The following is a 56965-nucleotide window of genomic DNA, read 5'->3' on the forward strand; positions in this document are numbered from 1 at the left end:
TAGATTAAGAAATAAATGTGAATTTGGGGACAAGGGTGATATTTTTGCAAGACATCTACGGAACTTTAGCCAATCTGAACACGACATTAAAACAAAAGCTGTCTCATCCTTATTTAGCGAAGCATATTTCTGCGCCAAAAATTGATGAGGATAAGCTTCTTCTTTTTCATGCTTTATTTGAGGAAGCCGACATAAAAAACAATGACAGAGAAAATTATATTGTAACAGCGATGCTTGTACAAAGCGCCCTTGATACCCATGATGAAGTGACAACAGCCAGAGTCATAAAACGAGATGAAAACAAAAACCGCCAATTGACTGTTCTCGCAGGTGATTATTTCAGCGGGCTGTACTACTCTTTACTATCTGAAATGAAGGACATCTACATGATTCGGACGCTTGCTACAGCTATCAAAGAAATCAATGAACATAAAATTCGGCTATATGACCGTTCTTTCAAGGATGAACATGATTTTTTCGAAAGTGTCGGCATTGTTGAATCAGCTTTATTCCATCGGGTGGCGGAACACTTTAACCTTCCGCGCTGGAAAAAGCTGTCGAGTGATTTTTTTGTATTTAAGCGGCTTATGAACGGAAATGATTCTTTTCTGGATGTGATCGGCAGTTTTATACAGCTGGGAAAAACAAAAGAAGAGATATTAGAAGATTGTTTTGAAAAAGCGAAAAACAGCATTGAGTCACTTTTGCCTCTAAATTCATCTATTCAGCATATTTTATTAAACCGTCTGAAGACGATCAGCCAGGATCAAACCTATCAGAAAGTGGAAGAAGGGTAGACCATTATGCAGGACTCGAAAGAACAGCGCGTACACGGGGTATTTGAAAAAATATATAAAAACTACGACCAAATGAACTCTGTCATCAGTTTTCAGCAGCATAAAAAATGGCGCGATAAAACGATGCGCATCATGAATGTAAAAGAAGGCGCCAATGCACTTGATGTCTGCTGCGGAACGGCTGACTGGACGATTGCTCTTGCAAAAGCAGCTGGTAAAAGCGGTGAGATCAAGGGCTTGGATTTCAGTGAAAATATGCTGAGTGTCGGCCAGCAGAAAGTAAAAGAAGGCGGATTCAGCCAAATCGAACTGCTGCACGGAAATGCGATGGAGCTTCCTTTTGATGATGATACATTTGACTATGTCACCATTGGCTTCGGACTGCGCAATGTTCCCGATTACTTGACCGTCCTGAAAGAGATGAGACGTGTGGTGAAGCCGGGCGGCCAGGTGGTATGTCTGGAAACGTCCCAGCCGGAAACGTTCGGATTCAGACAGGCTTACTTTATGTACTTTAAGTATATGATGCCGTTTTTCGGGAAATTGTTTGCAAAGAGCTACAAAGAATATTCTTGGCTTCAAGAATCAGCCAGAGAATTCCCTGGTATGAAAGAACTGGCAGGCCTGTTTGAAGAGGCGGGCTTAAAAAATGTCAAATATCATTCGTTTACTGGCGGAGTCGCTGCCACGCATATCGGATGGAAATGAAAACATAGATGTTTGGGTGAATGATATGAAATTTAAAATGGCCTACTCTTTTTTAAATGACGATATTGATGTAATCGAAAGAGAACTTGAACAAACCGTACGTTCCGATTACCCGCTTTTAAGCGAGGCGGGTCTTCATCTGCTGCAGGCGGGAGGGAAACGTATTCGCCCTGTTTTCGTGCTGCTTTCCGGCATGTTTGGCGATTATGATATCAATAGGATAAAATATGTCGCCGTCACTTTGGAAATGATTCACATGGCATCTTTGGTTCATGACGATGTCATTGACGATGCGGAGCTTCGCAGAGGGAAGCCGACAATCAAAGCAAAATGGGACAATCGTATTGCAATGTACACAGGTGATTATATGCTTGCGGGTTCTCTTGAAATGATGACAAGAATCAACGAACCGAAAGCCCATAGGATTTTGTCACAGACGATTGTTGAAGTTTGTCTCGGGGAAATTGAGCAGATCAAAGACAAATACAATATGGAACAGAATCTCAGAACATATCTCCGCCGCATCAAAAGAAAAACGGCGCTTCTGATCGCGGTCAGCTGCCAGCTCGGTGCCATTGCGTCCGGCGCTGATGAAAAGATTCATAAGGCGCTGTACTGGTTTGGGTATTACGTCGGCATGTCATATCAAATCATTGACGATATTCTTGATTTTACTTCATCGGAAGAAGAGCTGGGCAAACCTGTTGGAGGAGATTTGCTTCAAGGAAATGTCACATTGCCAGTGCTGTATGCCTTGAAAAATCCAGCGTTGAAAAATCAGCTTAAATTGATTAACAGTGAGACAACACAGGAACAGCTTGAACCGATCATTGAAGAAATAAAAAAAACAGATGCAATTGAAGCATCTATGGCAGTAAGCGAAATGTATCTGCAAAAAGCGTTCCAAAAATTAAACACGCTTCCGAGAGGGCGCGCACGCTCATCTCTTGCGGCTATTGCAAAATATATCGGCAAAAGAAAATTCTAATTTTGTAGATATTAAGAAATTTCTCCGCCCCGGATTGATTAATTGTCAGAAAGATGTTACGATTTCGGTGTGCAGTGTGAAAGCCTATACATAATGATGGGGTGGAGAATGTGATGGAAAAGACTTTTATCATGGTGAAACCAGACGGTGTGCAACGCCAGCTCATTGGTGATATTTTATCCAGGTTCGAACGCAAGGGTTTACAATTATCTGGAGCCAAGCTAATGAGAGTGACTGAACAAATGGCTGAGCAACACTACGCCGAACATCAAGGTAAGCCTTTCTTCGGAGAGCTCGTTGAGTTTATTACTTCAGGACCTGTATTCGCAATGGTTTGGGAAGGCGAAAATGTCATTGAAGTGACAAGACAGCTGATCGGAAAGACTAATCCAAAAGAAGCTTTACCTGGTACGATTCGTGGAGACTATGGCATGTTTGTCGGAAAAAACATCATCCACGGCTCTGATTCTCTCGAAAGCGCTGAACGCGAGATTAATATTTTCTTTAAGAATGAAGAATTAGTATCATATCAACAGCTCATGGCAGGCTGGATCTATTAATTATGATGAAAACATACAACAGGGCCGGCACGCTGTAATCCCGCCGGTTTTCGGTTTTTTTGTAAAGGTTTACATTAAGTGAATAAAGGGTGAACTGGCAGCGTTTATCATACTCCTGCCTTTCCCTACGATTTAAAATCAGCTGAAAAGCTGATTTTTTTATTGAAACCATACAATTTCCTGAGAAAACAAGCTATACTAGGACAAAAAGACAGCGAGACTGGGAGAGTAGAGATGGACACATACAGCGTATTTATCACAAAGTGGAAACAATTAACAGGAGTCGATTTGACATTATATAAAGAAGCACAAATGAAGAGAAGGCTGACGTCGCTTTACGAGAAAAAGGGGTTTCAAAGCTTTAAGGATTTTGCGGCGGCCTTGGAAAAGGATCAGGCTCTTTTAACTGAAACACTGGACAGAATGACAATTAATGTTTCAGAATTTTATCGTAATTATAAAAGATGGGAAGTGCTAGAGACTGCTATTCTGCCGTTAATCAAGAGCTCTAAGCCTTTAAAGATATGGAGTGCCGCCTGCTCAACGGGTGAGGAACCTTATACGCTTGCCATGCTGTTGAATCAGCAAAAAGGCCTTTCCGGCTTTCAGATATTGGCGACTGATATTGATGAAAAAGCATTGGATAAGGCGAAAAAAGGCGTCTATCAGGAGCGGTCTTTACAGGAAGTGCCGTCTTCTGTGAAAGATCGTTATTTTACTCAGCATGCAAACAGAAGTTATGAAGTAAAACCAGAAATCAAAAAAAATATTACCTTTAAAAAGCACAATCTGCTTGCGGACCGTTATGAACAAGACTTTGACTTAATCGTATGCCGCAATGTATTGATTTATTTTACAGAAAGCGCAAAGGAAGGGCTTTATTTAAAAATGGCACAGAGCTTGAAAAGGAATGGGGTTCTCTTTGTCGGAAGCACCGAACAAATCTTCAATCCTGAGAAATTCGGCCTGACTTCAGCCGATACATTCTTTTATCAAAAAAGATAGACTGCCTTTTTGCTGAAAAATATGTTATAGTAGTTTTACTTAAAAGCGTTAATGCGATGAAGGGAGAAGAAGTCATGAGATATTTAACAGCCGGAGAATCACACGGCCCCCAACTGACAACCATTATTGAAGGTGTGCCTGCCGGGCTTTACATAACGGAGGAAGATATCAATTTTGAGCTTGCCAGACGCCAAAAAGGCCACGGCCGCGGCCGCCGCATGCAGATTGAAAAAGACCAGGCAAAAATTATGAGCGGGGTTCGCCATGCCCGCACACTCGGTTCACCAATTGCTCTCGTAGTAGAAAATAACGATTGGAAACACTGGACGAAAATCATGGGTGCGGCTCCGATTACAGAGGAAGAGGAAAAGGAAATGAAGCGGCAAATTTCCAGACCGAGACCGGGGCATGCTGACTTAAACGGTGCGATTAAATATAATCATCGTGATATGAGAAATGTACTGGAGCGCTCTTCAGCAAGGGAAACAACTGTCAGAGTGGCGGCAGGAGCTGTCGCTAAAAAGATTCTTTCTGAGCTGGGCATTAAGGTGGCGGGCCACGTATTGCAAATCGGCGCAGTTAAAGCCGAGAAAACAGAATATACGTCAATTGATGACCTGCAGCGTGTCACGGAGGAATCTCCGGTCAGATGCTACGATGAAGAAGCGGGCAAAAAAATGATGGCTGCCATTGACGAAGCGAAAGCAAACGGCGATTCCATCGGCGGAATTGTAGAAGTCGTTGTCGAGGGAATGCCGGTAGGCGTGGGCAGCTACGTCCATTATGATCGCAAGCTGGACAGCAAACTTGCTGCTGCTGTACTGTCAATTAACGCATTTAAAGGTGTTGAATTCGGTATCGGCTTTGAAGCGGCCGGCAGAAATGGAAGCGAAGTCCATGACGAGATCATGTGGGACGAGGAAAAGGGATATACTCGCGCTACAAACAGACTCGGAGGACTGGAAGGCGGCATGACAACAGGAATGCCGATTGTTGTCCGCGGGGTCATGAAGCCGATTCCGACTCTGTATAAACCGCTGAAAAGCGTGGATATTGAAACAAAAGAACCGTTTTCTGCCAGCATTGAACGTTCAGACAGCTGTGCAGTGCCTGCGGCAAGTGTAGTAGCTGAAGCTGCTGTCGCATGGGAAATTGCGAACGCAGTCGTTGAACAATTTGGCTTCGATCAAATCGACCGCATTAGAGAAAATGTGGAAAATATGAGAAAGCTGTCGAGGGAATTTTAATGAAAACACTGCATGTTCAAACCGATGCCTCGTCGTATCCTGTTTTTATCGGACAAGGGATCAGAAAAGAGGCTTGTAAACTATTAACCTCTTTAAAAAGGCCTTTAACACGGATCATGCTTGTCACAGATGAAGAGGTGGATCGCCTGTATGGTGATGAAATGCTTCATTTGCTTGAAGAAAAATGGCCTGTGAAAAAAGTGACGGTGCCGAGCGGAGAGCAGGCGAAATCTATGGACATGTACACAAAACTGCAGAGTGAAGCGATTCGTTTTCATATGGATCGCTCCTCATGCATCATCGCATTCGGTGGCGGTGTTGTAGGGGATCTTGCCGGTTTTGTGGCTGCCACTTTTATGCGCGGCATTGATTTCATTCAAATGCCTACGACACTTTTGGCGCACGACAGCGCCGTCGGAGGAAAAGTGGCCGTGAATCATCCGCTCGGAAAAAATCTAATCGGTGCATTTTATCAGCCCAAAGCCGTGCTCTACGATACAGACTTCCTTCGTTCTCTGTCCGAAAAGGAGCTTCGGTCCGGAATGGCTGAAGTGATCAAGCACGCTTTTATTTATGACAAAGCGTTTCTGGATGAACTGCTGCATATCCATTCACTGCACGATATCACAAGTAGCCAGCTGAATGAGATGATTTTTAAAGGCATTTCAATTAAAGCGTCTGTCGTTCAGCAGGATGAAAAAGAAGAGGGAATCAGAGCCTACTTAAACTTCGGACATACACTCGGCCATGCCGTTGAGGCTGAATATGGATACGGGCAGATCACACACGGTGATGCCGTAGCACTCGGGATGCAGTTTGCTTTATATATAAGCGAAAAGACAGCGGGCTGTAAAATGGACAGAAACCGTTTGGTCAGCTGGCTAAAAGGCTTGGGGTATCCAACTCGAATCAAAAAAGAGGCGGAAACATCGGTTCTCTTAGAACGTATGATGAATGATAAGAAAACCCGCGGCGGGATGATTCAGTTTATCGTGCTCAACGAATTAGGAAAAGTTGCTGACCACACATTTTCCAAACATGAACTTGAGAGCTGGCTGAACAAATGGCGATTGGAGGAGACATCATGATGATTCGCGGAATTCGCGGAGCAACTACAGTTGAACGGGATACTGATGAAGACATTTTACAAAAAACAAAACAGCTGTTGGAAAAAATGATAGAAGAAAACGAAACAAAGCCTGAAGATGTTGTTCAAATGCTTCTATCGGCGACACCTGATTTGCACTCCGTTTTTCCGGCAAAAGCTGTTCGCGAGCTTTCAGGCTGGCAGTATGTGCCGGTGACATGTATGCAGGAAATGGATGTAACCGGCGGTCTGAAAAAGTGCATAAGAGTCATGATGACCGTCCAGACAGATGTTCCTCAGGATCAGATCAGACATGTATATTTAGAAAAAGCCGTTGTATTAAGACCCGATTTATCATTGACAAAAAATACTGAATTGTAATACGATAGGAACAGCTTAGAAATACACAACAGTGTGTATAAAGCGATGAAATGAGTTGAGTTAGAGAATAGGGTAGCAGAGAATGAGTCTAGTTGAGCTGAGACATGTATGTTTATTCTACCCAAAAGAAGCCTTTCTTTTGGGTTTATTTGTTATATCGTTTTATCCCCTCATGCCATCTTCTCATTCTCCTTGCCAAAAGGAGTGAGAGTAATGAATTTCCAATCAAACATTTCTGCATTTTTAGAGGACAGCTTGTCCTGCCACACGATACCGATTGTGGAGACCTTCACAGTCGATACGCTGACACCCATTCAAATGATAGAGAAGCTCGACAGGGAGATTACATATCTTCTTGAAAGCAAAGATGATACATCCAGTTGGTCAAGATATTCATTTATCGGCCTGAATCCATTTCTTACGCTGAAAGAAGAGCAAAACCGTTTTACAGCTGTTGATCAGGACGGCAGATCTCTCTACACAGGAAATGAACTAAAAAAAGTGCTGAACTGGATGAATGCCACGTACAAAATCAAAACGCCGGATCTGGGTATTCCTTTTGTAGGCGGAGCTGTCGGATACTTAAGCTATGATATGATCCCGCTGATTGAGCCTTCTGTTTCTCCGCATGCAAAAGAAACTGGAATGGAAAAGTGTATGCTGTTTGTTTGCCAGACCATAATTGCGTATGATCATGAAACCAAAAATGTCCACTTTATCCAATATGCGAGACTCAACGGGCAAGAAACAGAAAACGAAAAAATCGATGTGTTTCATCAACATCATCAGGAGCTTCAAGATCTCATTGAAAAAATGATGAATCAAAAACATATAAAAGAGTTGTTTCTATCTGCTGAATCATATCAGACACCCAGCTTTGAAACCGTGTCTTCTAATTATGAAAAATCGGCTTTTATGGCTGATGTAGAGAAAATCAAAGAATATATAAAAGCGGGCGATATTTTTCAAGGCGTTTTGTCACAAAAGTTTGAGGTTCCGATAAAAGCGGAGGCCTTTGAGTTATACCGAGTGCTTAGGATCGTCAATCCTTCTCCGTATATGTATTATATGAAACTCCAGGACAGAGAAATAGTGGGCAGTTCTCCAGAACGGTTAATCCACGTTCAGGACGGGCACTTGGAAATCCATCCGATTGCCGGGACGAGAAAAAGAGGCGCTGACAAAGAGGAAGATGAAAACCTCAAAGTTGAGCTGATGAAGGATGAAAAAGAAAAAGCGGAGCACTACATGCTCGTTGATCTTGCCCGGAACGATGTCGGCAGAGTAGCGGAATATGGATCTGTTTCTGTGCCGGAGTTCACCAAAATCGTCTCTTTTTCGCATGTTATGCACATCATCTCAGTGGTTACAGGCCGATTGAAAAAAGGGGTTCATCCTGTCGATGCACTGATGTCCGCTTTCCCGGCGGGAACGTTAACAGGCGCTCCAAAAATCCGTGCCATGCAGCTTTTGCAAGAGCTTGAGCCAACACCGAGGGAGACATACGGCGGCTGTATCGCTTACATCGGATTTGACGGGAATATCGACTCGTGTATTACGATTCGCACGATGAGTGTAAAGAACGGTGTTGCATCAATACAGGCAGGAGCTGGCATTGTTGCGGATTCTGTTCCGGAAACCGAATATGAAGAAAGCTGCAATAAAGCGGGGGCGCTGCTGAAAACAATTCATATTGCAGAAGACATGTTCCATAGCAAGGAGGATAAAGCCGATGAACAAATTTCTACAATTGTGCGTTGACGGAAAAACACTTACTGCCGATGAGGCTGAAGCGCTGATGACTATGATGATCACCGCGGAAATGGCTCCTTCTGAAATGGGCGGTATATTGTGTCTTCTTGCCCATCGGGGAGAAACGCCAGCAGAGCTTACGGGTTTTATGAAGGCGATGCGGGCGCGCGCTCTTAAAGTCGATGGACTTCCTGATGTGGTTGATACATGCGGAACCGGGGGAGATGGTGTTTCCACTTTTAATATCTCAACGGCATCAGCAATTGTTGCCTCAGCAGCCGGGGCGAAAATCGCAAAGCACGGCAATCGCTCTGTCTCTTCTAAAAGCGGGAGCGCTGATGTATTAGAGGAGTTAGGGGTTTCAATTCAAACCACTCCCGAAAAGGTAAAAAACAGTATTGAAACAAACAATATGGGATTTCTCTTTGCGCCGCTTTATCATTCGTCTATGAAACATGTAGCCGGTACAAGAAAAGAACTAGGTTTTAGAACGGTATTTAATCTGCTCGGACCGCTCAGCAATCCTTTACAGGCGAAACGTCAAGTGATCGGTGTTTATTCCACAGAAAAAGCGGCGCTAATGGCAAGCGCGCTCGAGCCGTTTCAGCCGGAGCACGTCCTGTTTGTATCCGGCCATGACGGTTTAGATGAGCTTTCCATTACAGCACCCACCGACGTGATTGAATTAAAGGACGGGGAACGCCGGGAATACACCGTTTCACCCGAAAATTTCGGTTTCGCAAATGGCAGACTTGAAGAGTTACAGGTGCAGTCACCGAAAGAGAGCGCCTCTCTCATTCAGAATATTTTTGAAAATAAAAGCAGCAGTTCCGCTTTATCTATTACTGCTTTTAATGCAGGCGCTGCGATATACACGGCGGGGATCACCGACTCATTGAAGGAAGGAACCGAGCTCGCGTTAGAGACGATTACAAGCGGAGGCGCAGCCGCGCAGCTCGAACGACTAAAGCAGAAAGAGGAAGAGATCTATGCTTGAAAACATCATCAAACAAAAGAAAGAAGAAGTAAAAACACTGATCCTGCCGGAAGAGCAGTGTTTCGAAAAACGTTCATTTAAAGAGGCGCTGGAACGCCCGAACCGTTTTATCGGGCTGATTGCCGAAGTGAAGAAAGCATCGCCGTCAAAAGGGCTTATTAAAAAGGATTTTGTCCCAGAGCAGATTGCAAAAGACTATGAAACTGCGAAAGCAGATGCGCTTTCCGTTTTAACTGACACCCCGTTTTTTCAAGGGAAAAACAGCTATTTATCAGACGTAAAGCACGCTGTTTCGATTCCTGTACTGAGGAAAGATTTTATTATTGATTCTTTGCAAGTGGAGGAATCAAGAAGAATCGGAGCGGATGCCATATTATTAATCGGTGAGGTGCTTGACCCTTTCCAACTTCATGAACTGTATCTGGAAGCAGGTGAAAAGCAGTTGGACGTGTTAGTGGAGGTTCATGATGCACAAACGCTTGAACATATATTGAAAGTGTTCACACCTGATATTCTTGGCATCAATAATCGAAACCTAAAAACATTTGAAACCTCTATACAACAGACAGAACAAATCGCATCTCTTGTTCCGAAAGAATCACTGCTTGTCAGCGAAAGCGGGATCGGTACTTTAGAACACTTAACTTTTGTCAAAGAACATGGGGCGCGATCTGTGCTGATCGGTGAATCATTGATGAGACAAACATCACAGCAAAAAGCAATCTATGATTTGTTTGGGGAGTGAGGATGTGAAGAAGCCGGCATTAAAATATTGCGGCATACAGTCATTGCAGGATTTGCAGCTTGCAGCGGACTCACAGGCTGATTATCTGGGTTTTATTTTTGCTGAAAGCAAACGAAAAGTATCTCCGCAAGAGGTGAAAAAGTGGCTGGGGCAAGTGCGTGTTGAAAAACAAGTCGCTGGTGTTTTTGTTAATGAGTCGGTAGAGACAATATCCTGTATTGCAAACGAATTGAAACTGGATGTTATTCAGCTTCACGGTGATGAGAAGCCGGCGGATGCCAATGCGCTTCGCATGCTGACAGATTGTGAAATATGGAAGGCGCTTCACCATCATGAAAAGACAACTGAAGAAATAGCACGCTTTAAAGATGATGTGGACGGCTTTGTAATTGATTCATCTGTAATAGGCGCAAGAGGCGGCACTGGTATTGCTTTTTCGTGGGACTGTGTGCCGGAATACAATCAGGCGGCTATTGGCAAACGCTGCTTCATCGCAGGCGGTGTGAACCCGGATACCATTACAGACTTATTGAAATGGCAGCCGGCAGGAATTGACCTTGCCAGCGGAATCGAAAAAAACGGACGAAAAGATCAGAGTCTGATGAGGCTTTTAGAAGAAAGGATGAAACGATATGTATCCATATCCGAATGAAATAGGCAGATACGGTGATTTCGGCGGAAAGTTTGTTCCGGAAACATTGATGCAGCCGTTAGAAGAAATTGAAACCGCATTTAAAGAGATCAAGGATGATCCTGTTTTTCGTAATGAATATTACAAGCTGTTACATGATTATTCCGGAAGGCCGACTGCCCTAACATACGCTGATCGAGTTACTGAATATGTAGGCGGCGCGAAAATCTATTTGAAACGAGAAGATTTAAACCACACAGGTTCTCATAAAATCAATAATGCGTTAGGGCAAGCGCTGCTTGCCAAAAAAATGGGCAAAACGAAAATCATTGCTGAAACAGGTGCCGGGCAGCACGGTGTTGCCGCTGCAACAGTCGCAGCCAAATTCGGCTTTTCCTGTACTGTGTTTATGGGTGAGGAAGACGTTGCCCGCCAGTCTCTAAACGTTTTCCGCATGAAGCTTCTTGGAGCGGAGGTTGTGCCTGTATCAAGCGGAAACGGCACATTGAAGGATGCCACAAATGAGGCGATCCGATACTGGGTTCAGCATTGTGAGGATCATTTTTACATGATTGGATCAGTTGTCGGGCCGCACCCTTATCCGCAAGTCGTCCGTGAATTTCAAAACATGATCGGTGAGGAAGCGAAAGAGCAGCTAAAACGCATTGAGGGTGCTCTGCCTGATAAAGTGGTGGCGTGTGTAGGCGGAGGAAGCAATGCGATGGGCATGTTTCAAGCGTTTTTAGATGAAGACGTTGAACTGATCGGTGCTGAAGCAGCCGGAAAAGGAATGAACACTCCTCTTCATGCCGCTACTATTTCGAAAGGAACCATAGGTGTCATTCACGGTTCATTGACTTATCTCATTCAAGATGAGTTCGGCCAAATCATTGAGCCTTACTCCATTTCAGCAGGACTCGACTATCCAGGGATAGGCCCGGAACACGCACATTTGCATAAGAGCGGACGTGTCACTTATGACAGTATCACAGATGATGAAGCGGTGGATGCATTAAAGCTCTTATCAGAAAAAGAGGGGATTTTGCCGGCAATTGAATCTGCCCATGCATTAGCGAAAGCATTCAAACTCGCCAAAGAAATGGATCGCGATCAAATCATTCTCGTCTGTTTATCAGGACGGGGAGATAAGGATGTTAACACATTGATGAATGTCTTGGAAGAAGAGGTGGAAAAGCATGTTTAAATTAAACCTTCAAGCGCCAGAAAAACTGTTTATCCCGTTTATTACGGCGGGGGACCCATCGCCTGATGTTTCAGTTGAATTGGCGAAATCTCTCCAAAAAGCGGGTGCCACGGCGTTGGAGCTTGGCGTTGCATATTCAGACCCCCTTGCAGACGGTCCGGTGATCCAGCGGGCTTCAAAGCGGGCGCTTGATCATGGAATGAATATCGTAAAGGCAATCGAATTAGGCGGCAAAATGAAAAAAAACGGAGTGAATATTCCGATTATCCTCTTTACGTATTATAATCCTGTGTTACAATTGAACAAAGAACACTTTTTCGCTTTACTGCGGGAAAATCACATTGACGGCCTGCTTGTTCCGGATCTGCCATTAGAAGAAAGCGCCAGCCTTCAAGCGGAATGCAAAAGCCATGGGGTGACGTATATTTCTTTGGTGGCGCCGACAAGCGAAAGCCGTTTGAAAACCATTGTTGAACAAGCCGAGGGCTTCGTCTACTGTGTATCTTCTCTAGGTGTGACCGGTGTCCGCAATGAGTTCAATTCATCCGTATACCCGTTCATTCGGACAGTAAAGGATCTCAGCACGATTCCGGTTGCTGTAGGGTTCGGCATATCGAACCGTGAACAGGTCATGAAGATGAATGAAATTTGTGACGGTGTCGTAGTAGGAAGTGCGCTCGTCAGAAAAATAGAAGAAGTAAAGGACCGGCTCATCAGCGCTGAAACGAGAGATCAAGCGCTGCAGGAGTTTGAAGATTACGCAACGGCGTTTGGCGGCTTGTACAGTTTAAAATGAGGTGACTGGATTTGCGTATCAAAGAACATTTAAAACAGCTGAAGCCTTATCAGCCTGGAAAGCCGATAGAAGCAGTGAAATCAGAATATGGCTTGGATAAAGTCGTGAAGCTTGCTTCAAACGAGAATCCGTACGGCTGTTCAGAAGCGGCAAAAGAGGCGCTTCATCATGAGATTCAACAGCTTGCCCTTTATCCGGATGGTTATAGCGCCGCGTTGCGGACAAGGCTCAGTGAGCACCTCAATGTCAGCGAGACATCACTTATTTTCGGAAACGGTTCAGATGAAATCATTCAGATCATCTGTCGGGCATTTTTAAACGATAAATCCAACACGATTACTGCTGCTCCGACTTTTCCGCAATATAAACATAATGCGGTCATTGAAGGTGCTGAAGTTCGTGAAATCGCACTTCGCCCTGACGGATCCCATCATTTAGACGCTATGCTTGAAGCGATTGATGAACAGACACAAGTCGTTTGGATATGCAGCCCGAATAACCCGACTGGCACATATACATCAGAAGGAGAGTTACTCGCTTTTCTGGAGCGCGTGCCTCCCCGTGTCCTCGTTGTTCTTGACGAAGCATATTATGAATATGTAACAGCAGAGGATTACCCGGAAACTGTCCCGCTCCTAAAGAAGTATACCAATTTAATGATATTGCGCACATTTTCAAAGGCTTACGGGCTGGCGGCACTCAGAGTCGGATACGGAATTGCCGATGAGAACCTGATTCGCCTGATTGAGCCGGCAAGAGAGCCGTTTAACACGAGCCGTCTAGGCCAGGCTGCAGCGATCGCAGCGCTTGATGACCAAGCGTTTATCGCGTCCTGTGTCGAGCAAAATAAAGCAGGCCTTCAGCAATATTATGATTTTGCTCAGACTCATGGTTTAAAGTGCTACCCTTCAGAGACAAATTTTGTGTTGATTGACTGTAACCGTCCTTCCGATGATCTGTTTCAGGCTCTTCTGGAAAAAGGCTATATTGTGCGGTCAGGAAATGCATTAGGTTTCCCGACATCACTCCGGATTACGATCGGTACAAAAGAGCAAAATGAAGAAATTCTAGCCATTTTAGCTGAAATTTTATAAGAGGTGATCAGATATCACCTCTTTAGTCTATAAACCAGGTGATGACGTATGAATCGAATGAAAGACACAATATTGCTCGCCGGTCTCGGATTGATAGGCGGTTCGATTGCGTTAGCGATCAAAAAAAAGCATCCCGGCAAACGGATTATCGGAATCGATATTTCTGATGAACAGGTGGTTGCCGCTTTTAAATTAGGTGTGATTGATGAGCGTGCTGATTCATTTATTGATGGTGCGAAAGAGGCAGCTACAGTGATCATTGCGACACCTGTCGCGCAAACGCTGTTTATGCTTGATGAACTGGCTCATTCAGGTATTGAACATGAGCTTTTAATTACTGACGTAGGAAGCACAAAACAAAAAGTGGTTCATTATGCTGATCAAGTGCTGCCTACTAGATACCAATTTGTCGGAGGACATCCTATGGCAGGGTCACACAAATCAGGAGTGGCCGCTGCGAAGGAGTTCCTGTTTGAAAATGCATTTTATATTTTAACGCCAGGGGATAAAACGGAAAGACAAGCGGTAGAACAGTTGAAAAATCTGCTGAAGGGGACAAATGCCCATTTTGTAGAAATGTCACCTGAAGAGCATGATGGCGTTACAAGCATGATCAGTCATTTTCCGCATATTGTCGCAGCAAGTCTCGTTCACCAAACCCATCAGTCGGAAAAACTCTATCCGTTTGTTAAGCGTTTTGCTGCCGGCGGGTTCAGGGACATTACGAGGATTGCATCAAGCAGCCCGGCAATGTGGCGGGATATTCTATTACATAATAAAGATAAAATCTTGGACCGTTTTGATGAGTGGATGCGTGAAATCGAGACGATCCGGACATATGTAGAACATGAAGATGCGGAAAATCTATTTCAATATTTTAAAAACGCTAAGGATTATCGCGACGGGCTGCCGCTTCGGCAAAAGGGCGCAATTCCTGCATTTTACGATTTATACGTGGATGTTCCCGATCATCCGGGTGTGATTTCCGAGATAACGGCAATCTTAGCTGCGGAGCGCATCAGCATCACGAATATCCGCATTATTGAAACAAGAGAAGACATTAATGGGATTTTAAGAATCAGTTTTCAGTCTGATGATGACCGCAAACGGGCTGAACAATGCATTGAAGCCCGGGCGGAATATGAAACTTTTTATGCTGATTGAGGTGGAAAATATGAAAAGAGACAAGGTGCAGGCTTTAAACGGAGAAATACACATTCCAGGTGATAAATCCATTTCTCACCGCTCCGTCATGTTTGGCGCGCTGGCGAAAGGCACAACAACAGTTAAAAACTTTCTGCCTGGAGCGGATTGTCTGAGCACGATCGATTGTTTTAGAAAAATGGGTGTTCAAATCGAGCAAAACGGCAGCGATGTAGTGATTCACGGAAAAGGTATCGATTCCCTAAGCGAACCGGAAAGCCTTTTAGATGTCGGGAATTCAGGCACAACGATTCGCCTGATGCTCGGCATTTTGGCGGGCCGCCCATTTTACAGCGCGGTAGCTGGAGATGAAAGTATTGCCAAGCGCCCGATGAAACGTGTAACTGAGCCTTTGAAACAAATGGGGGCTAAAATCGACGGCAGATCTGGCGGGGAATTTACACCGCTGTCAGTAAGCGGCTCTTCTTTAAAAGGGATTGATTTTGTCTCGCCTGTTGCAAGCGCACAAATTAAATCGGCTGTTTTGTTGGCCGGATTACAGGCTGAGGGTACAACAACCGTCACAGAGCCTCATAAATCTCGGGACCACACTGAGCGGATGCTATCTGCTTTTGGAGTTAATCTATCTGAAGATCAAACGAGTGTTTCCATTTCTGGAGGCCAGAAACTGACAGCAACAGATATTTTTGTTCCCGGAGACATTTCTTCAGCGGCGTTTTTCCTTGCTGCGGGTGCAATGGTTCCGAACAGCAGCATAGTACTGAAAAACGTAGGGTTAAATCCGACTCGGACGGGTATCATTGACGTCCTTGAAAACATGGGGGCAAAACTTGAAATCAAACCGTCTGCGGACAGCAGTGCAGAGCCTTACGGAGATTTAATCATAGAAACATCATCTCTAAAAGCGGTTGAAATCGGAGGAGATATCATTCCGCGTTTAATTGATGAAATCCCTATCATCGCGCTTCTTGCGACTCAGGCGGAAGGAACCACCGTTATTAAGGACGCGGCAGAGCTTAAAGTAAAAGAAACAAACCGCATCGACACTGTGGTTTCCGAGCTTCGTAAGCTGGGTGCTGAGATTGAACCGACAGCAGATGGAATGAAGGTTCATGGCAGACAAACCCTGAAAGGCGGCGCCACAGTGTCAAGCCATGGAGACCATCGGATCGGAATGATGCTTGGCGTCGCTTCCTGTATAACGGAGGAGCCGATTGAAATCGAGCAGACAGATGCCATTCATGTCTCTTATCCAACCTTCTTCGAGCATTTAACGATGCTTTCAAACAAATCCTGAAGTTCTTGCTTCAGGATTTTTTGTGCGGATTGACTGTAAGAATCATAATTCAAGGGAAAAAAACATAGCTTGTCTTAAAGAGGGAAAAGAAAAACGAAAAGGGGGGATTTGCTTTACTTACAAGCCGGCAGGTCAGAGAACTGCTTTCCTGTACAGAGGGCAATCTTCCTTTTTTGATTTTCTATCGCAAGATCTTTTGGTAAACTAATAAGACTCAATCATTCCCTGCCGTACAATAAGCATCTTATTTGCCGGGTGACTTCGTCTGAATTATGATAAGGTTAACCCGAACAAATAAAGTGTTTTGTATGGTTGATGTTGTAAAGGAAAAGAAAGGACCGGTCCGATTTGAATACATTGATTCAAGAAGCCATAAAATTAGTTGAAGCAGGTGAAACAGAAAAAGGCCTCAACACGCTCTCGAAAGCCGAAAAACAGCTCCATGATGAAGAAAAAGCCATCGCAGCCCAGCTGTATTACGAGTGGGGCAATGTAGAAAAAGCGATTTCACTCATCAGTGACTTACATGATTTATATCCAAATGAAACAGAACTGACGAATTTTTATGCTGAACTTTTAATAGATATTGACGAAGAAGAAAAAGCTCTTGCTGTGCTGGAAACGATTCCGGAAACAGATCCATCATACCCGGAAAGTTTGCTGCTCATGGCGGATCTTTATCAGATGCAGGGGTTATTTGAAGTCAGTGAACAAAAGCTTTTACAAGCAAAGTCCATTCTGGCTAATGAACCCGTCATTGATTTTGCACTGGGTGAACTTTACTTTACTCAGGGAGCCTATGCAAAAGCGGTTCACTATTTTAAAACAACGGCTGAGGAGCAGAGTGAGATCGGGGGCGTTAATGTCCATCAAAGATTGGCAGAATCGCTAAGTTCCTCAGGTGAATTTGAGGATGCCATTCCATGGTACGAGAAAGCTGCTGATGAGAATCCTGATCCTAATACAATTTTCGGCTATGGGTTTACAGCGTTACAGGCTGGGTTTGTTAAAACAGCGATTAAACAGCTGTCTGATTTGAAGGGGTTAGATCCGTCTTATTCTTCACTTTATATGCCGCTTTCGAAAAGCTATGAGGCTGAAGGAATGTATGAAGAGGCATTAAAAACGGCAAAAGAGGGTATCAGATATGATGAATACAACAAAGAACTTTTCCTCTATGCTGCAAAAATGGCCTTGAAAGTCGGGAAGTCAGAAGATGGGAAAAAACTGCTTCAGGAGGCGCTTGCGCTTGATCCGGGCTTCGTCGAAGCACTTCATACACTTCTTGCCGTGTATCATAAAGAAGAGGATTTTGAACAAATCATTGATCTTATTCAAGAGGTGCGCGGCTACGGAGAAGAAGATCCGAAATACAACTGGTATCTTGCAAGCGCGTATACCGAATTGGAGCAGTACGAGAAAGCAAAACAATCCTTTGAGGCTGCCTTTCTTCACTATCGGGAGGACAGAGATTTCTTAGATGAATACGGAAGCTTCTTGTTAGAAGAAGGCCTTCAAAAAGAAGCGCTGCCGCTTTTGAAAAAGGTTCTTGAAATTGATGGAACCAATGAAGAGCTTGAGGAAACGATTTTGCGAATCGAAGATGAATTTTCTAGATAAGCAGGAATGTTCACCATTCATGTGGAACATATAAGTATATAGATTATACGAACGATAGAGGAGGGAATTACATGCAGACCCCTGTTTCTGTCAATGAGAAAAAAGATTTTATCCGTTGGTTTTTAAACCATTATCAGTTAAAGCGCCGAGAGTGCGTTTGGATCTTGAACTACTTAATGAGCCATGATTCTCTCATGGAGAAGGTTCATTTTGTAGAGCAGGCAGAATTTTGCCCGAGAGGCATTATAATGTCAACACATTGTGTTGAAGAAGTTCCGTTTCGGTTCTATAAAGAGAGTGTCATGACAACCGACGCGGAAAAATCTTTTCATGATATTAGATTAAATAAACAGCAGGATTTGTTTATCCAGCTTAATTTCCGTTCAGCTTACAGCTCACCTGAGTATGCGGCGGTGCTGGAGTCCAATCCGCATATTCCGAAGGATCTGTTTGGGAACAAAAAAGATCAGGGGTTGGCTGAACAAATTTTGGAGCACGCTATTTCTACGTTCCAAAGAGAAAAATTATTAAAAGATATTGACGACGCGCTCGATCGTCATGATAAAGAAGCATTTGAACAATTATCGCGCCAATTGAATCAGCTCACATAATATGACCAGCCTTGCAGCGTATTGCAAGGCTTGTTGTCGTAAAGGGGGAGAACGATGAGGTGGAGAATCACTGATGCCAAGGACTATTTACAAGCTAAAGATTACATTGACACCGCTGTCATTCCACTAATTAACATAAGGGTAGGCGTTCATTTCAAAATGGCGGCCGAAAAAGGCGAATTCACGCAGCTTCTGTCAGAAGAACTGGAAAGGCAGTTAAAGGGACGGGTATATTTATTGCCCCCTTATACATATGTTGATAGAAATGAAAAAACCGTTCAAGGGCTTCAGGAGTTGCGGGAAGAGCTCTTATCAGAATTCCCGCATGTTGTGCTGCTCACGTCTGACGAAAATTGGAAAAGTGAGAATGCATTAGGCAACATCATTGTCACACCGTCTGTTCCGCTAGAACATTTGAAGGACTCTTTAAAAAGAAAAATATTAGATGAACGCACTGCTGAAATTTTGAACGTTTTGTTACAGATGTGGAGCGTTTCATAAAAACACTTACATTTCCTTATGAACAATATTTTGGCTATATTGACCTTGCTGAGAGATTCATATATTATGAGGGTGTCTAGAGTTATTGCAATATTTTCTATTTTAGTCAGTTTGCAGGGGTGACCTAGAGGGGGGAGAAAAGATGGGCGGAAAACATGATATATCCAGACGTCAATTTTTAAATTATACGCTTACGGGCGTAGGGGGTTTTATGGCGGCTAGTATGCTCATGCCTATGGTTCGCTTTGCACTCGACCCGGTATTAAAATCGACAGGAAAGCAAGACATGGTTCAGGTTGTCAGCGTAGATGAGCTGACAAAAGAGCCGCAGCGTTTTGATTTCAAAATTAATCAAGTCGATGCCTGGTATGAGTCAGAAGAGTCAAGATCAGCCTGGGTCTTTAAAAACGGGGACGAAATTGTAGCGCTATCGCCGATTTGTAAACATTTAGGATGTACGGTGAACTGGAATAGCGATCCTAAAAATCCGAATAAATTCTTTTGTCCATGCCATTACGGACTCTATGAAAAGGACGGCACCAATGTCCCGGGCACGCCGCCGCTTGCGCCTCTTGATCATTATGAGCAAGAAGTAAAAGACGGCTTCCTGTATCTTGGAAAAGCAAAGCCTAAGGGGGAAGGGTGACATGCTGAACAAAATTTATGACTGGGTAGATGAGCGGCTTGATATTACACCGATGTGGAGGGATATTGCTGATCACGAAGTACCGGAACATGTGAATCCCGCCCATCATTTCTCTGCGTTTGTGTATTGCTTTGGGGGACTGACGTTTTTTGTAACCGTTATCCAAGTGTTATCTGGAATGTTTTTAACCATGTACTATGTGCCTGATATTAAAAATGCCTGGGAATCGGTATATTATTTGCAAAATGAAGTGGCATTCGGCCAGATTGTCAGGGGAATGCACCACTGGGGTGCGAGTCTTGTCATTGTGATGATGTTTTTACATACACTGAGGGTCTTTTTCCAAGGGGCTTATAAAAAGCCGCGCGAGCTGAACTGGATTGTCGGTGTGCTGATCTTTTTTGTCATGCTCGGACTTGGCTTTACAGGCTATTTGCTTCCGTGGGACATGAAGGCTTTGTTTGCAACAAAAGTCGGGCTGCAGATCGCTGAAGCCACGCCTTTGATCGGGACGCAGGTCAAAACACTCCTTGCGGGGCACCCGGATATTGTAGGCGCCCAAACGCTGACTAGGTTTTTTGCGATCCATGTATTCTTTCTTCCTGCCGCATTGTTCGGGCTGATGGCCGCACACTTTATTATGATCCGGAAGCAGGGGATTTCAGGACCGCTTTAAACTGTTGATCTGCGAATAAAAGGGAGGGGATGACATGCACCGGGGCAAAGGGATGAAATTTGTAGGCGATTCAAGGATACCGGCTGAAAAAAAACCGAATATACCGAAGGATTATTCGGAGTATCCCGGTAAAACAGAGGCTTTCTGGCCAAATTTCTTGTTGAAGGAATGGATGGTTGGAGCTGTCTTTCTCATCGGTTTTCTTGTTTTGACAATTGTGCATCAGCCGCCTTTGGAGCGGATGGCGGACCCGACTGATACGGGTTATATTCCGCTGCCGGATTGGTATTTTCTTTTCTTATACCAGCTGTTGAAATATGAATACGCCGCTGGAAGCTTTACAGTGGTCGGCGCCATGATTATGCCGGGACTCGCTTTCGGCGCCCTGCTTTTGGCGCCATTTCTTGACAGAGGAACGGAAAGAAGGCCATGGAAACGTCCTGTTGCTGTCGGTATGATGCTTCTGGCCATTTCTGCTGCTGTATTTTTGACATGGCAGTCAGTCGCGACTCATGACTGGGCCAAGGCCGAAGAACAGGGAAAAATCACAAAAGAAGCCGACATTGACACCAATGCAGAAGGATATAAGATTTTTAAGGAGCAGGGCTGTATTTCTTGCCATGGGGATAACCTTCAAGGGGGAGCGGCCGGGCCTTCATTGGTGGACACTGGACTGAAACCGGAAGAAATCAAAAAAATCGCTGTTGATGGGAAAGGCCAAATGCCGGCGGGTGTGTTTAAAGGGAATGATAAGCAGCTCGAAGAACTTGCGAAATTCATTTCGGAAACAACCGCTAAATAACATATTGTGAATTGTCAAATGGAAGGATATACTTTTACTATCAGAAGCTGACCGGGCGTCAGCTTTTTTATATGGACACATTATTTTTTACAGACTGAGAGTTGATATGATGTGAAATGGTTTCAATATGTATTAGGACAGCGACCGCTGCTGATTCTTGTCTTAGCCATTAATTTTCTGGGGACGGTTTACGGGTACTATTGGTACTTGCCGCAGCTTATGGAAACACCGGCCCGTTTCTTGATTTTTGTTCCGGACAGTCCGACGGCAACGTTTTTCTTTCTGTTTGTGCTGCTCGCCTTTATCATGAAACGGAACGCCCCGCTCTTTGAGGCGCTTGCGCTAGTCACCCTCGTCAAGTACGGCCTATGGGCGGTCGCGATGAATCTTCTTGTACTGGCTGTAACAGGTGACTTGCCGTGGGAGGGTTATATGCTGATTGCCTCGCATTTTGCCATGGCAGTCCAGGGCGTGTTGTACAGCCCGTATTATCGCTTTTCTTTTTGGCATCTTGCAATTGCTGCAGTCTGGACGCTGCATAACGATGTCATTGATTACTTATTTGACATGATGCCTCAATACTCTATGCTTTCTGATTATATGACAGATATAGGATACGGAACATTTTGGCTGAGCATCTTCTCAATCGGGCTGGCTTACTTTTTAGTGGTTTCGAAAAAGCAAAGAAAGCTTGAGCTGATGTAAAGACAATGTTGGTCTATCCTTGTCCCTTTCTTCATAATCTGTAAGGAGAGAGAGTGGGAGGGACCTGCATGAAACGAAAGCTGACGATCTGTTTGTTGCTTGCTCTTATTTTTTATAATGGAAATGCCAAGGCTGCAGAGCGGGGAAGTCTCGAAGAATTAAATGATTTATCCGATACGGTCTTTCAAATGACCCGCCAGTCAAAATATGAAGAGGCCCTGCAAGTCCTTGCTTATTTCGAAAAAACATTAAAATCCGCTGAAAAAAAACAGCAAGACCCCATGCTAACCGGAGCCCAAATCCGTCAAATCACACTGGGCTATAACGATATGCTGCGGAGCTTAAAGCGGACCGATACATCAGATATGCAAAAACTCAGGGCAGCCGCACAATTCAGAATGCTGATGGATGCGGTTGAGAATCGATCTGATCCGCTTTGGGGCTCGTTGGAAAAACCGATTATGGAAGCCTTTGCTGAACTGAAGCAGGATGTTCAAAGCAATGAGCGTACGAGCTTTCATGAAAAGTGGAATGAATTTATCAGTTTATATGATTTGATTTATCCCAGCCTAACAATCGATGTATCAGAGGATCAGCTTGAAACAGTGGGAAAACATATAGATGTCATTGAGCAAGAGGAATTTCAGCAGATGACCGAGAGTACGAAGCTTGAACGACTATCCCTTCTTCAACATGATCTAAAAAACGTATTTGACAGGGTTGAGGAGGATGATGCTGATCCGTCCTTGTTATGGGTGATCATCACGACCGGCAGTATCATTATTACTGCTCTCACCTATGTCGGCTACAGAAAGTACAGAGCCGAGAAAAACAAGCTGAAAAAACGGGACTACCCTAAGTAATATGAGGGGCGGCTGCTGCCGCCTTTTTTTGATCAAATATCAACGAGGAAGCGGATTTTTATTTTCATCAAGCGTAAATCCTTCTCCGAGCACATCATGAACATCGCTTACCGCCACAAAGGCATGAGGGTCAACGGAGTTAATGACACTTTTCAGCATCACCAATTCGTTTTTCGGCACCACACAGTACAGAACATCTATGTCCTCTTTTGTATAGGAACCCTGTCCTTTCAAAATGGTGACGCCTCGTTCCATTTCTTCAAGAATCTTTTTTTGAATCAGATCGTTTTTCGCTGAGATGATCGTAGCGCCTTTAGCGGTGTATCCGCCTTCCTGTATAAAATCAATGAGTCTTGCCGCTACAAAAACGGCCACTAGGGTATACATCGCTTCTTTATAGGAGAGATAAGTAAGCAAAGACAAAATGATGACACAGGCATCAAAAGCAAACATCGTTCTGCCCATCGGAATCCCAAAATACTTATTGACCAATCGGGCGATGATATCAACTCCGCCTGTCGTACCGCCAAACTTAAATATAATTCCTAATCCGGCTCCGATAAACACACCGGCAAATAAAGCAGCGAGCGCTAAATCATGCTGAAGTGGCATATGTATTTCATATCGCTGAAAAATACTGAGAAACAGAGATAAGGCGACAGTCCCGACAAGGGTATAAACAAACATTGTTTTGCCGAGCAAACGCCAGCCGATAAAAAAGATCGGGATATTCAAAACCAAGTTCGAGATAGAGGGGCTGATATGGAAAAGGGCATATAGCAAAAGCGTAATACCTGTAAAACCGCCCTCAGCTAAATTGTTCTGCATATTGAAATGAACCAAGCCGAATGAAAAAATTGCCGCTCCGATTAAAATAAAAAATATGTTTTTTAATCTAATTTCTCCAAGCATCACACAAAACCCCTTTTCCTTCCATTGGATAGCGTTTATATTATAGTGGATGAAAAAGAAAACAGCAAACGTGCTTAAACATTTGTCAAACGTATCTGAATTAGCTAACATGTAAGAGGATGATAGGAGGTTTCGTGCAGTGAGTGAGAAAACAATGAAGGACATACAGGCTGAAGTAGACCGTTACATCGGCCAATTTAAAGAAGGATATTTCAGCCCGCTTGCCATGATGGCGAGGCTGACCGAAGAACTGGGCGAGCTTGCCAGAGAAGTCAATCATCGTTATGGAGAAAAACCAAAAAAAGCGACTGAAGATGATAAAAGCATGGAAGAGGAAATGGGCGACGTACTGTTTGTGTTGGTTTGTTTAGCCAACTCACTTGATATTTCATTAGAAGAAGCCCACGACCGAGTCATGCATAAATTTAATACGAGAGATAAAGATCGCTGGACTAGAATAGAAGAAGGAAAGTAGAGGAGATCAAGATGTCAAACGAAACAATTAAAGTTGTCATTGCAGGACCGCGTGGAAGAATGGGGCAGGAAGCTGTTAAATTGGCGGAACGCACACCTCATTTTGACCTTGTCGGGGCCATAGATCATACATACGACCAGCAAAAATTATCTGATGTGATGTCTGTTGAGTCAGATGCTCTCATTTACACAGATATCCATGCCTGCTTTACACAAAAACAGCCGGATGTCTTAATTGATTTAACAACGCCTGAAATCGGGAAAGTACATACAAAAATGGCGTTAGAGTACGGAATTCGACCGGTTGTCGGAACAACCGGTTTCTCTGAAGATGATGTAAAAGAACTCATGGCTCTAACAGAAGAGAAGGGAATCGGAGCCATCATTGCTCCAAACTTCGCTCTTGGTGCGGTGTTGATGATGAAATTTTCGAAAATGGCTGCCAACTACTTTGAGGATGTTGAGATTATTGAGCTTCATCATGACCAGAAGCTTGACGCGCCAAGCGGAACGGCGCTTAAAACAGCGGAAATGATTTCAGAAGTCCGTAAAGAAAAACAGCAAGGACACCCTGATGAAAAAGAAATTCTCCCTGGAGCCAGAGGAGCGGAGCAAAACGGTATCCGCTTGCACAGTGTCCGTCTTCCGGGGCTGGTCGCACATCAGGAAGTCATGTTCGGCATGGATGGCCAAACGCTTCAGATCCGCCACGATTCCTATAACCGCGCTTCTTTTATGTCAGGGGTTAAACTGTCAGTCGAACAAGTCATGAAGATTGACCAGCTTGTGTACGGATTAGAAAATATCATGGATTAGACAGGGGGATAAATGATGAAAATTGCTTTAATCGCGCATGACAAGAAAAAACAGGATATGGTTCAATTTACGACTGCTTATCGCAATATTTTGAGGCATCACGACCTATACGCAACCGGCACAACAGGGTTGAAAATTCAAGAGGCGACAGGACTTCAAATTGAACGTTTTCAATCCGGTCCTTTAGGGGGAGACCAGCAAATCGGAGCACTGATCGCGGCCAACGCACTCGACCTTGTCATCTTTTTGCGCGACCCGCTGACCGCGCAGCCGCATGAACCGGATGTCTCGGCATTAATCCGGTTATGCGACGTGTATTCCATTCCGCTCGCCACTAATATGGGTACTGCGGAGATTCTAGTCCGCACACTTGATGAAGGTGTTTTTGAATTCCGCAATCTTCTAAGGGGAGAAGAGCCGAATGTATAATGCAGACGTTCTTGCTTTTGGCGCCCACAGTGATGATGTCGAGATTGGAATGGGCGGCACAATCGCAAAGTTTGTCAAACAGGGAAAAAAAGTAATGATATGCGATTTGACTGAAGCGGAACTCTCTTCAAACGGAACGGTCAGTTTGCGGAAAGAGGAAGCAGCTGAAGCAGCCCGTATATTAGGTGCAGAAAAAAGAATGCAACTAACGCTTCCAGACCGCGGCCTGATGATGAGTGACCAGGCCATTCGGGCGATTGTCAGTGTGATCAGAACCTGCCGGCCCAAAGCGGTCTTTATGCCATATAAAAAGGATCGCCATCCGGATCACGGCAATGCCGCTGCACTGGTGGAAGAAGCAATCTTTTCCGCAGGAATCCACAAATATAAAGACGAAAAAAGCCTTCCCGCACATAAAGTAAGCAAGGTTTACTACTATATGATAAATGGTTTTCATCAGCCTGATTTTGTCATTGATATTTCGGATACAATAGAGGCCAAGAAACAGAGCCTTAATGCCTACAAAAGCCAGTTTATGCCGTCTGAGGATTCCGTTTCAACGCCTCTGACGAATGGCTATATCGAGATCGTTGAAGCGAGAGAAAAGCTTTACGGTAAAGAAGCGGGTGTGGGGTATGCGGAAGGTTTCTTTTCAAAACGGATGCTGATGCTCGATCATGATGTGCTTGGGGGCGAACAATGAAAAAACTGAAAATAGGGATCACATGCTATCCGAGCGTCGGAGGCTCAGGGATCATTGCGACAGAACTGGGGAAGCAGCTTGCTGAAAAAGGACATGAAATCCATTTTATTACGTCAAGCATTCCGTTTAGATTGAATACATATCACCCCAATATTCATTTTCATGAGGTTGAGGTTAATCAATATGCTGTTTTTAAGTACCCACCGTATGATTTGACATTGGCAAGCAAAATCGCCGAAGTGGCGGGACGGGAGAATTTAGACATTATCCATGCTCACTACGCTTTGCCGCATGCGGTTTGCGCCTATCTTGCAAAGCAGATGCTGAAACGCAATATCGGCATTGTGACAACTTTGCACGGCACGGATATTACGGTGCTTGGCTATGATCCGTCTCTAAAAGATCTTATCCGTTTTGCCATTGAGGCATCAGACAGGGTGACAGCTGTCTCCTCAGCGCTTGCAGCCGAAACGTACGATTTAATTAAGCCGGAGAAAAAAATAGAAACGATTTATAACTTTATAGACGAGCGCGTATATCTGAAGAAAAACACAGCGGTGATTAAAGAGAAACATGGTATTTTACCAGACGAAAAAGTCGTCATCCATGTGTCCAACTTCAGAAAGGTCAAACGTGTACAGGATGTCATCCGTGTGTTCCGGAATATCGCCGGCAAAACGAAAGCGAAGCTGCTTTTAGTCGGGGATGGACCGGAGAAGTCGACGGCCTGTGAGCTTGTCAGAAAATATGGATTGGAAAACCAAGTCTTAATGCTTGGAAATCAAGACCGTGTTGAGGAGCTTTATTCTATTAGCGACCTGAAACTGCTGCTGTCTGAAAAAGAAAGCTTCGGCCTTGTGCTGCTTGAAGCGATGGCTTGCGGGGTGCCTTGTATCGGAACGAACATTGGCGGCATTCCGGAGGTTATTAAGAACAATGTGGGCGGATTTTTGGTAGATGTCGGCGATGTTGCAGCCGCAACAGCCTGCGCGCTGCGAATTTTAGAGGATGAACAGCTAAGCACCCGTTTTACAAAGGCGGCAATGGAGATGCTGAAAAATGAATTTTCCTCACAAAAAATTGTCAGCCAGTATGAACAGATTTATGCCGATTTAGCAGAACCGGAGTGATCATATGGAACAAGTTTTTATCAAAGCGCTTCCCGTGCTGCGCACCTTAATCGAAGCGGGGCACCAAGCTTATTTTGTCGGAGGCGCAGTACGAGACAGCTATATGGGACGAAAGATCGGGGATGTCGATATCGCAACCGATGCGGCACCGGATCAAGTAGAACGGCTGTTTCTGCGGACCGTTGATGTAGGAAAAGAGCACGGAACCATTATTGTGCTCTGGGAAGATGAAACCTATGAAGTCACGACATTCCGGACCGAATCAGAGTATGAAGATTATAGAAGGCCGTCAGATGTGCAATTTATCACATCTTTAGAAGAGGATTTAAAACGCAGGGATTTGACGATTAATGCGATGGCCATGACAGCGGAAGCGAAGGTGCTCGATTATTTTGGCGGCAAAAAAGATATTGATCAGAAACTGATTCGAACCGTCGGAAAGCCTGAGGACAGGTTTCAAGAGGATGCGCTTCGTATGCTGAGAGCTGTACGTTTTATGAGCCAACTCGGCTTCACACTTTCACCTGATACAGAGGAAGCAATCACGAAGGAAAAAACACTGCTGTCCCATATTTCAGTCGAACGAAAAACAGTAGAGTTCGAGAAGCTGTTGCAGGGAAGTGCATCCCGCCGGGCGATTCAGACACTTGTTCAAACGGGGCTGTATAAGGAACTGCCTGGTCTATATCATAAAAGAGAGAATCTGATTGAAGCGAGTCAGTTTCCGTTTTACTCTTTAACATCCCGTGAGGAACTATGGGCTGCGCTTTTAATTGACCTTGATATAGCCTGGAAAGATGCCCCGCTTTTCCTGAAAGCCTGGAAGCTTCCAGGGAAAGTGATGAAGGAAGCCATTCACATTGCGCACACATATGGCGAGCGCCTTAACGCTATGTCAATGTACAAGGCTGGGGAAAAAGCACTTCTTTCAGCCGCCAAAATATCGCAGCTTCGGCAAAACGAAAAACTTGATAAAGAAAAATTGAAAGCCATTCAAGACACTTATCAAAGGCTGCCGATAAAAAGCCTTAAGGATCTTGATTTCACAGGTAAGGATTTGCTTGCGCTGCGAAACCGGCCTGCCGGAAAATGGGTGTCGGAAGAATTACAGCGGATCGAGCAGGCGGTTGTAACAGGAAAGCTCTCCAATCAAAAGAAACACATAGAGGAGTGGCTGAAGACATGCGGTCAACATTAAGAAAAGACCTTATTGAATTATTTTCTCAAGCAGGAAGTGAATTTATTTCAGGCCAAAAAATCAGTGATGTCCTTGGCTGTTCCAGGACTGCTGTGTGGAAGCATATTGAAGAGCTTCGAAAAGAGGGCTATGAAGTTGAAGCTGTTACAAGAAAAGGATATCGACTCATCAAAAAGCCCGGGAAACTCAGTGAAAGTGAAATTCGCTTCGGTCTGAAAACGGAAGTGATGGGCCAGCATCTTATTTATCATGACGTTCTAGCAAGCACGCAAAAAACGGCGCATGAGTTTGCGAATAATAACGCACCGGAGGGCACTCTTGTAGTGGCTGACAAACAAACAGCCGGCAGGGGGAGAATGTCAAGGGTATGGCATTCACAAGAGGGAAACGGTGTTTGGATGAGCCTGATTTTGCGGCCTGATACTCCGCTCCAAAAAACACCGCAGCTCACACTGTTAGCCGCAGTAGCCGTTGTGCAAGGGATAGAAGAGGCAGCAGGCATCCAAACGGATATAAAATGGCCTAATGATATTTTGATTAACGGAAAAAAAACTGTCGGCATCTTAACAGAAATGCAGGCTGAGGAAGACCGCGTGCGTTCGGTCATCATCGGGATCGGCATTAACGTGAACCAGCAGCCAGCCGATTTTCCGGATGAATTGAAGGACATCGCGACAAGCCTCAGCCAATCCGCCGGAAAAAAAATTGACCGGGCCGGTGTCATCCAGCATATCTTGCTTTCCTTCGAAAAACGGTACCGTGATTATATGACACACGGTTTTACGCCGATTAAGCTTTTATGGGAAAGTTATGCGCTGGGAATCGGCACACATATGAGAGCAAGAACGTTAAACGGAACCTTTTACGGGAAGGCGTTAGGTATTGATGATGAAGGCGTCCTCCTTCTAGAAACGACGGAAGGCATTAAAAAAATCTATTCTGCCGATATAGAATTGGGTTAATGTGTTGGTAGAAGCCCGTTGATTTTGATATACTTCCATTGGGCAGTATCGCCTGCGAACTGCACCTATTATAAAAATAGATAGACATTGCAGCAGTCTGCCTTGATCCAAAAAGGACTGGGACAGAGGGATGAAACTCGCCGAACTTTAGAAAGTGAAGAATCCTTCTCGTGTAACGGAAGGTTTTTTGGCTTGTATAAGAAATCGGCAGCTCATCTCCTCTAAACATGAGGAGGAGAAAACATGAAAACAAAGCTCGATTTTCTAAAAATGAAGGAGACTGAAGAACCAATTGTGATGCTGACCGCTTATGATTATCCGGCAGCTAAGCTTGCTGAACAAGCGGGAGTTGACATGATTTTAGTCGGTGATTCACTCGGAATGGTCGTCCTTGGCCTTGATTCAACTGTCGGCGTGACGGTTCAAGACATGATCCATCATACGAAAGCCGTTAAAAGGGGCGCGCCACATACATTTATCGTAACGGATATGCCATTTATGTCTTATCACCTGTCCAAGGAGGATACGCTAAAAAATGCAGCCGCTATCGTTCAGGAAAGCGGGGCTGACGCATTGAAGCTGGAGGGCGGAGAAGGCGTATTTGAATCCATTCGCGCATTGACGCTTGGGGGCATTCCGGTAGTCAGTCACTTAGGCCTCACGCCGCAGTCAGTCGGTGTATTGGGCGGATATAAAGTACAGGGAAAAGATGAACAAAGCGCTAAAAAATTAATAGAAGACAGTATAAAATGCGAAGAAGCGGGAGCCATGATGCTTGTGCTGGAATGTGTCCCTGCAGAACTCACAGCCAAAATTACAGAGATGCTAAGCATACCTGTCATCGGAATCGGGGCCGGTGTGAAAGCGGACGGACAAGTTCTCGTTTATCATGATATTATCGGCCACGGTGTAGAGAGAACACCTAAATTTGTAAAGCAATATACGCAAATTGACGAAACAATCGAAACCGCAATCAGCGGATATGTCCAGGATGTAAGACAGCGTGCTTTCCCTGAACAAAAGCATTCCTTTCAAATGAATCAGACAGTGCTGGACGGCTTGTACGGAGGAAAATAAGATGAGACAGATTACAGATATTTCACAGCTCAAAGAAGCCATAAGACAATATCAGTCAGAGGGGAAGTCAATCGGATTTGTACCGACGATGGGCTTTCTGCATGAAGGGCATTTAACCCTTGCAGACAAAGCAAGACAAGAAAATGACGCCGTCGTTATGAGTATTTTTGTGAATCCCGCGCAATTCGGCCCTCATGAGGATTTTGAGGCATATCCGCGCGATATTGAGCGTGATGCGGCCCTTGCAGAAAACGCCGGAGTCGATATTCTCTTTACGCCTAGTGCTCATGATATGTATCCCGGCGAAAAGAATGTTACGATTCACGTCGAAAGACGCACAGACGTTTTATGCGGACGCTCAAGAGAAGGACATTTTGACGGTGTTGCAATTGTATTGACAAAGCTGTTCAATCTTGTGCAGCCGACTCGCGCCTATTTCGGTTTAAAGGATGCACAGCAGGTGGCAGTTGTTGATGGCTTAATCAGCGATTTCTTCATGAATATTGAACTGGTTGCTGTTGATACAGTCAGAGAGGAAGACGGCTTAGCCAAAAGCTCCCGCAATGTATACTTAACAGCTGAGGAAAGAAAAGAAGCGCCTAAGCTATATCGGGCCCTTCAAACAAGTGCGGAACTGATCAGAGCCGGTGAAAGAGACCCTGAAGCCGTGATAAAAGCTGCGAAAGAAATCATTGAAACGACAAGCGGGACCATTGACTATGTGGAGCTATATTCCTATCCGGAACTTGAACCTGTGAACAACATAGAAGGAAAGATCATTCTGGCTGTTGCAGTTGCTTTTTCAAAAGCGCGTTTAATAGATAATATTATTATTGATATTCGAGAAATGGAGAGAATATAATATGTATCGCACGATGATGAGCGGCAAGCTGCACAGGGCAACCGTTACTGAAGCAAATCTGAACTATGTGGGAAGCATTACAATTGATGAAGATCTCATTGATGCGGTGGGAATGCTTCCTAATGAAAAAGTGCAAATTGTGAATAATAATAATGGAGCACGTCTGGAAACGTATATTATTCCTGGTAAACGCGGAAGCGGCGTCATCTGTTTAAACGGTGCAGCCGCGCGACTTGTTCAGGAAGGAGATAAGGTTATTATCATCTCCTACAAAATGATGTCTGATCAAGAAGCGGCAAGCCATGAGCCGAAAGTGGCTGTTTTGAATGATCAAAACAAAATTGAACAAATGCTGGGGAACGAACCGGCCCGTACAATTTTGTAGAAGAAAAGCCCCCCTTTATCGGGGGTTTTCTTTTAAGATTTCGAGAGTAAAACGGTTTTGCCGCTCCATTTCCGTACAAAACGTGTTACACTTTTGTCGTATGCAAGAATTGAGGTGTCCATTTTAATGAATAAGCAACGGTTCGTTGTTATAGATGTAGAAACAACAGGGAATTCGCCAAAAAAAGGCGATAAAATCATACAAATCGCAGCGGTTGTAATCGAAAATGGACAAATTACTGAGCGGTTTTCAAAATATATTAATCCAAATAAATCCATTCCTGCTTTTATTGAGCAGCTTACAGGAATCTCGAATCAAATGGTAGAGCATGAACAGCCGTTTGAGGCTGTCGCTGAGGAAGTGTTTCATTTGCTTGACGGCTCTTATTTTGTTGCCCACAATATCCATTTCGATCTTGGGTTTGTCAAGTATGAGTTACATAAAGCGGGCTTTCAGCTGCCAGATTGTGAAGTGCTGGATACTGTCGAGCTCTCCCGTATTGTTTTTCCTGGGTTTGAAGGGTATAAGCTAACCGAATTAAGCGAGGAGCTTCAACTGCGGCATGATCAGCCGCATCGGGCTGACAGCGACGCTGAAGTGACAGGGCTTATTTTTTTGGAAATCCTCGAAAAGCTGCGGCAGCTTCCTTATCCGACGTTAAAACAGTTAAGAAGGCTTTCGCAGCATTTTATCAGTGATCTGACGCATTTGTTGGATATGTTCATTTATGAAAACAAACATACTGAAATACCGGGCTATGCGCGCTTTTCTTCCTTTTCTGTCAGAGAACCCGAATCAATCGATGAAGGTGCCGATGAGGACGGGAATTTTTCATTTGAGATGGAAAATTGGGAAGCAGGCAATGAAAAAGCGCTGTCAGAGTTAATGCCCGGGTATGAAAAAAGAGAAGGCCAAATGATGATGATGAAAGAGGTGGCTGAAGCGTTTGCCAATCGTGAGCATGCGCTGATTGAAGCTCCTCCGGGGATCGGAAAAACAATTGGCTACCTTATTCCGGCTGCGCTTTTTGCCAAGAAATCGAAAAAGCCGGTCATTATTAGCACGTATTCAACGCTTTTACAGCAGCAGATTTTGACAAAGGATTTGCCGATAGTCCAAGAGCTGTTTCCATTTCCGGTAACAGCGGCGATCCTAAAAGGGCAATCGCATTATGTATGCCTGTATAAATTCGAGCAGGTGCTTCACGAAGAAGATGATAATTATGATGCCGTACTGACAAAGGCACAGCTCCTCGTTTGGCTGACAGAGACAAACACAGGAGATGTAGCTGAACTGAATCTGCCTTCTGGCGGGAAATTGCTGTGGGACAGATTGGCTTATGACGATGACTCCTATAAAAGAAGCCGTCATGAGAGTGTAACCGGCTTTTATGAGCGCGCCAAGCAGATTGCCATGCGGTCCGATTTGGTGATTACCAACCATTCCCTTCTGCTGACCAATGAAGGCAGCCAGAAAAAAAGACTCCCTGAAAGCGGCACATTTATTATCGATGAAGCGCATCATTTTGAGCGTGCGGCGAGCGAACATTTAGGGAGAAGAGCCACGTACATAGAATTACATTCTAAATTGAACCGAATCGGCACCCTGAAGGAACAGGGGCTTCTAAAAAAGTTGAGACAGCTATTCCAGCGAAACAATCTGCCAGTTGATTCTTTTTTCGAAGTGGAAGAGTGGATTCAGCACATCCAAGCAGAAAGTGATGCTTTGTTCAGCTCTTTGCATTCTTTTGTCAAACGAAGAAAACCTAAAGAAGACTTAAACCGTCTAGTCTATAAGGTGAACAAAGAAAGCCAAGATAACAGCTGGCTGATGTTATCGGATGGAGCCGAAAGGCTTTGTTCTATGCTGACACATTTGCACCAGCTTTTTGAGGCACAGTCGGTCCTGATGCAACAACATCTGACGAGTATGAAGAGCAAAACCGCCTTTTTAGCTGATGAATATCAAAAGGTCATGAAAGGCTTGCAGCTTTATTGTCAAACGTTGCAGCAGCTGTTCTTTGACTCTGATGACGATGAAGCCGTTTGGATTGAAATAGACGCAAAGGGAGCAAAAAATGCGGTGGCCATTTACGCACAGCCGCTTGAACCTGGTGAACTCCTTGCTGATCAGTTTTTCGCTCGCAAAAACAGTGTGGTTCTGACATCTGCAACCCTTACTGTCGAAGATTCTTTTCAATTTATGATTGAACGTCTCGGTCTTGGTGACTTTTTCCCGCGGACCATGAGAATTGAGCCGCCTTTTTCTTACGATGACCGCATGCGGGTGATGATTCCAAAAGAAATGAAATCAATCCAAGATACGGGGCAAACTGAATTTATACAGGATACGGCCCGTTATATCGAACTGATGGCAAAGGAAAAACAGCCTAAAATCCTTGTGCTGTTTACATCCCATGATATGCTGAAAAAAGTTCATCAGGAGCTGAAGCACGCAATGAGTGCTTCCGGCATTCAGCTCTTGGCGCAAGGGATTACAGGCGGAAGTCCCGGCAAACTGATGAAAACTTTTAAAACATCAAATCAGGCGATCTTGCTTGGTACAAATCATTTTTGGGAAGGCGTTGATTTTCCTGGTGATGAGCTGACAACGGTAATGATCGTGAGGCTTCCATTCCGCTCCCCTGATCATCCGCTTCATGCTGCGAAATGCGAGCTTGCCCGAAAGCAAGGGCAAAACCCGTTTCAAACCGTATCACTTCCGGAAGCTGTGCTGACCTTCAAACAAGGAATCGGTCGCTTGCTGCGGACAGCGGGAGACAAAGGAACGATTGTCATCTTGGACAGACGAATTAAGACGGCTGGTTATGGCCGGCTGTTCCTTGAGGCTTTGCCGACAACATCCGTACATGAAGTGACTGACAGCGAGCTTGAGGCATATGTTTCAGGGGAAAATGGATAAAAGCCGCATAAAGCGGCTTTGGCGGTGTGGGAGTAGGATGGTGTTTTATTTAAAAGCGGTATTGCCGCTCTGTGATACTAGTATGGCGTGTCCTGAAATGGAGTATGACTAACAATATTTGTTCAAACTGGAGGATGAAAAAATGGAAAGCAAAATCGAAATTCTATCAACAATTAATGTAGAGCATTCTGACGATCTGTATAAAATTGTAGACACACTGAATCGGACACTGAAAAGAGATAATCTGATGTTCGGCCTTGCACTGGATGAGGAAAACAACAACCAAGCCGTTTTTACCATTTATCGTACGTAGGTGAGAAGATGAGAAAAAAAGCATTAATATTTACCGCCATTTTTGGTATTATTTTTTTAGCAGTACTTCTTGTCTCGGCAAGCATCTATAGATCAGCCATGGCACAAAAGGAAGAGGGGCACGAAGCAGCAGCTGCTGAAGCTAAAAAAGAAACCGATCTCGCCAACGTTGATCAAGTCGAAACATTTGTCGGAAAAGAAAAATATTATATTGTAAAAGGAACAGACAAAAAAGGAAGCAAATTTTATGTCTGGGTTCCTGCTGATAAAAAAGCAAAAATTCTCTCAAAAGAAGCAAAAGAGGGAATCTCGGAAGACAAAGCGGCGAAAATCATACAGGATGAAGGGCTGGTTTCAAAGCAAAAAGAGGTTCATTTGGCAAGAGAGGGAAATGTTCTGCTTTGGGAAGTAACGTACTTAGACAAGGAAGGCCAATACAGTTTAAGTTATGTGGACTTTACAACTGGTAAGATTCTCAAGAATATGACGCCTTAAAGACGAATTAGGGGGAGTTCAAGTTGAAACTGGCAAAAAGAGTATCCGCATTAACACCGTCTACCACACTGGCTATCACAGCAAAAGCGAAAGAACTGAAAGCGGCAGGCCATGATGTCATCGGCTTAGGGGCAGGCGAACCTGACTTCAATACACCGCAGCACATTATTGATGCTGCTTTGCGTTCTATGAATGAAGGCCATACGAAATACACGCCTTCAGGTGGTCTGGCTGAACTCAAAAACAGCATTGCTGAGAAATTTAAACGTGACCAGAATATTGAATACAAACCGTCGCAAATCATTGTCTGCACTGGTGCTAAACATGCGCTGTACACCCTTTTCCAAGTGATTTTGGATGAAGGAGATGAAGTCATTATACCAACGCCTTACTGGGTGAGTTATCCAGAACAGGTAAAACTCGCTGGCGGAAAGCCTGTTTATGTAGAGGGGCTTGAGGATAATCATTTCAAACTTTCTCCTGAACAGCTGAAATATGCGATCACGGATAAAACAAAAGCGATCGTCATTAATTCTCCAAGCAACCCGACAGGTGTTATGTATACGGAAGACGAACTGGCGGCGCTCGGTGAAGTATGCCTTGAACATGACATCCTGATTGTGTCTGACGAAATTTATGAAAAACTTACATACAGCGGAAAGAAACACGTTTCCATTGCCGAGCTGTCTGACAGCCTGAAAGAGCAAACGGTTATTATTAACGGCGTGTCGAAGTCACACAGCATGACGGGCTGGAGAATCGGGTATGCGGCTGGGGCTGAAGACATTATTAAAGCGATGACGAACCTAGCAAGCCACAGCACGTCAAATCCGACATCAATCGCACAGTACGGAGCGATTGCTGCTTATAATGGGCCTTCTGAGCCGCTGGAAGAAATGAGAGTAGCATTTGAACATAGATTAAATACAATCTATCCGAAGCTCGCGGAAATCCCCGGATTCAGCTGTGTGAAGCCGGAAGGTGCTTTTTACCTTTTCCCGAATGCAAAAGAAGCGGCTCAATCTTGCGGTTTCAATGATGTAGATGAATTTGTAAAAGCGCTTCTTGAGGAGGAGAAAGTTGCGATTGTTCCAGGATCCGGTTTTGGCTCTCCTGATAATGTCCGTCTTTCTTATGCCACATCGCTAGAGCTTCTTGAAAAAGCGGTTGAAAGAATCAAACGATTTGTAGAAAAACATAGCTAACAGATCAAAAAGCGGCTGACTGAAAAGCCGCTTTTTATCTGCATTGACCCGGCTAGTTAAGAGCGGGTATAATAAAGTGATGATAAAAGAGTTCGCGGGGCAATGGGCTTCCGAATGTCTTTCTTGTTTTGGAGGGAAATATGTTGAAAACAACAATCAACCAAGTGTATAAGCACGTAGGTGAGGAAGTAACGATCGGAGCTTGGGTCGCTAATAAGCGTTCAAGCGGGAAAATCGCGTTTTTGCAGCTGCGGGACGGTACCGGGTTTATTCAAGGTGTCGTAGTCAAAGCGGAAGTGGAAGAAAGCATTTTCCAAACAGCTAAATCAGTGACACAGGAAACGTCACTCTATATAAAAGGGATTGTAAAAGAGGACGAGCGATCTCCGCTTGGTTATGAACTAGCTGTAACCGGTATTGAAGTCATTCACGAAGCGACTGATTATCCAATTACGCCAAAAGAACACGGCACAGAATTCTTGATGGACCACAGACATTTATGGCTCCGTTCAAAACGCCAGCACGCGATCATGAAAATCCGTAATGAAATCATTCGCGCGACTTACGAATTCTTTAATAACGAAGGCTTCGTAAAAGTGGACCCGCCGATTCTGACTGGAAGCGCACCTGAAGGAACAACAGAGCTTTTTGCGACAAAGTATTTTGATGAAGATGCGTACCTGTCCCAGAGCGGTCAGCTCTACATGGAAGCTGCGGCAATGGCTTTAGGAAAAGTATTCTCCTTCGGGCCGACATTCAGAGCGGAAAAGTCTAAAACAAAGCGCCACTTGATCGAATTCTGGATGATCGAACCGGAAATGGCCTTTGTGGAGTTTGAAGAGAACCTTCAAGTACAGGAAAATTACGTTTCTTTCATCGTGCAATCGGTTCTTAAGAATTGCAAAATTGAATTAAACACATTAGGAAGAGACACATCAAAACTTGAGCAAATGAAAGCTCCGTTCCCAAGAATCACGTATGATGAAGCAATTGATTTTCTTAAAGAAAAAGGCTTTGACGATATCGAGTGGGGAGACGACTTCGGGGCGCCTCATGAAACAGCGATTGCTGAACACTATGACAAACCGGTGTTCATTACTCGCTACCCGACGTCATTAAAGCCATTCTATATGCAGCCGGCTCCTGACCGTGACGATGTCGTGCTGTGCGCTGACCTGATTGCGCCGGAAGGCTATGGAGAAATTATCGGCGGATCTGAGCGGATTCATGATATGGAGCTTCTGGAAGCGCGTCTTAAAGAACATGGACTGGATTCTGACGCATATAAATGGTATGCTGAACTTAGAAAATATGGATCAGTTCCTCATTCAGGCTTCGGCCTTGGATTAGAGCGGACAGTAGCTTGGATTAGCGGAGCGCCTCACGTTCGTGAAACCATTCCGTTCCCAAGACTGTTAAACCGTCTATATCCATAATACATTCAAATGAAACAAGAAAAAGAGTCTCCTGCAAGGGAGACTTTTTACAGTAAAGGGGACATCATGATCCTTTACAGTAAGAGGTGTGACGATGAAAAAACAGCAATTTATTGATATGCAGGAACAGGGAACCTCAACAATCCCCAATCTTCTGCTTACGAATTATAAACAGCTTGGGCTCAATGAAACAGAATTTATACTGCTATTGAAAATTAAAATGCATTTAGAAAAAGGTTCTTATTTTCCTACACCGAATCAGCTGCAGGAAGGGATGTCAATTTCTGTCGAAGAATGCACAAACAGATTGCGGATGTTTATTCAAAAAGGTTTTCTGTTTATTGAAGAATGCGAGGACCAAAACGGCATCAAATTTGAGAAATATTCTCTTCAGCCTTTATGGGCCAAGCTGTACGAGTATATACAGCTTGCACAGAATCAAACGCAGGAAAGAAAAGCAGAAGGGGAACAAAAAAGCCTTTATACGATTTTTGAGGAGGAGTTCGCAAGGCCGTTATCACCTTTGGAGTGTGAAACATTGGCCATTTGGCAGGATCAAGATCAGCATGACGCACAGCTGATCAAACACGCCTTAAAAGAGGCGGTACTGTCAGGGAAACTCAGTTTCCGCTACATTGACCGGATTTTGTTTGAGTGGAAGAAAAACGGGCTGAAAACTGTGGAGCAGGCAAAAATCCACAGCCAGAAATTCCGGCGGGTACAAACAAAGCAAACTGAACCCCAAAAAGAGTATAAAAGGCAGGTTCCTTTTTACAATTGGCTTGAACAATAAAGTGAAAAGGTGACAATCGTGTTAAATCTAAAACAAATTGAATTCTGTCTAGACAAGATAGGCGACATGTTTCCCCACGCAGAGTGTGAACTGGTTCATTCCAATCCTTTTGAATTAGTGGTGGCAGTCGCTTTATCAGCGCAATGCACAGATGCACTTGTAAACAGAGTGACCAAAACATTATTTCAAAAATATAAACGGCCTGAAGACTATCTGGCTGTTTCGCTGGAAGAACTTCAGCAAGATATTAAATCGATCGGTTTGTATCGCAATAAGGCCAAGAATATTCAAAAATTGAGTAAAATGATTATTGAAGATTACGGCGGGGAAGTGCCGGAAGACCGCGATGAGCTTGTCAAACTGCCTGGTGTCGGAAGAAAGACCGCTAATGTCGTAGTATCTGTTGCCTTTGGCGTACCGGCCATTGCCGTAGATACCCATGTGGAGAGAGTCAGCAAACGTCTGGGAATCTGCCGATGGAAGGACTCGGTGCTGGAAGTGGAAAAGACGCTGATGCGCAAGGTTCCAAAAGAAGACTGGTCTGTTACGCATCACCGGCTTATTTTCTTTGGCAGATATCACTGTAAGGCCCAGTCTCCGCGCTGTGCGGAATGTCCGCTGCTGTCTCTGTGCAGAGAAGGGCAGAAAAGAGATAAAAAAGGACTGGTGAAACGATGACGCAAGCCAAAGAAGTGTTGGCTTCCTATGAGCAGCACTTGAGCAGTCTTGGCCAGATGAACGCCTTGGATATCACAGAAGCCTTGCGAATCAACCCTGTGTACTTTGACCTCTGCATGGAATCTCAAGACGTTTTTCCATGGGAAGACAGCGGCAAATACGTTCCAATTTTATTTGAAGTGTGGGAAGACATTAAGGAATCACTTCTCCCAGTCTTTCAAACAAGAAAATCGAGATGTGACCAAAACGACATGTTGAAGGGCATTGTGTGTTTGCTGGCTTCGTTCCACTGGACAGCGGGTGAGCGGGTAAAATCGCTCGATTGGCCAGAACTGACAGAGAAATCATTTCCCGTAAAGCCGATCAATTGGCCTGAACGAGTAGAATTTATTCTTCTAAAGCCGACCCAATACCATTGCTTTATTCAGCTTGATGAGCTGTTTGCTGAAATGAAAAAGCATTTTTATAAATATGCTGCGATGAATCGCTAAAACCTCCCTTCAAGGGGAGGTTTTTTTATGATGAAAAAAGCCATCACCCAAGGTGACGGCTATTTGTTTAATTTGCTTTATCAGTTGATGATGAATTTGTTTGTTTTTTGTCAGACGTGTTCGTTTTGTTTTTATTTGTATCAGATCCTGATGAATCATTTGTATCTGAGTTTGAATCACCATCCGACGTACCCTGATTGTTGTTGCTGTTGCTGTTATCATTGGTTTGGTCTTGATTGCTGTTGTCGGACGGATTGGTGTTCGTGTTGTCTTGTTTTTTGTCTTGATTGTTCGTTGAATCATCTGTCTGATCTTGATTTGTCTGACTGTCGTCTGTTTGCGAATCATCAGTCTGTGTATCATCCTGAGATTTATCTTCATCTTGCTTTTCATCATCGGTTTTCTCTTCGTCGTCTTTATCTTCTTCATCTTCATCCTTTGGCACTTCATAAGAAGTGGCAGCTGTATCGCTGCGGACATCGTCACTGATGGCTGTTACTTGAAATTTATACACAGATCCAGGCTGTACACCGGATATGACGGCTTCTTTTGCAGAACTGTTCTGAATCTCTGAATAGCTGCCGCCATCGACAGACTGCTTCACTTCAAAGGTGGCATCACCGTCATATTTCCAGCTTAAAGTCAGAGATTGATTGTCTTTGTCATATTTCACGCTTAAGCCAGTCGGTTTATCTGTTTCTTCTTTTTCATAAGTTTTAGAAACAGTAGAAGGGGCAGTGCCTTTGACAAAGTACTCCGTAAGCTTTTTGTCGCTCGGCGTATTTGGCCCCGCCAATTTCGCCGGGTTAGAACCTTTTTCTACAGTGGCTTCGACCACGCTGTCAGGCTTCTCAAACGATCCGCTTCCGTCATCGACATCGGCAATGAGCTGGGCGAATAGACGTTTTGCAACCTGCTGTTCTGTTTTATTTAAAGATTTTTTCCCTAATTTGTTGTTAGAGTCTACACCTGTCCATACAGCAGCGGTATATTGAGGTGTATATCCCACAAACCAAGAATCAGGTACACCACCTGACGCAATATTGTATTTTTGTATAGTCGTTTCATCAAAGTTTGTAGTCCCAGTTTTTCCGGCTACTTCTACTCCAGGGACTTGAGCGAGCTGTCCAGTACCTGTTTTAACAGCTGTTTTCAGCATATCTGTAATCATAAACGCAGTATAATCGCTCATTGCTGACTTTGATTTCGGTGTTAAATCAAGCTTTGTGCCATCGTTGAATTCAATAGACTTCACAAAATGCGGGTCGTTATACGTTCCGTTATTTCCAAACGCGCTGTATGCGCCTGCCATAGTTAGAGGAGAAACACCATCGTCTCCACCAAATCCGCCAATTGAGTAGGCCTCTGATACATTATCCCTTGTTAATCCCAGTCCAAGACCGTTTGCAAAGTCTACTGCAGCATCTTTACCAGCTGCCTGAAATGCTTTTAAGGCTGGAATATTTCTAGATTGTGCAAGTGCATAACGCATAGAGATAGGCCCTAGATATTTACGGTCCCAATCACGGATTGGTTTTCCGTTAGAATACGTATATGCTGAGTCATCAATTTGTTCATACGTAGACCATTTTTTGTTTTCAATAACTGGACCGTAGTCTAAAATCGGCTTTATGGTCGAACCAGGCTGTGCCTTAGTTTGAGTTGCATAGTTAAAGCCTCCGACAGGCTGATTGCGCCCAGCGCCAATCGCTCGAATTTCTCCATTTTTTGTATCGAGAAGGGTAACGCCGCCCTGCATGCCTTCAGTAAATCCGACGGTGTCTCCGTCCATTAATTCATTTAGTTTGTCTTGTGCTTTCGTATCTAATGTTGTATAAATTTTTAATCCGTCAGTTCCTGGATTGACATCAGATTTGTCTTCAATTTCTTTCATGACTTCTTCAACAAACGCGCTATATTTGTTTGAATTGTTTTTTTCATATTCCTGTTGTGATACAACGCCTTCGTCTTTCATCGCCACATTTTTGGCTTTATTATATTCAGGATCAGAAATAAATTTTTGTTTTTTCATCAGACTGAGTACGATGTTCCGTCTTTTTTCCGCTTTATCCGGGTTTTTAACGGGATTGTACGCTGTCGGGCTTTGCGGCATGCCCGCAAGTGTTGCCGCTTGTTCTACAGTCAATTTGCTTAAATCTGTGACGCCGAAAAATTCTTCCGCCGCTTTTCCGATTCCATATGCTCTAGGAGAAAAATAAATCCGGTTTAAATACATTTCTAAAATTTCATCTTTAGAGTAATTGCGCTCCAGCTGAATCGAAAGCCATACTTCCTGCACCTTCCGTTTCAGCGTCTTCTGATGAGAAAGAAGGGAGTTCTTGACGACCTGCTGGGTGATCGTACTTCCGCCTTCAGCACCGAAGCCGTCTGTAAAGTTGGCGACTAAGGCGCCGCCGATACGGACAGGGTCAATTCCGTGGTGTTCATAAAAACGGGCATCCTCTGTCGCAATAAAGGCTTCTTTTACAGTATCGGGAATTTCATCTATCGAGACGTAGGTCCGTTTTTCGGAGCCGTACTCAGCGATTTCTTCTCCATTTCTATCATATATTGTCGAAGAATAAGGCGTCTTTAATTTATTTTCGTCAAGCTTTGGCGCATCTGAAACCATGACGGCAAATGTGACGGCACCGCCGACTACGCCTAAAACAAATAGAATGAGTAAAGTAAAAAGGGTCTTTTTAAACAATCCGCCTTTTTTTCGTTTCTTGCCTTTTTTCGGTGAAGGACTCGATTTGCTGTTCGCTTTTCGTCGAGCTTCACGGCTGGTAAATTGATCTGACATAACATCTCAACCTTTCGTTAATCAACCTTTCGCACTAGATGACGGCGAAAAATAAAGCTGTTCTATAATACTAATATAATCAATTCTAGGTGCGTATCCAAGAGAAATCGGATACGCCGCTTCCTCTAATTCATCTTTTCGAATTGATTTTCTGCCGTTTTTTTCTTTTCTTTCCCAGAAATCAAACAGTTTATCGGCTTCCAAAAAATAAACCTGGTCGAAAGCGGATATAATAACAAAACAAATACCGTCTTGAGCCATTACCTGCTTCATATGTTCGATTTGATGATCATGAAAATTCTGCAAGGGGAAAGAGGTCTTGTTTTTTGTTTCTTTCGCCTCAAAATCAATATACCGCCCTTTGTAAATCCCGTTATAATCTGTCGTTGATGATTGTTTGAAGTAAGCTTCTTTTATCACTGCGGCACTTCTTTTTGGATAATGGACATTTACAATTTGAACAGGTGTCGGCTTTTTGTGTATGACGGCAATTTGGTTTGTCAGATAATACTTATTCGTTTCGTTTAAGTCATCTTCGAGGGTCATTCCGCGATTACTGTAGGACGGGGCCCTTTTCTGACTGTTTTGGGATGAAACCGAATGTTTCGGCTGAAACGTTTTTCCGTTAGGATACCGAATCATTTTCTCATCCTCCTTATTAAACTATTCGTGACGGAAGTGAATGTACATGCAAGAACAACAGGCCATCAGAAAGCTTCTGAGCGGGATTGAGCGGCAGACAAAAGCAAAAAACGCAGATAACATTTCAAGAACGAACGCATATAAAGCATTTTATGACCGTCATCCGGAAATCAAATGGTCGCTCTTGGCATCTTTTGTTTCTCGCAATGCCGGCTGGTCAATGACTGACTTAAAAGGCAGCCTGTTTCAGCTCGGACTCCGTGAGAGACAGCAAAAGTGGTTCTTTTTAGCCTATGAAAGAGCGAACTGGCTTATTTTTTCGGATGCCTATCCGCAGCTTCTTTTGTACCACTGGTCAAAAAACATCGGGAAACCGCTGTTCCATCATCTCCATGTGTTTGGCGTCTCGCGATTTATGGCAGAAGAATGGGCCCGTTTTTGGCATGAGAGAAACACGGAGCGGCTGATGTATGCCCTCATTATAAATGAACAAAACACTATCCAAACACCTATTATACAAAATCCTTCGTTTAAAAAGAACGTTTTTGACACGATTCCTTTTTATTTAAGTGACTGGTTTCATTTTAACACCGTTATTTTTCCTTCTTCAGACGGGTTTCTTTACGGCATTTCAGTAAAACGCTTTTCTAAAACAATGGAAAGGATACGGCTGGGAAAGCAGCTGTCTGAATTGCTGTTCAGTCCGGAATTGTTCTCTTCTTTTTATCACTATTTGCACACAGTGCCGCACACAGGCTCCCGTTTTGATATGGAAAAAATGATTGGGATCACAAAGAGAACATCTCCTATGTTAAGGACATGCTACCCTGAGTTCATCCACTCATTAGACGGAAAGAAAACGGATTGGTTTCATGGAAAGATGAAGAAAGCATTCTTTAGGCGTGAGGAATTGCCGAAGCAGATTGAATTGACAGACTGGTATCTGCATAAAAAACGTCAGCTTCATGCGCTTTTTGCGGTGGAGCATTGGCTGAAAAAATAAAGAAGCAAGGAATTTCCTTGCTTCTTACGTAGAAGGGCGGTTTGGGCCGCCTAATTTTTTATCTAAAGAATCGATTGCTTTTGATTCATTCTTTTTTTGCTGGCCGGCTTTTTTCGGTCTGGTTTTCATACGGCACCTCCTCACAAATATCGTTTGCATTAAGGGGGCGGATCATACAATTTTTGCGGGTGTTTTTGTCGAAAACTTCAGCTTTTCGTGGAATACCTGTTTGTTTGGCGATTTGCTTCTAGTTTTGTCATGAGGAAGGAAAGAGCTTGAAGAGCAAAGAATCTTAACCGGGAGAGATGAGGAAAAAGGGAGGTACACGAATGTCCGGTTACGTAAGCAAGACAGATATTCTCCGTATGCTTTCTGATATAGAAGATGAATTGACCCGAGCTGAGCAAAGCCTGAATCATTCCTTAAACGCATGTGAGGCTGAGATGCGGGAAACGGAAAACGGTCGCCTGAGTGTGCTGGAAGAAGAAATCATGGACCTTCATATTTGTATAGACGAGCTGCATCAATCACCTGAACACAGGTATGCATTTGAAAAGGTATACCGTATCGGCTGAATTTGCGTGTGAAATTTGGTACGATATCCATTGAGGTGAAGAATGTTGCAATCACAAACATTGCTGGAAATGACCGAGCAAATGATTGAAGCTGCTGAAAATGGCGCTGATCGATACCAGAAAGGAAAAGACAGTGATCTTTCATATGATTTTTTTGAGACGATAAAGCCTGCCGTTGAAGAGAATGATGATCTGGCGGCTCACTGGGCCAAAGGGGCACTTGAATGGATAAAAGCCCGCCGTCCGAAATATGTGCATAAAGAACAAATTGAGACCGTAAAGGATAATTTCCTGGAAATGGTCCTTCAATCCTATGTTCACCATATTCATAAAAAACGATTCAAGGACATCACTGAGTCTGTCCTTTATACATTGCATGCAGTAAAGGAAGAAATAGCAAGAGAAGACAGCCGGTAAAGGCTGTCTTCTTTAAGTTTGTTATAGGGGGCCGGACGCTAATTCAACTCATACGCCGGACTTTCTGCTCCATGTGCTTCGAGAACCTTCATACTGTTACGAAACTCAATTGTGCTGAGATGTCCTTGAATATAGAGGAACTTGGCAAAGTCCATCAGTTTATTCATACAGTCTGTTTCATATTTCTTCATTTCTGCAAAACGTTTGCTTAAGTATGATACGTTCATTATGGTGCATCCCCTCTCATCTGTATTGAAGATATAGTACCATAATGATTCGACTTTTTTCTGTTTTTAAAAAATTTAAACTTTCGACACAATTTGACAAAAGCGAATCAGGCATTGTGACACAACCAATAGACTTCATTCATACTATATTGAAGAGAAATATGTTGAGTTTAGGGGGAATCGTAATGAACAGGAATTCTCAAAGCTATCCTCGGCAAATGAGTTATTATGATCCTCAGCAAATGCAAGGATATTATCAACAGGCAGTACCTGGACAATACTGGCCGCAGCAGCATTATGGGCAGCAGGATTTTTATCAAACGTATTCTCCACACTATTCGTTGCCTATGCAGCCTTCTGTATTTTCCAACCCTTATCCAATCCCAAGACCTAACCAGCAGCAGCCCTCACAATTTCAAAGTATCATGTCGCAATTCAAAAAAGCCAACGGGCAATTTGATTTTAATAAAATGATGGATACGACAGGCCAAGTGATGAGCGCAATGAATCAAGTCGGATCTTTAATAAAGGGATTTACCAGCTTTTTTAAAGGATAGAAGCATGAATGAATCGCTCATTCATGCTTGTTTTTTGGAAAGAAAAGCGTCATTGTCTGCTCGTTCCAAGATGTTTCCATATCATCTTGGTGTACTTCATAAGGCAGCTGCACCGTTCTTGTCATGCTTGTAAATGTGGCCTCATTTTGCTGTTTCTGTTTCTCTTGGAGTGTTACATGCAGATACCTCGTTTTAATATCAACGACGATCTCTCCATCTCGAAACGACTCCGGAATCATGATGTCGACATACAGCCCGGTATCTCTTTCTCTGACATGTATAGTCGTCTGTACATCTTGTAAACTCGAGTTGATCAGGTTCTGAAATCCTTTTAAAAGGTTGCCGAACGTTGAGGATTGAAAAAGGTGGTCCATTGCCTCCGTTGTGATTTCTTCTTTCTTTTGCAATTCGTTCTTTTTGTCATCAGGGAATTCCAAATCTGCCACCGCCTTTTTTTAACCAGATTATGCGCCTATGCCAGATGTTGTTATAAATTGAAGCAAAATTGAAAGTGTGGTTAAATAGTGGTGAATGAAGGGATAACGGTTGAAGTGAATGAGAAGGGAGAAAATACATTGCTGAAAAAATTATTCGGTATGGGAAAAACTCAGGATAAAGCGGCGGAAGAGGTTATTTATTCTCCGGCAGACGGTACGGTTATGGACCTAACAGATGTGCCAGACCCGGTTTTTTCACAGAAAATGATGGGGGAAGGAATAGCGGTGGAACCAGCAAACGGTGACATCGTTTCACCTGTTGAAGGTGAAGTGATTCAGATTTTCCATACTAAACACGCCGTGGGCATTCGGACTCGCTCGGGAATTGAACTGTTAATTCACGTTGGGCTGGAAACGGTCAATATGAACGGAGAAGGATTTACTGCCCACATAAAAGAAGGGGACAAAGTGAAGGTTGGTGACCCGCTGATTACGTGTGATTTGGAATTAATAAAAGAAAAAGCGAGCAGTACGGTCATTCCAATCGTGATCATGAACGGTGAAGCTGTAGGTTCAATTGTGCCGGCTGGCGAAAAGGCTGCGCACAAAGGTGAAACAAAGCTCCTTACAATAAAAGCGAAATAAGCAGGGCGCATGCCTTGCTTTTTTTATTCGATTGTATAAAATTTGCACCTAGCCATGCAAACAAATATTCGGTAAACTGTACTTGACAAAGAGGTGTAAAGAATGAAAAAGAAATCACTGCCTGAGCTCATTTCCGAGTTAAAAGGAAATGAAAACGTTGTGAATTGGCATGAAATAGAGCCTCGTGAAGCAAAAACAAGGCCAATGCCTGAAAGTATAGACGAGAGAATAAAAGCAGCCCTTTCGAAAAGGGGCATTGAGAAACTATATACCCACCAATATTCCGCTTTCCAATATGTGCAAGAAGGGGAAAGCATCGTTACCGTAACGCCAACCGCATCAGGAAAAACGTTATGCTATAACCTCCCAGTCCTGCAGTCCATCGCCCAAGACGAAACAAACCGGGCGCTTTATTTATTCCCGACAAAAGCGCTGGCACAGGACCAAAAGAGCGAGCTGAATGAAATCATTGATGAAATGGGCATTGATATTAAAAGCTTTACATATGACGGGGATACGTCTCCGGCGATCAGACAAAAAGTGAGAAAAGCTGGCCATATTGTTATTACAAATCCCGATATGCTCCATTCTGCCATTCTTCCGCATCATACGAAATGGGTCAGTTTGTTTGAAAACCTTAAGTATATCGTTATCGATGAGCTTCATACGTATCGCGGTGTGTTCGGGAGCCATGTGGCTAATGTGATCCGGCGGCTGAAGCGGATCTGCCGGTTTTATGGGAGTGATCCGGTTTTTATTTGCACGTCCGCAACAATTGCCAACCCAAAGGAATTGGGAGAGCAGCTGACGGGCAAACCGATGCGGCTGGTCGATGACAACGGTGCCCCGAGCGGGCGGAAGCATTTTGTGTTTTATAATCCCCCACTTGTGAACAAACCGCTGAATATTAGAAAGAGCGCAACAGCAGAAGTGAATGAATTAGCGAAAGAGTTCTTGAAAAACAAAGTGCAGACCATTGTCTTTGCCAGAAGCAGAGTCCGGGTAGAAATTATTTTAAGCCATATTCAAGAGCTTGTGAAAAAAGAGATTGGGACAAAGTCAATCAGAGGCTATCGAGGAGGCTATCTTCCAAAAGAACGGAGAGAAATCGAAAGAGGCCTGAGAGAAGGCGAGATTTTAGGAGTTATCAGTACGAATGCCTTAGAGCTTGGTGTTGATATCGGCCAGCTGCAGGTGTGTGTGATGACGGGTTACCCTGGAAGTGTGGCAAGTGCATGGCAGCAGGCGGGACGAGCCGGCAGAAGGCACGGTGAATCTTTGATTATTATGGTCGCCAATTCAACGCCGATCGATCAATATATTGTGCGGCATCCTGAATACTTCTTTAACCGTTCGCCGGAATCTGCAAGAATCAATCCGGAGAATTTGATTATTTTAGTAGACCATTTAAAATGTGCGGCTTATGAGCTTCCTTTTAAAGCTGATGAGGAGTTTGGACCAATGGATGTAAGTGACATTCTTGAATACCTGCAGGAAGAGGCCGTTCTTCACCGCAATGGCGAACGGTATCATTGGGCAAGTGAATCGTTTCCTGCATCCAATATCAGTTTGCGTTCCGCATCACAAGAAAATGTCGTCATTGTTGACCAATCGGATATTGCAAATGTAAGGATTATCGGTGAAATGGATCGTTTTAGCGCGATGACGCTTTTGCATGATGAAGCGATTTATTTGCATGAAGGGGTTCAGTACCAAGTAGAAAAGCTGGATTGGGACCATAAAAAGGCTTATGTCAGAAAAGTCGATGTCGAGTATTATACAGATGCGAATTTGGCAGTTCAGCTAAAGGTATTAGAAGTTGATAAAACAAACGAAAATAGCGGTGCGTCATTGCACTATGGAGATGTCACTGTTAACGCCTTGCCGACCATCTTTAAAAAAATTAAAATGACGACCTTTGAAAATATTGGATCAGGTCCTATTCATTTGCCGGAAGAAGAACTGCATACAAGTGCAGCTTGGCTCGAAATCAAAAAAGCAGACGAAGATATTGGGGAAAAGACGCTGGAACAGCTGCTTCTGGGCATCTCGAATGTGCTCCAGCATATTGTCCCCGTGTATATTATGTGTGACCGAAACGATGTGCATGTTGTTTCTCAAATGAAAGCTGTCCATACGGGGTTGCCGACTATATTTTTATACGATCATTACCCGGGCGGTATCGGTTTAGCGGAGGAAGTCTACAAACGTTTTTCAGACATAAATGAAGCGGCGAAACAGCTCATCACACAATGTCCTTGTCATGATGGCTGTCCGTCATGTATAGGAACCGAAATAGAAGGGATAAAAGCAAAGAAGAGTATTTTGCAGCTGCTGAATCAAATGGCATAAGGAAGGAGGCCAGGTATGTCATTAAAAGGGAAACTTCAGCGAATGAAAAAGCATATGGTGTTCGATGAAGGGGAACATAAAAAAGAAAAAGACGAACAAAAAAACAAACTCGTTGAGAACCATGCTGAAATTCCATTTTTAGAAGAGTGGGAGACTTTTGGCATGAAGCCTTTTTTTTTCGAAGATGAGTACTGTCTTATTAGGGAAGTAGAATATCCGCTTTCTCACCGGCATGGATTATACCGTTTTTCTGAACTTGATGAAGTGATGCAATTGTGGAATCAAAGCAGCCTGTCGCATACGCTGTCAGCAAAAGGGTACAACAAAAACAGCCTCTTTTTCTTTGATACGGAAACGACCGGCCTTGGAGGCGGAGCCGGAAACACCATTTTTTTGCTTGGGCATGCGAGGGTATATGAAGACCGAGTGATAGTCAAACAGCATCTTTTGCCTAAACCGGGGAATGAAGTCGCCTTGTATCAAAGCTTTTTAAGCGAGGTTGACATTACATCGCTTGTGACCTACAACGGGAAAGCTTTTGATTGGCCGCAGGTGAAAACAAGGCACACATTGATCCGCGACAGACTTCCAAAGCTCCCGGAATTCGGCCACTTTGACCTGCTGCACGGAGCGAGACGCTTGTGGAAACACAAAATGGACCGCGTATCGCTTGGCACGGTTGAAAATGAGGAGCTTGGCATCCGCAGACAAGAAGATACACCGGGCTACTTGGCGCCAATGCTTTACTTTCATTTTATCAAGGCGCAAGAGCCGGAACTTCTAAAAGGCGTCCTGCATCATAATGAACTGGATGTGCTATCGCTTATTTCATTGTACATTCATATGTCTAAAAAAATTCTATCGAAATCACATGCGCCAAAAGAACACAGCGAAGCTTATGCCATGGCGAAATGGTTTATGGCCCACAAAGAAACGGATCAAGCGGTTATGCAGCTGGAAAAGCTTAAAGAAAAATCGTTTGAAGATCAGGATAGAGCCCGGCTGGATTTATCGCTCCTATACAAAAAACAAAACCGGTTGGAAGAGGCAGTGGCGCTTTGGGAAAACCTGTCCCGCTCCCAAAATCAGAAGTGCAGATACGCTGCTGTGATAGAACTCGCGAAATTTTTTGAGCATCAGAAAAAAGAGTTCGGAAAAGCATTGCATATTGCAGAACAATTACTTACTGATGAGGCGTTCTTTTCAGAAAAAGAAATTGAAAAGCTGCACGTAAGAATCGCCCGGCTGAAGAGGAAATATTCCTCTTAAATATTCCCCGGGAAAGCGCAAAAGACGACTTCTTTCGCCATGAAATTTTTTTGCTCAAATCACATCGATTCTGTTGTAGAATACCGGCGAATCCTGTAAAATGACGTTAGTTATTTTAAAGGGAGAGTTGGCATGTATAAGGGTGTTTTTTATTTGTTCTTTGTCGTTGTTTTTTTGATTGCTTTCGTATTTTCAAACTTTAAAGACAGCTTAATTGCACACTTTTAAAATAGGTCATTGCATCAGAACATGTACCCCCTATTTTTCATAACTTAGTATTGTAATAAAGTTTATGGAAAGGGGATTTAATCATGCATCACTGCAGACCGCATATGATGGCGCCAATTGTCCATCCTACTCATTGCTGTGAAAACCATACGTTTTCAAATACGATCGTGCCGCATATTCACCCACAGCACACAACAAACGTAAATCACCAGCATTTTCAGCACGTTCACTACTTTCCACACACTTTCTCAAATGTTGATACAGCAACGCATCAACATTTTCAAGCGGGAAGACCTTTCTTCGACTAGTATGGAAACGTGCAGCTTGATGGCAGAACAACAGCACATCAAAATGGGGCCCAATGGGAGCCCCATTTTTTATAAAGCAGGTGAAAGAATGAAAGTATTGGCTGTAACAGGATACAAGCCATTTGAACTTGGGATTTTTAAGCAGGATGACAAGGCGCTTTATTACATAAAAAAAGCGATAAAGAATCGTCTGATTGCTTTTTTAGATGAAGGACTAGAATGGATTTTAATTTCGGGCCAGCTTGGAACCGAACTCTGGGCAGCTGAGGCTGCCTATGATCTGCAGGAGGAATACCCTGATTTAAAGGTAGCTGTGATTACCCCTTTTTACGATCAGGAAAAGAACTGGAAAGAACCTAATAAAGACCTTTATGAAGCTGTTCTGGCACAGGCTGACTATGAAGAAAGCCTGACTCACAGGCCGTATGAAAGCCCGCTTCAGTTTAAACAAAAAAATCAGTTCTTCATTGATAAATCAGATGCGCTTATGCTTTTATATGATCCGGAAATGGAAGGGTCTCCAAAGTACATGCTGGAGACAGCGGAAAAGCGGCGCGAACAGGATGGCTATCCCATTTACTTTATTACAATGGATGACTTGAGAGTAACAGTGGAAGAAGACAGTTACTCATAGCAATAAGAGAAATTTGACAACCGTACAGATTTCTGAAAAAATATATGTGATGATTCACGATACGAGGTGAAAAAGATGCTTGCTGATAAAGTAAAGCTTTCTGCAAAAGAAATTTTGGAAAAAGAATTTAAAACAGGCGTTAGAGGCTATAAGCAAGAAGACGTTGACAAATTTTTAGATATGATTATTAAGGATTATGAAACCTTCCATCAAGAAATTGAAGAACTGCAGCAGGAAAATCTGCAGCTGAAAAAACAGCTTGAAGAAGCCAGCAAAAAACAGCCGGTACAATCTAACACAACGAACTTTGATATTTTAAAACGGCTGTCAAACTTAGAAAAGCACGTTTTTGGAAGCAAGCTTTATGATTGATTGCGCTTGAAAAAAATGGTGCTTGTAAATCTCAATCAGTTGTTATATAATAATTCATGTTCTTAACGTTCGGGTAATCGCTGCAGATCTTGAATCTGTAGAGGAAAGTCCATGCTCGCACGGTGCTGAGATGCCCGTAGTGTTCGTGCCTAGCGAAGTCATAAGCTAGGGCAGCCTTGATAGGCTGACGGCAGGAAAAAAGCCTACGTCCTTTGGATATGGCTGAGTATCCTTGAAAGTGCCACAGTGACGAAGTCTCACTAGAAATGGTGAGAGTGGAACGCGGTAAACCCCTCGAGCGAGAAACCCAAATTTTGGTAGGGGAACCTTCTTGACGGAATTCAACGGAGAGAAGGACAGAATGCTTTCTGTAGATAGATGATTGCCGCCCGAGTACGAGGTGATAAGCCGTTTGCAGTACGACGGAACAAAACATGGCTTACAGAACGTTAGACCACTTACATTTAAAATGATCAAAACAAGCTCTCCCGTATAAGGAGAGCTTTTATCTTGAAAAGAGAAAAGTTTTAAAAGACAGGGTGATACGATGAAGAAGTATACACTAATTGCAACAGCGCCGATGGGCATTGAAGCTGTTGTCGCAAAGGAAGTACGTGACTTAGGATACGAATGCAAGGTTGATAACGGAAAAGTTATTTTTGAAGGTGATGCACTCGCTATTTGCCGCGCGAACCTTTGGCTTAGAACAGCCGACCGCATAAAGGTTCAGGTTGCTTCTTTTAAAGCGAAAACATTTGATGAACTGTTTGAAAAAACGAAAGCGATTAACTGGCGTTCATTTATCCCTGAAAACGGGAAATTCCCGGTCATCGGGAAATCGGTAAAATCAACACTTGCAAGCGTTCCCGACTGCCAGCGGATTGTTAAAAAAGCAATTGTTGAAAAGCTCAAGCAGCAGTCCGCTAAAGCCAATGACTGGATTGAAGAAACAGGTGCCGAGTATAAGGTAGAAATTTCTTTATTGAAAGATCAGGCGGTTCTTACGCTGGATTCGTCGGGGACAGGTCTCCACAAACGAGGATACCGTGTTGATCAGGGCGGCGCGCCGATTAAAGAAACTCTTGCTGCCGCTTTAGTTCAATTAACCAATTGGACTCCGGACCGACCGTTTGTTGATCCTTTTTGCGGTTCTGGGACGATTGCGATCGAAGCCGCGTTAATCGGCCAAAACATCGCCCCGGGTTTTAACCGCGATTTTGCCTCGGAGGATTGGGAATGGATCGGCAAAGAGCTATGGGACAAAGCACGGCTTGAAGTTGAAGAAAAGGCGAATTATGACCAGCCGCTCACCATTTTCGGAAACGACATAGACCACCGCATGGTGCAAATCGCAAAAGAGAATGCAGAGGAAGCAGGCTTGGGAGATTTAATCGAGTTTAAGCAGATGCAGGTCAAAGACTTCACGACAAATCTGGAGTTTGGGGTCATTGTCGGCAATCCGCCATACGGAGAGCGTCTCGGCGAGAAAAAAGCCGTTGAGCAGATGTACAAAGAAATGGGACAGGCATTCGAACCGCTAGATTCCTGGTCTGTGTACATGCTGACATCAAATGAGAACTTTGAGGAAGCATACGGCAGAAAAGCGACGAAAAAACGAAAGCTGTTTAACGGATTTATTAAAACGGATTATTATCAATACTGGGCAAAAGTAAGACCGCAGCGCAAGAAAACAGAAAACGCATAAAAAAGAAGACGCGCTGCATGCGTCTTCTTTCATCTTTCAGCCATATTCTATCGTTACCAACGGTGCGCTTTCGCGTTGCTTCTCAAAATAATGTTGGTTTGGGACATTTCAGTGTGACCGTTTACTTGAGACTTAGAACGTTTAGGCCGCGTCCAATTGTGATGAAACAGTTCAGAATGCTGATCTAATCGATTTCTATAACTCATGTCAACATCACTCCCTGATAGAATATTGTTGATAAGACGGATAATCCGGGTACGGAATATCGAATGTAGTTTGTGCCTATTTCGGTGATAACATGCGGAAAGCATGTATATAAAATGAAAAGTTCGCATAAAATGATGATTATTTCCATCAGAGGTGATCTCATGCTGAACAGCGAACATTTTAATCTGATTCAAAGGGCGCTTGACGCAACAGCAAACGAGCTGAAGGGGCTCGAGACTGATTTGTCTCCGTCCATGATTTCACATGCGCAAAATGATTTAGAAAAAGCGGTGGAACATATTTATTCAACAGACCATCCTTTTTTATCGTCGCATGTGATCAATCGAAAGTAAGCTGCAAAAAACTTGGCAATGCCAAGTTTTTTTATTGTATTCATAAGTGGGACATGATATTATTGATGGTCTGAATGTCGAATAGTTGGGGGTTGGAACTAGGTGACAACATCACGTTTGCCTTTTTCTTTAACAAAAACAAAGAATTTTTATGAAGAATTGAACAATTGGATTGGTGACGTGTTTTACGATATCCTTCCCGAAAAAGGGTTTGATCTTCGGGATGAGCAAGTATTTATGGCTTTTCAGCTGGAGCGTGCGTTTAAAGAGAAACAAGTCATGTTTGCCGAAGCTGGAGTGGGAACGGGGAAAACACTCGTTTATCTTCTTTTTGCGATCAGCTATGCAAGATATGTCGGCAAACCCGCCATTATCGCTTGTGCTGATGAAACATTAATCGAACAGCTAGTGAAAAAAGAAGGCGATATTTCGAAGCTGGCTGAGCATTTGGATCTGAACATTGATACAAGACTGTCAAAATCACATGAGCAATATTTATGCGTTAAGAAACTTGAAAGAACAATGCAGCGCTCTGATGATGATAAATGGCTGGATCTTTATGAGTCATTGCCGTCATTTGTCCATGGATCACAGGCGATGCAGCGCTTTTATCCGTATGGCGACCGTAAGCAGTACGCCAATCTGTCAAATGAAGAATGGTCTGAAGTAAGCTATGACTCATTTCAGGATTGTTTGACTTGTGATATGAGACACAGATGCGGGTTGACGCTTTCCAGAGATCACTACCGCAAGTCAACAGACTTGATCGTTTGCTCCCACGACTTCTACATGGAGCATGTGTGGACGGAAGAATCCCGCAAACGAGAGGGTCAGCTGCCGCTCTTGCCTGATCATAGCGCCGTTGTGTTTGATGAAGGGCATCTGTTAGAGTTTGCCGCACAAAAAGCGTTAACCTACAGAGTGAAGCAGTCTACTCTTGAATTGTTTTTAGAGCGATTGCTTCAAAATGACATCAGAGAAGAGTTTGCCGAACTGATTGAAGATGCCCTTGCTGCAAACGACGAATTTTTCTATGTTCTTTCTGAAGAAGCAAAAGAAGTAGCCGGTTCACACCGTTTAGAAATAAAAAATGATCAGCGTGTCAAAAAGGCGGCGGACGGGCTTTGCCGTTTACTTGATAAAATCGGTGAGGCTCTCGTGTTCGAGTCTGAGATGTACACGATTGATCAATACGAGCTGTCAGTTGTGGAAGAGTATGTAGAACAAATGGCGTATTCATTATCGCTATATCAAAAAGATGCAATCAGCTGGCTGGAGAAAAAGGAATCAGAATCAACCTTTGTTGTCATGCCGAGAACGGTTGCAGAAGTGTTGGGCGAAAAAGTGTTTTCTAAAAAGATTCCCTATATCTTCTCTTCTGCCACCCTGTCAGAAGGCGGATCGTTTGATTATATTGCCGATAGCCTCGGAATTCATGATTACTTGTCGTTGACTGTTGATTCTCCTTATGATTACGACGAGCAAATGAGCGTGAATCTCTATGCGAAAGCAAGTATGGACGCCAAACAAAAAACGGCTGAAACGATAGAAACGATTAATGGTTATAAAGGCAGAACGCTGGTGCTTTTCCCTTCTTTTGAGGAATTAAACGAGTTTAAGCAGCTGTCGGCGGCCTTTGAGCTGCCGTATCCGATTTTCTTTGAAGGTGATGAGGAAATCAGCAGTTTAGTGGAGAAATTCCAAGAGGAAGAGGAAACCGTACTCTGTTCAGTTCACTTATGGGAAGGGCTGGATATTCCTGGTGACGCCTTGAAAAATGTTACCATTTGGTCATTGCCATTCCCTCCTCATGATCCTGTGTTTACAGCAAAACGCAACGGGGCGAAAAAAGATCCGTTCGAAGAAGTTGATCTGCCATATATGTTATTACGCGTGCGGCAGGGCATCGGGCGTCTGATTCGTTCCAATCAAGACAGCGGCTCGATTCACATTTACGCTGGCGGAGAAACTGAACGCATTATTGATGAAGTCAAAAAGGTCTTGCCTGTTGAACCGCAAATGATGTAATAGAAAAAGCTGACGATCGTATTCGTCAGCTTTTTTGTTTTGT

General features: G+C 43.7%; 64 protein-coding genes, 1 other RNA gene and 1 pseudogene (1 of these 66 running past the window's edge). 58 read left to right on the forward strand and 8 right to left on the reverse strand.

From position 1 onward, the window contains the following. The first annotated feature begins 44 nt into the window (after positions 1 to 44). From hepS to ypjB, 25 genes are all read left to right on the forward strand, one after another. Positions 45 to 797 (forward strand): heptaprenyl diphosphate synthase component 1, encoded by a 753-nt coding sequence (hepS, locus tag BV11031_RS06620; protein ID WP_010330506.1) that lies wholly within the window; start codon positions 45 to 47, stop codon positions 795 to 797. A gap of 6 nt (positions 798 to 803) precedes the next feature. After that, the gene (gene menG, locus BV11031_RS06625; protein ID WP_010330507.1) at positions 804 to 1505 is read left to right on the forward strand and encodes a demethylmenaquinone methyltransferase; all 702 of its coding nucleotides are present in this window, start codon (positions 804 to 806) and stop codon (positions 1503 to 1505) included. A 25-nt stretch (positions 1506 to 1530) separates the two neighbouring features. After that, a complete protein-coding gene (gene hepT / locus BV11031_RS06630; RefSeq protein WP_010330508.1) occupies positions 1531 to 2493 on the forward strand; it encodes a heptaprenyl diphosphate synthase component II in 963 nt (320 codons plus the stop codon). A gap of 110 nt (positions 2494 to 2603) precedes the next feature. Then, a complete protein-coding gene (gene ndk, locus BV11031_RS06635) occupies positions 2604 to 3053 on the forward strand; it encodes a nucleoside-diphosphate kinase (protein ID WP_082246375.1) in 450 nt (149 codons plus the stop codon). A 234-nt stretch (positions 3054 to 3287) separates the two neighbouring features. After that, positions 3288 to 4058: a protein-glutamate O-methyltransferase gene (locus BV11031_RS06640; RefSeq protein WP_010330510.1), complete on the forward strand. Its 771-nt coding sequence runs from the start codon at positions 3288 to 3290 to the stop codon at positions 4056 to 4058. Positions 4059 to 4132: 74 nt separating this feature from the next. After that, the gene (aroC, locus tag BV11031_RS06645) at positions 4133 to 5305 is read left to right on the forward strand and encodes a chorismate synthase (RefSeq protein WP_010330511.1); all 1173 of its coding nucleotides are present in this window, start codon (positions 4133 to 4135) and stop codon (positions 5303 to 5305) included. After that, entirely contained in the window at positions 5305 to 6393 is a 1089-nt protein-coding gene (gene aroB / locus BV11031_RS06650) for a 3-dehydroquinate synthase (protein WP_010330512.1), read from the forward strand. Before aroC ends, aroB begins: the two co-directional genes overlap by 1 nt. Then, the gene (aroH, locus tag BV11031_RS06655; protein WP_010330513.1) at positions 6390 to 6773 is read left to right on the forward strand and encodes a chorismate mutase; all 384 of its coding nucleotides are present in this window, start codon (positions 6390 to 6392) and stop codon (positions 6771 to 6773) included. The genes aroB and aroH overlap by 4 nt, the downstream gene beginning before the upstream one ends. A 213-nt stretch (positions 6774 to 6986) precedes the next feature. Continuing rightward, on the forward strand, positions 6987 to 8534 hold the full coding sequence (trpE, locus tag BV11031_RS06660; protein WP_010330514.1) for an anthranilate synthase component I: 1548 nt from the start codon (positions 6987 to 6989) through the stop codon (positions 8532 to 8534). After that, a complete protein-coding gene (gene trpD / locus BV11031_RS06665; RefSeq protein WP_010330515.1) occupies positions 8506 to 9522 on the forward strand; it encodes an anthranilate phosphoribosyltransferase in 1017 nt (338 codons plus the stop codon). Before trpE ends, trpD begins: the two co-directional genes overlap by 29 nt. Beyond that, a complete protein-coding gene (trpC, locus tag BV11031_RS06670; protein ID WP_010330516.1) occupies positions 9515 to 10267 on the forward strand; it encodes an indole-3-glycerol phosphate synthase TrpC in 753 nt (250 codons plus the stop codon). Before trpD ends, trpC begins: the two co-directional genes overlap by 8 nt. Before the next feature lie 4 nt (positions 10268 to 10271). Further along, positions 10272 to 10919, forward strand: a complete 648-nt coding sequence (locus BV11031_RS06675; RefSeq protein WP_010330517.1) for a phosphoribosylanthranilate isomerase — start codon at positions 10272 to 10274, stop codon at positions 10917 to 10919. Then, positions 10900 to 12102 carry a tryptophan synthase subunit beta gene (gene trpB / locus BV11031_RS06680; RefSeq protein ID WP_010330518.1) on the forward strand — a complete coding sequence of 401 codons (1203 nt, stop codon included), beginning with the start codon at positions 10900 to 10902 and terminating at the stop codon, positions 12100 to 12102. Before BV11031_RS06675 ends, trpB begins: the two co-directional genes overlap by 20 nt. Continuing rightward, the gene (gene trpA, locus BV11031_RS06685; RefSeq protein ID WP_010330519.1) at positions 12095 to 12898 is read left to right on the forward strand and encodes a tryptophan synthase subunit alpha; all 804 of its coding nucleotides are present in this window, start codon (positions 12095 to 12097) and stop codon (positions 12896 to 12898) included. The genes trpB and trpA overlap by 8 nt, the downstream gene beginning before the upstream one ends. 11 nt (positions 12899 to 12909) lie before the next feature. Continuing rightward, positions 12910 to 13992 carry a histidinol-phosphate transaminase gene (hisC, locus tag BV11031_RS06690; protein WP_010330520.1) on the forward strand — a complete coding sequence of 361 codons (1083 nt, stop codon included), beginning with the start codon at positions 12910 to 12912 and terminating at the stop codon, positions 13990 to 13992. A 48-nt stretch (positions 13993 to 14040) separates the two neighbouring features. Next, positions 14041 to 15156, forward strand: coding sequence for a prephenate dehydrogenase (locus tag BV11031_RS06695; protein ID WP_026014531.1), 1116 nt, complete (start codon positions 14041 to 14043; stop codon positions 15154 to 15156). A gap of 10 nt (positions 15157 to 15166) precedes the next feature. Beyond that, positions 15167 to 16453, forward strand: a complete 1287-nt coding sequence (gene aroA / locus BV11031_RS06700; RefSeq protein ID WP_010330522.1) for a 3-phosphoshikimate 1-carboxyvinyltransferase — start codon at positions 15167 to 15169, stop codon at positions 16451 to 16453. Between the two features lie 348 nt (positions 16454 to 16801). After that, on the forward strand, positions 16802 to 18073 hold the full coding sequence (locus tag BV11031_RS06705) for a tetratricopeptide repeat protein (protein ID WP_010330523.1): 1272 nt from the start codon (positions 16802 to 16804) through the stop codon (positions 18071 to 18073). A gap of 71 nt (positions 18074 to 18144) precedes the next feature. Next, positions 18145 to 18684, forward strand: a complete 540-nt coding sequence (locus tag BV11031_RS06710) for a ReoY family proteolytic degradation factor (RefSeq protein WP_010330524.1) — start codon at positions 18145 to 18147, stop codon at positions 18682 to 18684. A gap of 54 nt (positions 18685 to 18738) precedes the next feature. After that, a complete protein-coding gene (locus BV11031_RS06715) occupies positions 18739 to 19185 on the forward strand; it encodes a YpiF family protein (protein ID WP_010330525.1) in 447 nt (148 codons plus the stop codon). Positions 19186 to 19327: 142 nt separating this feature from the next. Next, positions 19328 to 19831, forward strand: a complete 504-nt coding sequence (locus tag BV11031_RS06720; protein ID WP_003230627.1) for a Rieske (2Fe-2S) protein — start codon at positions 19328 to 19330, stop codon at positions 19829 to 19831. Between the two features lies 1 nt (position 19832). Beyond that, positions 19833 to 20507: a menaquinol-cytochrome c reductase cytochrome b subunit gene (gene qcrB / locus BV11031_RS06725; RefSeq protein ID WP_003225560.1), complete on the forward strand. Its 675-nt coding sequence runs from the start codon at positions 19833 to 19835 to the stop codon at positions 20505 to 20507. Between the two features lie 34 nt (positions 20508 to 20541). Then, positions 20542 to 21309 carry a menaquinol-cytochrome c reductase cytochrome b/c subunit gene (locus tag BV11031_RS06730; RefSeq protein ID WP_010330526.1) on the forward strand — a complete coding sequence of 256 codons (768 nt, stop codon included), beginning with the start codon at positions 20542 to 20544 and terminating at the stop codon, positions 21307 to 21309. 111 nt (positions 21310 to 21420) lie between these two features. Next, positions 21421 to 22014: a lipoprotein heptaprenylglyceryl N-acetyltransferase LhaT gene (lhaT, locus tag BV11031_RS06735; RefSeq protein WP_010330527.1), complete on the forward strand. Its 594-nt coding sequence runs from the start codon at positions 21421 to 21423 to the stop codon at positions 22012 to 22014. A gap of 68 nt (positions 22015 to 22082) precedes the next feature. Continuing rightward, a complete protein-coding gene (ypjB, locus tag BV11031_RS06740) occupies positions 22083 to 22877 on the forward strand; it encodes a sporulation protein YpjB (protein ID WP_010330528.1) in 795 nt (264 codons plus the stop codon). Positions 22878 to 22916: 39 nt separating this feature from the next. On the opposite strand, the gene BV11031_RS06745 is transcribed toward ypjB, so the two are convergent. After that, positions 22917 to 23789 carry a YitT family protein gene (locus BV11031_RS06745; RefSeq protein ID WP_010330529.1) on the reverse strand — a complete coding sequence of 291 codons (873 nt, stop codon included), beginning with the start codon at positions 23787 to 23789 and terminating at the stop codon, positions 22917 to 22919. Between the two features lie 139 nt (positions 23790 to 23928). Here BV11031_RS06745 and BV11031_RS06750 point away from each other — a divergent pair, with 139 nt between their 5' ends. The 18 genes from BV11031_RS06750 to BV11031_RS06835 all read left to right on the forward strand — a co-directional run bounded on the left by BV11031_RS06750 (position 23929) and on the right by BV11031_RS06835 (position 40157). Beyond that, the gene (locus tag BV11031_RS06750; RefSeq protein ID WP_010330530.1) at positions 23929 to 24264 is read left to right on the forward strand and encodes a nucleotide pyrophosphohydrolase; all 336 of its coding nucleotides are present in this window, start codon (positions 23929 to 23931) and stop codon (positions 24262 to 24264) included. An 11-nt stretch (positions 24265 to 24275) separates the two neighbouring features. Next, complete coding sequence (dapB, locus tag BV11031_RS06755; protein WP_010330531.1) at positions 24276 to 25079, forward strand: 4-hydroxy-tetrahydrodipicolinate reductase; 804 nt, start codon at positions 24276 to 24278, stop codon at positions 25077 to 25079. 15 nt (positions 25080 to 25094) lie between these two features. Further along, positions 25095 to 25508, forward strand: a complete 414-nt coding sequence (gene mgsA, locus BV11031_RS06760; RefSeq protein ID WP_010330532.1) for a methylglyoxal synthase — start codon at positions 25095 to 25097, stop codon at positions 25506 to 25508. Next, entirely contained in the window at positions 25501 to 26211 is a 711-nt protein-coding gene (bshB1, locus tag BV11031_RS06765; protein ID WP_010330533.1) for a bacillithiol biosynthesis deacetylase BshB1, read from the forward strand. The genes mgsA and bshB1 overlap by 8 nt, the downstream gene beginning before the upstream one ends. Next, the gene (gene bshA / locus BV11031_RS06770) at positions 26208 to 27341 is read left to right on the forward strand and encodes an N-acetyl-alpha-D-glucosaminyl L-malate synthase BshA (RefSeq protein ID WP_010330534.1); all 1134 of its coding nucleotides are present in this window, start codon (positions 26208 to 26210) and stop codon (positions 27339 to 27341) included. Before bshB1 ends, bshA begins: the two co-directional genes overlap by 4 nt. 4 nt (positions 27342 to 27345) lie before the next feature. Then, a complete protein-coding gene (locus BV11031_RS06775; protein WP_010330535.1) occupies positions 27346 to 28539 on the forward strand; it encodes a CCA tRNA nucleotidyltransferase in 1194 nt (397 codons plus the stop codon). After that, positions 28524 to 29501: a bifunctional biotin--[acetyl-CoA-carboxylase] synthetase/biotin operon repressor gene (locus BV11031_RS06780; protein WP_010330536.1), complete on the forward strand. Its 978-nt coding sequence runs from the start codon at positions 28524 to 28526 to the stop codon at positions 29499 to 29501. The genes BV11031_RS06775 and BV11031_RS06780 overlap by 16 nt, the downstream gene beginning before the upstream one ends. Positions 29502 to 29744: 243 nt before the next feature. Then, positions 29745 to 30578 carry a 3-methyl-2-oxobutanoate hydroxymethyltransferase gene (panB, locus tag BV11031_RS06785; RefSeq protein WP_010330537.1) on the forward strand — a complete coding sequence of 278 codons (834 nt, stop codon included), beginning with the start codon at positions 29745 to 29747 and terminating at the stop codon, positions 30576 to 30578. 1 nt (position 30579) lies between these two features. Next, positions 30580 to 31440, forward strand: coding sequence for a pantoate--beta-alanine ligase (gene panC / locus BV11031_RS06790; RefSeq protein WP_010330538.1), 861 nt, complete (start codon positions 30580 to 30582; stop codon positions 31438 to 31440). Between the two features lies 1 nt (position 31441). Continuing rightward, the gene (panD, locus tag BV11031_RS06795; protein WP_003225586.1) at positions 31442 to 31825 is read left to right on the forward strand and encodes an aspartate 1-decarboxylase; all 384 of its coding nucleotides are present in this window, start codon (positions 31442 to 31444) and stop codon (positions 31823 to 31825) included. A gap of 126 nt (positions 31826 to 31951) precedes the next feature. Beyond that, a complete protein-coding gene (gene dinG, locus BV11031_RS06800; protein ID WP_010330539.1) occupies positions 31952 to 34747 on the forward strand; it encodes an ATP-dependent DNA helicase DinG in 2796 nt (931 codons plus the stop codon). Positions 34748 to 34889: 142 nt separating this feature from the next. Beyond that, a complete protein-coding gene (locus tag BV11031_RS06805) occupies positions 34890 to 35060 on the forward strand; it encodes a YpmA family protein (protein WP_010330540.1) in 171 nt (56 codons plus the stop codon). Positions 35061 to 35068: 8 nt separating this feature from the next. Beyond that, positions 35069 to 35554: a cell wall elongation/penicillin-binding protein regulator TseB gene (gene tseB / locus BV11031_RS06810; protein ID WP_010330541.1), complete on the forward strand. Its 486-nt coding sequence runs from the start codon at positions 35069 to 35071 to the stop codon at positions 35552 to 35554. Between the two features lie 23 nt (positions 35555 to 35577). Beyond that, entirely contained in the window at positions 35578 to 36759 is a 1182-nt protein-coding gene (gene aspB, locus BV11031_RS06815) for an aspartate transaminase AspB (RefSeq protein WP_010330542.1), read from the forward strand. A 143-nt stretch (positions 36760 to 36902) separates the two neighbouring features. Beyond that, entirely contained in the window at positions 36903 to 38195 is a 1293-nt protein-coding gene (gene asnS, locus BV11031_RS06820; protein WP_039074543.1) for an asparagine--tRNA ligase, read from the forward strand. A gap of 94 nt (positions 38196 to 38289) precedes the next feature. After that, on the forward strand, positions 38290 to 38988 hold the full coding sequence (gene dnaD, locus BV11031_RS06825) for a DNA replication protein DnaD (protein WP_010330543.1): 699 nt from the start codon (positions 38290 to 38292) through the stop codon (positions 38986 to 38988). 18 nt (positions 38989 to 39006) lie between these two features. Continuing rightward, positions 39007 to 39666, forward strand: coding sequence for an endonuclease III (gene nth, locus BV11031_RS06830; protein ID WP_010330544.1), 660 nt, complete (start codon positions 39007 to 39009; stop codon positions 39664 to 39666). Beyond that, the gene (locus tag BV11031_RS06835; protein WP_010330545.1) at positions 39663 to 40157 is read left to right on the forward strand and encodes a YpoC family protein; all 495 of its coding nucleotides are present in this window, start codon (positions 39663 to 39665) and stop codon (positions 40155 to 40157) included. Before nth ends, BV11031_RS06835 begins: the two co-directional genes overlap by 4 nt. A 67-nt stretch (positions 40158 to 40224) precedes the next feature. On the opposite strand, the gene BV11031_RS06840 is transcribed toward BV11031_RS06835, so the two are convergent. Further along, positions 40225 to 42963: a transglycosylase domain-containing protein gene (locus tag BV11031_RS06840; RefSeq protein ID WP_129550708.1), complete on the reverse strand. Its 2739-nt coding sequence runs from the start codon at positions 42961 to 42963 to the stop codon at positions 40225 to 40227. Between the two features lie 21 nt (positions 42964 to 42984). Continuing rightward, on the reverse strand, positions 42985 to 43605 hold the full coding sequence (gene recU / locus BV11031_RS06845) for a Holliday junction resolvase RecU (protein ID WP_010330548.1): 621 nt from the start codon (positions 43603 to 43605) through the stop codon (positions 42985 to 42987). A 40-nt stretch (positions 43606 to 43645) separates the two neighbouring features. Between recU and BV11031_RS06850 the strand changes: the two genes are divergently transcribed. Continuing rightward, complete coding sequence (locus BV11031_RS06850) at positions 43646 to 44608, forward strand: DUF2515 domain-containing protein (RefSeq protein WP_082246376.1); 963 nt, start codon at positions 43646 to 43648, stop codon at positions 44606 to 44608. A gap of 24 nt (positions 44609 to 44632) precedes the next feature. Here BV11031_RS06850 and sspM read toward each other — a convergent pair whose 3' ends face one another. Then, positions 44633 to 44737: an acid-soluble spore protein SspM gene (gene sspM / locus BV11031_RS06855; protein WP_010330550.1), complete on the reverse strand. Its 105-nt coding sequence runs from the start codon at positions 44735 to 44737 to the stop codon at positions 44633 to 44635. Positions 44738 to 44937: 200 nt separating this feature from the next. Here sspM and BV11031_RS06860 point away from each other — a divergent pair, with 200 nt between their 5' ends. Next, positions 44938 to 45183, forward strand: coding sequence for a DUF5446 family protein (locus BV11031_RS06860; RefSeq protein ID WP_010330551.1), 246 nt, complete (start codon positions 44938 to 44940; stop codon positions 45181 to 45183). Between the two features lie 45 nt (positions 45184 to 45228). Then, positions 45229 to 45600, forward strand: a complete 372-nt coding sequence (locus BV11031_RS06865; RefSeq protein WP_026014532.1) for a YppE family protein — start codon at positions 45229 to 45231, stop codon at positions 45598 to 45600. A gap of 38 nt (positions 45601 to 45638) precedes the next feature. Here the strand turns inward: BV11031_RS06865 and BV11031_RS06870 are convergent, their stop codons facing one another. After that, on the reverse strand, positions 45639 to 45827 hold the full coding sequence (locus BV11031_RS06870; RefSeq protein ID WP_010330553.1) for a YppF family protein: 189 nt from the start codon (positions 45825 to 45827) through the stop codon (positions 45639 to 45641). A gap of 185 nt (positions 45828 to 46012) precedes the next feature. Between BV11031_RS06870 and BV11031_RS06875 the strand changes: the two genes are divergently transcribed. Next, a complete protein-coding gene (locus BV11031_RS06875; RefSeq protein ID WP_010330554.1) occupies positions 46013 to 46384 on the forward strand; it encodes a YppG family protein in 372 nt (123 codons plus the stop codon). Between the two features lie 17 nt (positions 46385 to 46401). Here the strand turns inward: BV11031_RS06875 and BV11031_RS06880 are convergent, their stop codons facing one another. Further along, the gene (locus BV11031_RS06880; RefSeq protein WP_010330555.1) at positions 46402 to 46821 is read right to left on the reverse strand and encodes an Hsp20/alpha crystallin family protein; all 420 of its coding nucleotides are present in this window, start codon (positions 46819 to 46821) and stop codon (positions 46402 to 46404) included. 138 nt (positions 46822 to 46959) lie between these two features. Here BV11031_RS06880 and BV11031_RS06885 point away from each other — a divergent pair, with 138 nt between their 5' ends. The 9 genes and pseudogenes from BV11031_RS06885 to BV11031_RS06925 all read left to right on the forward strand — a co-directional run bounded on the left by BV11031_RS06885 (position 46960) and on the right by BV11031_RS06925 (position 54334). Next, positions 46960 to 47466, forward strand: a complete 507-nt coding sequence (locus BV11031_RS06885; protein ID WP_010330556.1) for a PTS sugar transporter subunit IIA — start codon at positions 46960 to 46962, stop codon at positions 47464 to 47466. A 102-nt stretch (positions 47467 to 47568) separates the two neighbouring features. Beyond that, positions 47569 to 49818, forward strand: a complete 2250-nt coding sequence (mrfA, locus tag BV11031_RS06890) for an ATP-dependent helicase MrfA (protein WP_129550709.1) — start codon at positions 47569 to 47571, stop codon at positions 49816 to 49818. Between the two features lie 15 nt (positions 49819 to 49833). Further along, the gene (locus tag BV11031_RS06895) at positions 49834 to 51087 is read left to right on the forward strand and encodes a ribonuclease H-like domain-containing protein (protein ID WP_129550710.1); all 1254 of its coding nucleotides are present in this window, start codon (positions 49834 to 49836) and stop codon (positions 51085 to 51087) included. A gap of 114 nt (positions 51088 to 51201) precedes the next feature. Continuing rightward, a pseudogene (locus tag BV11031_RS06900) lies at positions 51202 to 51315 on the forward strand (hypothetical protein); the annotation flags it as partial. A gap of 83 nt (positions 51316 to 51398) precedes the next feature. Next, positions 51399 to 51623, forward strand: coding sequence for a spore coat protein CotD (cotD, locus tag BV11031_RS06905; RefSeq protein WP_010327930.1), 225 nt, complete (start codon positions 51399 to 51401; stop codon positions 51621 to 51623). Positions 51624 to 51711: 88 nt separating this feature from the next. Further along, the gene (locus BV11031_RS06910; RefSeq protein WP_010327931.1) at positions 51712 to 52257 is read left to right on the forward strand and encodes an SLOG family protein; all 546 of its coding nucleotides are present in this window, start codon (positions 51712 to 51714) and stop codon (positions 52255 to 52257) included. 75 nt (positions 52258 to 52332) lie between these two features. Then, positions 52333 to 52629, forward strand: coding sequence for a cell division regulator GpsB (gpsB, locus tag BV11031_RS06915; RefSeq protein ID WP_003225629.1), 297 nt, complete (start codon positions 52333 to 52335; stop codon positions 52627 to 52629). 65 nt (positions 52630 to 52694) lie between these two features. Beyond that, positions 52695 to 53076: RNase P RNA component class B (rnpB, locus tag BV11031_RS06920), an RNA gene on the forward strand. Positions 53077 to 53176: 100 nt separating this feature from the next. Next, positions 53177 to 54334, forward strand: coding sequence for a THUMP domain-containing class I SAM-dependent RNA methyltransferase (locus BV11031_RS06925; protein WP_010327932.1), 1158 nt, complete (start codon positions 53177 to 53179; stop codon positions 54332 to 54334). A gap of 53 nt (positions 54335 to 54387) precedes the next feature. On the opposite strand, the gene BV11031_RS06930 is transcribed toward BV11031_RS06925, so the two are convergent. Continuing rightward, on the reverse strand, positions 54388 to 54540 hold the full coding sequence (locus tag BV11031_RS06930) for a YpzG family protein (RefSeq protein ID WP_010327933.1): 153 nt from the start codon (positions 54538 to 54540) through the stop codon (positions 54388 to 54390). Positions 54541 to 54702: 162 nt separating this feature from the next. On the opposite strand from BV11031_RS06930, the gene BV11031_RS06935 reads away from it, so the two are divergent. After that, the gene (locus BV11031_RS06935; protein WP_026014424.1) at positions 54703 to 54894 is read left to right on the forward strand and encodes a hypothetical protein; all 192 of its coding nucleotides are present in this window, start codon (positions 54703 to 54705) and stop codon (positions 54892 to 54894) included. Positions 54895 to 54996: 102 nt separating this feature from the next. Next, on the forward strand, positions 54997 to 56922 hold the full coding sequence (locus tag BV11031_RS06940; RefSeq protein WP_010327935.1) for an ATP-dependent DNA helicase: 1926 nt from the start codon (positions 54997 to 54999) through the stop codon (positions 56920 to 56922). A gap of 42 nt (positions 56923 to 56964) precedes the next feature. Here BV11031_RS06940 and kduD read toward each other — a convergent pair whose 3' ends face one another. Continuing rightward, a protein-coding gene (gene kduD / locus BV11031_RS06945; RefSeq protein ID WP_010327936.1) for a 2-dehydro-3-deoxy-D-gluconate 5-dehydrogenase KduD crosses the window boundary here: on the reverse strand, position 56965 shows a 1-nt sliver of it. The gene runs 764 nt beyond the window's last position; just 1 of its 765 coding nucleotides falls inside the window; its start codon lies beyond the right edge, outside the window; the stop codon is cut by the window's right edge — 1 of its three bases falls inside, at position 56965.

It is taken from the genome of Bacillus vallismortis (assembly GCF_004116955.1).
GTDB lineage: Bacteria > Bacillota > Bacilli > Bacillales > Bacillaceae > Bacillus > Bacillus vallismortis.

Coding starts and splice junctions, on each gene's coding strand:
- bshB1 (WP_010330533.1), top strand. CDS start 25,501: ATGTATAATGCAGACGTTCTTGCTTTTGGCGCCCACAGTGATGATGTC.
- aroA (WP_010330522.1), top strand. CDS start 15,167: ATGAAAAGAGACAAGGTGCAGGCTTTAAACGGAGAAATACACATTCCA.
- recU (WP_010330548.1), bottom strand. CDS start 43,605: ATGATTCGGTATCCTAACGGAAAAACGTTTCAGCCGAAACATTCGGTT.
- hepT (WP_010330508.1), top strand. CDS start 1,531: ATGAAATTTAAAATGGCCTACTCTTTTTTAAATGACGATATTGATGTA.
- BV11031_RS06910 (WP_010327931.1), top strand. CDS start 51,712: ATGAAAGTATTGGCTGTAACAGGATACAAGCCATTTGAACTTGGGATT.
- trpC (WP_010330516.1), top strand. CDS start 9,515: ATGCTTGAAAACATCATCAAACAAAAGAAAGAAGAAGTAAAAACACTG.
- aroC (WP_010330511.1), top strand. CDS start 4,133: ATGAGATATTTAACAGCCGGAGAATCACACGGCCCCCAACTGACAACC.
- BV11031_RS06640 (WP_010330510.1), top strand. CDS start 3,288: ATGGACACATACAGCGTATTTATCACAAAGTGGAAACAATTAACAGGA.
- aroB (WP_010330512.1), top strand. CDS start 5,305: ATGAAAACACTGCATGTTCAAACCGATGCCTCGTCGTATCCTGTTTTT.
- BV11031_RS06875 (WP_010330554.1), top strand. CDS start 46,013: ATGAACAGGAATTCTCAAAGCTATCCTCGGCAAATGAGTTATTATGAT.
- trpB (WP_010330518.1), top strand. CDS start 10,900: ATGTATCCATATCCGAATGAAATAGGCAGATACGGTGATTTCGGCGGA.
- trpA (WP_010330519.1), top strand. CDS start 12,095: ATGTTTAAATTAAACCTTCAAGCGCCAGAAAAACTGTTTATCCCGTTT.
- BV11031_RS06780 (WP_010330536.1), top strand. CDS start 28,524: ATGCGGTCAACATTAAGAAAAGACCTTATTGAATTATTTTCTCAAGCA.
- BV11031_RS06835 (WP_010330545.1), top strand. CDS start 39,663: ATGACGCAAGCCAAAGAAGTGTTGGCTTCCTATGAGCAGCACTTGAGC.
- BV11031_RS06805 (WP_010330540.1), top strand. CDS start 34,890: ATGGAAAGCAAAATCGAAATTCTATCAACAATTAATGTAGAGCATTCT.
- trpD (WP_010330515.1), top strand. CDS start 8,506: ATGAACAAATTTCTACAATTGTGCGTTGACGGAAAAACACTTACTGCC.
- BV11031_RS06745 (WP_010330529.1), bottom strand. CDS start 23,789: ATGCTTGGAGAAATTAGATTAAAAAACATATTTTTTATTTTAATCGGA.
- dnaD (WP_010330543.1), top strand. CDS start 38,290: ATGAAAAAACAGCAATTTATTGATATGCAGGAACAGGGAACCTCAACA.
- panC (WP_010330538.1), top strand. CDS start 30,580: ATGAGACAGATTACAGATATTTCACAGCTCAAAGAAGCCATAAGACAA.
- tseB (WP_010330541.1), top strand. CDS start 35,069: ATGAGAAAAAAAGCATTAATATTTACCGCCATTTTTGGTATTATTTTT.
- mrfA (WP_129550709.1), top strand. CDS start 47,569: ATGAAAAAGAAATCACTGCCTGAGCTCATTTCCGAGTTAAAAGGAAAT.
- menG (WP_010330507.1), top strand. CDS start 804: ATGCAGGACTCGAAAGAACAGCGCGTACACGGGGTATTTGAAAAAATA.
- BV11031_RS06720 (WP_003230627.1), top strand. CDS start 19,328: ATGGGCGGAAAACATGATATATCCAGACGTCAATTTTTAAATTATACG.
- BV11031_RS06715 (WP_010330525.1), top strand. CDS start 18,739: ATGAGGTGGAGAATCACTGATGCCAAGGACTATTTACAAGCTAAAGAT.
- qcrB (WP_003225560.1), top strand. CDS start 19,833: ATGCTGAACAAAATTTATGACTGGGTAGATGAGCGGCTTGATATTACA.
- dapB (WP_010330531.1), top strand. CDS start 24,276: ATGTCAAACGAAACAATTAAAGTTGTCATTGCAGGACCGCGTGGAAGA.
- BV11031_RS06840 (WP_129550708.1), bottom strand. CDS start 42,963: ATGTCAGATCAATTTACCAGCCGTGAAGCTCGACGAAAAGCGAACAGC.
- dinG (WP_010330539.1), top strand. CDS start 31,952: ATGAATAAGCAACGGTTCGTTGTTATAGATGTAGAAACAACAGGGAAT.
- BV11031_RS06925 (WP_010327932.1), top strand. CDS start 53,177: ATGAAGAAGTATACACTAATTGCAACAGCGCCGATGGGCATTGAAGCT.
- BV11031_RS06710 (WP_010330524.1), top strand. CDS start 18,145: ATGCAGACCCCTGTTTCTGTCAATGAGAAAAAAGATTTTATCCGTTGG.
- BV11031_RS06775 (WP_010330535.1), top strand. CDS start 27,346: ATGGAACAAGTTTTTATCAAAGCGCTTCCCGTGCTGCGCACCTTAATC.
- cotD (WP_010327930.1), top strand. CDS start 51,399: ATGCATCACTGCAGACCGCATATGATGGCGCCAATTGTCCATCCTACT.
- mgsA (WP_010330532.1), top strand. CDS start 25,095: ATGAAAATTGCTTTAATCGCGCATGACAAGAAAAAACAGGATATGGTT.
- BV11031_RS06935 (WP_026014424.1), top strand. CDS start 54,703: ATGCTGAACAGCGAACATTTTAATCTGATTCAAAGGGCGCTTGACGCA.
- sspM (WP_010330550.1), bottom strand. CDS start 44,737: ATGAAAACCAGACCGAAAAAAGCCGGCCAGCAAAAAAAGAATGAATCA.
- panB (WP_010330537.1), top strand. CDS start 29,745: ATGAAAACAAAGCTCGATTTTCTAAAAATGAAGGAGACTGAAGAACCA.
- panD (WP_003225586.1), top strand. CDS start 31,442: ATGTATCGCACGATGATGAGCGGCAAGCTGCACAGGGCAACCGTTACT.
- BV11031_RS06860 (WP_010330551.1), top strand. CDS start 44,938: ATGTCCGGTTACGTAAGCAAGACAGATATTCTCCGTATGCTTTCTGAT.
- BV11031_RS06695 (WP_026014531.1), top strand. CDS start 14,041: ATGAATCGAATGAAAGACACAATATTGCTCGCCGGTCTCGGATTGATA.
- BV11031_RS06850 (WP_082246376.1), top strand. CDS start 43,646: ATGTACATGCAAGAACAACAGGCCATCAGAAAGCTTCTGAGCGGGATT.
- BV11031_RS06930 (WP_010327933.1), bottom strand. CDS start 54,540: ATGAGTTATAGAAATCGATTAGATCAGCATTCTGAACTGTTTCATCAC.
- trpE (WP_010330514.1), top strand. CDS start 6,987: ATGAATTTCCAATCAAACATTTCTGCATTTTTAGAGGACAGCTTGTCC.
- bshA (WP_010330534.1), top strand. CDS start 26,208: ATGAAAAAACTGAAAATAGGGATCACATGCTATCCGAGCGTCGGAGGC.
- ypjB (WP_010330528.1), top strand. CDS start 22,083: ATGAAACGAAAGCTGACGATCTGTTTGTTGCTTGCTCTTATTTTTTAT.
- BV11031_RS06895 (WP_129550710.1), top strand. CDS start 49,834: ATGTCATTAAAAGGGAAACTTCAGCGAATGAAAAAGCATATGGTGTTC.
- BV11031_RS06870 (WP_010330553.1), bottom strand. CDS start 45,827: ATGAACGTATCATACTTAAGCAAACGTTTTGCAGAAATGAAGAAATAT.
- gpsB (WP_003225629.1), top strand. CDS start 52,333: ATGCTTGCTGATAAAGTAAAGCTTTCTGCAAAAGAAATTTTGGAAAAA.
- aroH (WP_010330513.1), top strand. CDS start 6,390: ATGATGATTCGCGGAATTCGCGGAGCAACTACAGTTGAACGGGATACT.
- BV11031_RS06730 (WP_010330526.1), top strand. CDS start 20,542: ATGCACCGGGGCAAAGGGATGAAATTTGTAGGCGATTCAAGGATACCG.